Consider the following 56,942-nt stretch of genomic DNA (forward strand, 5'->3'; position numbering starts at 1 on the left):
TCATACGATCCCTGATCGCCTACGACCACTGATCACATCGGAATGACTCGTCTAGGGTCCCGCCCATGACGGACAGCGACATCACCCGGCGGCGCGTGCTCGCCCTGGGGGGCGCCGCGGCGGGAGCCGTTCTGGGACTCGGCGTCGGCTCCTGCTCCTTCCCGGGCCGCGGCACCCACGGACCGGACGCCGGCGAGGCCCCGGACGCGGCCCGCGGCGCCGAGCTGTGCGTGCTCAACCCGAGCGTCTCGGAGGGGCCGTACTACCTGGAAGGCGCGCTTTTCCGCAAAGACATCACCGAGGGCAAGAGGGGGGTGCCGCTCACGGTGCGTCTGACCGTGCGCGACCAGCCCCACGCCTGTGCCCTTCTCGCGGACGCGGCCGTCGAGATCTGGCACTGCGACGCCTGGGGGTACTACTCCGGCTACACCTCCCTGCCCCCCGGGGGCAAGGCGCCCTTTGCGGACAGCGACACCGGCGGCGCCGACCCCCGCACCTTTCTGCGCGGCTACCAGACGACCGGCGCCGACGGCGTCGCCGAGTTCACGACGGTCTTCCCCGGCTGGCACGGCTCCCACGCCCCAGGCATCCACGTGAAGGTGCGCACCGGCGGCGGCAGGAGCGGCCGCACCTACGAGGGCGGCCGGCTCAACTGGACCGGCCGGCTCTACGTCGCCGACCGGTACGCCGACGCCGTGTACGCGACCGACCCGTACACCGGGCACACCGGGAAGCGCACCCTTCTCGCCGAGGACGGGGAGTACCACGGGGGCGGCGCGCGGGACGGGCTCATGGACGTCACCGGCGATATCGCCCGAGGGCTCGTCGCCACGCTGACGGTCGGGATCGACCCGACCCGGGAGAGCATCGGGGCGGGCACCGGAACGGGCGGCGAGGCCCCGCCGCCGCCGTCCGGCGCGGCGCCGTCGAAGAGGCTGCCCGAGTCGCCGTCGCCGGGCCCTCCGCCCGGCGCCACGACGCCGTACGCACAGCCGCCGGACAGCGCGGCGAGCGCCTCGCGGACCGCCGTCCCGTAGGCCCCCGGCGGAGGGAGGAACCCGCGCCCGTGCTCACGGCCGCCGTTTCCGCCCGGGCGCCGTCTCCTGCCCGACGCGCTCCAGCCGCACCGCGCACACCTTGAACTCAGGCATGCGGGAGGTGGGATCGAGGGCCGGGTTGGTGACGGTGTTGGCGCGGCCCTCACCCGGCCAGTGGAACGGCATGAAGACGGTGTCCGGCCGGATGCCGCGGCTGATCCGCGCGGGCGCGACGGCCCGGCCGCGCCGCGACACCACGGCGACCGCGTCCCCGTCCGCGGCGCCGAGCCGCTCGGCCAGCCGCGGGTGCATCTCGACGTACGGCCCCGGAGCGGCGGCGTTGAGCTCCTCGACCCGGCGCGTCTGGGCACCGGACTGGTACTGGGCGACGACCCGCCCGGTGGTCAGCAGCACCGGGTACGCGTCGTCGGGCTCCTCGGCGGCGTTCCGGTACGACACGGCGGCGAACCGCGCCCGCCCGTCCTCGGTGGCGAACCTGTCCAGGAAGAGGCGAGGGGTCCCCGGATGGACCGGCCGGGCGGCGGGCGGTCTGGCGGCGGTCTGTCCGGCGTCGCCCGACGGGTCGTCGGGCAAGAGGCCGAAGGCCACGCCTTCGCCGTCGGGGACCGCGGTGCCCACGGGCATGTCGGCAGCGGTGCCGCCTGCGGGCGCGGACCCGCCCGACACCCCGTCCCGGGCCCCGTCCGCCACGGTCCCGTCCCCGTCCCCGTGCAGCGGTTCGCGGTGCGCGGGCCAGGAGGGGGCTGTGGCGTCGCCGTCCGCCGCCTCCGGGCACGGCCAGAACACCCCGTTCTCCTCCGCCAGCCGCCGGTAGGTGATGCCCGAGTAGTCCGCCGGGCCCCCGGCGCTGGCGCGGCGGAGCTCGTCGAAGACCTCTCCCGGGTCCGTGGGGAAACCCTTCTCCACGCCCAGGCGCGCGGCCAGTCCGTGCAGGACCTCCAGGTCGCCGCGGACTCCTGGCGGAGGGGTGATCGCCCGGCGGCGCAGCAGGACCCGGCCCTCCAGGCTGGTCGTCGTGCCGGTCTCCTCCGCCCACTGCGTGACCGGAAGGACGACGTCGGCCAGCGCCGCCGTCTCGGAGAGGACCACGTCGCACACCGCCAGGAAGTCCAGCGCGCGCAGCCGCTGCTCGACATGGGCGGCGCGCGGGGCCGACACCACCGGGTTCGAGCCCATCAGCAGCAGCGAGCGGATGTCCCCGCCCAGCGCGTCGAGGAGTTCGTACGCGCTCCTGCCCGGCCCCGGCAGCGTGTCCGGGTCGACCTCCCACACCTGGGCCACGTGCCGCCGTGCCGCGGGGTCGGTCAGCCTGCGGTAGCCGGGCAGCTGGTCGGCCTTCTGGCCGTGCTCGCGGCCGCCCTGTCCGTTGCCCTGGCCGGTGAGGCAGCCGTAGCCGGACAGCGGGCGGCCCGCACGCCCGGTGGCCAGGCACAGGTTGATCCACGCGCCCACCGTGTCCGTGCCCTTGGACTGCTGCTCGGGCCCGCGGGCGGTCAGCACCATCGCGGTCTCCGGCTCGCAGAACAGCCGTACCGTCTCCCGCAGTTGCGGAACGGACACCCCTGTGATCCGCTCCACGTACTCGGGCCAGTACGCCATTGCCGCCGCGCGTGCCTCCTCCCAGCCGCTGGTGCGCTCCCGGATGTACGTCTCGTCGGCGCGTCCCTCGGCGACCACCAGGTGTAGCAGGCCGAGCGCCAGCGCCAGGTCCGTGCCCGGCCGGGGCGCCAGATGCAGATCCGCCTGCTCGGCGGTCCGGGTGCGGCGCGGGTCCACGACGATCAGCGTGCCGCCGTTCTCCCTGAGTTCCGTCAGGTACCGCAGCGCCGGCGGCATCGTCTCGGCGAGGTTGGAGCCGACGAGGATCACGCACCCGGTGCGCGGAACGTCCTCCAGCGGGAACGGCAGCCCCCGGTCGAGCCCGAACGCCTTCACCCCGGCGGCGGCCGCGGACGACATGCAGAACCGCCCGTTGTAGTCGATCTGCGAGGTGCCCAGGACCACGCGGGCGAACTTCCCCAGCGCGTACGCCTTCTCGTTGGTGAGGCCGCCCCCGCCGAACACCCCCACGGCGTCGGGACCGTACCCGGCGCGCGTGCGGGAGAGCCCCTCGGCGACGCGGTCCAGGGCCTCGTCCCAGCCCGCCGGCCTGAGCACGCCGTCCGAGCGCACCAACGGCGAGGTCAGCCGCACCCGTGACGACAGCAGCTCCGGCGCTGTGCGGCCCTTGCCGCACAGCGCCCCCCGGTTGACCGGGAAGTCCGCGCGTTCGGTCACCTCGACGCCCCCCTCCGGCGAGGGCGACAGGTTCATCCCGCACTGCAGGGCGCAGTACGGGCAGTGGGCGGGCGTCGAGGCGGTCTTCATGCAGATCAGCGTGATTCGTCCGTGTTACGTGCCGTGACCGGTCCCTGTTACACGGCCGGGACGGTGACCTCCCCGCCGGCCGGCGGCCACCGTGAGGCCGCCGGGTGCCCGTCTACTGCCGGTTCAGCGAGCGTGTGATACCCGCCGCGATCGTCGTTGCCAGCACCCAGCCGGTGGCGATCAGCAGATACGACAGCCACTGGTACCAGCCGCGTGGCGCGAACGCCCCCTCCTGGCCGAAGTCGATGATCGGCAGCAGCAGGTCGAGCGTGTAGAAGGGCGGGTTGAAGTCGGGCGCCTCGCCGGGCTTGAGCGCCGGAGGATGGTGCAGGGTGAAGGCGAGGGTGCCGGTGCACAGCAGCGCCAGCAGCCAACCGGCGGCCCGCATCGGGCGGAAGCCGTAGCCGACCGCCGCGTCCTGCACATGGCCCCACAGCCGGGCGTACCACGGCAGGGTGCGGCGGTGCCGGCGCAGCTTGGCCAGCTGGACGGTGCGCGCCGCCGCGTCGTCGCCCGCGGTGCGGTAGGCCGCGGCCAACTGCTCGTAGGCGTACGGCAGGTAGCCCTCCGTCTCCCGCTCCAGCAGCGGCAGCCGCTGCTCGGCGGGCAGATGCGGGGTCAGGGCGCGGTAGCCGAGCCCGTCGAGGCTGACGCGCTCGGGCCACACCTCGGGCGGCACGTGCAGCAGGTCCATCTGGGCGCGGCGCATGTTGACGACGCCCTCGACGGGCGCGGCGTCGCGCAGCCACAGCTCGCCGATGACGCAGCTGCTGACACGCAGGGCCTGGCCGCCCGGGTTGGACAGACGGGCGTGGGCGAACTCGAGCTGGCGGGGAACGCGGGCGCCGCTGAGGTTGACCCGGCCATGCGCGCGCAACCGCATGGCGTGCAGGTCGGTGCCCACCACCAGGGTCTCGGCGTGCAGGGCGGTGGCGCCGTGGGCGTACAGCTCCGCGTCGTTCAGGTTGACCTGCCCGCCGACCGTGGCCCCGTTCATCAGGACCTTGCCGTGGGCGACGAGCCCGGCGGCCCACACGTCGGTGGCCACCTCCGCGTGGTTGAGCTTGAGAACGGGCTCCCCGGTGGTCCCGCCGGGAACGCCGAGCCGCGCTCCGTCGGCGAAGAACGCGCCGGAGATCTTCGCGCCCTGAAGCCCCACCGAACCGGCGACACGGCAACCGACGATCCCTATGGAACCTTCGGTGCGCAGCGCCCCCGCCATCAGCCCGGGCAGCACCGAGCCGTTGAGGACCAGGGTGCGGACCTGCGCCCCGTACAGTTCCGGTGCCTGCTCGAAGTGGCAGGACCGCAGCCGGACGGGATGCGCGACCGTCCCGTACCTGAGGTCCAGCTGTCCCGTGATGCGGGCCCCGGTCACCTTCAGCCCGGCGATCCGCCCCTCCCGCACCGGCCCGTCCAGCAGCAGGGTCCGCAGCACCTCGGCGCGCACGGTCCGCTCGGGGCCCCAGGCGGCGCCCGCCGACGGGTCGTCGTCGGCGCCGTCGAGGAAGTCGACGCCCTCGCCGAGCGGGAACGCCGCCAGGACGCGTCGCTCGGCGGGCGTCGGATCCGTGATCTCCACCCTCAGCCCCGCGCCGCCGCGAGCGCCTTCGTGACGCCCTGCTCCTTCGGACCGAGGAAGGTCGGGTCCGGGTGGAACAGGGCGTCCAGGGCCGCCTTGCCCGCGGCGAACACCTCCCGGGTGCCGCCGTAGTACCAGGTGACGTCGTGCTTGTCGTCGACCCCCACACCGTACGAGGTCACGCCCGCGGCCTGGCACAGGGCGACCGCGCGGCGGATGTGGAAGCCCTGGCTGATCAGGACGGCCCGGTCCACGCCGAAGATCTTCTTCGCGCGGACGCAGGAGTCCCAGGTGTCGAAGCCCGCGTAGTCGCTCACGATCCGTCCGTCCGGCACGCCGTGCCTCCTCAGGTAGGCGCGCATCGCGTCCGGCTCGTCGTAGTCCCTGCGGCTGTTGTCGCCGGTGACCAGGACGACCTCGATGCGGCCCGCCCGGTACAGCCGTGCCGCCGCGTCCAGCCGGTGGGCGAGGTACGGCGAGGGCTCGCCGTCCCACAGGCCGGCGCCGAAGACCACGGCGACCTGCGTGCGCGGCACGTCCGCCGTCGTGCGCAGCCGGTCGCCGGTGGTCAGGAACAACCACGTGGCCGGCAGCAGCGCCAGCACGCACAGCAGCATCAGCCCCTGCACGGCCCTGCGCCGCCCGGCACGCGTGCGCGGCAGTCTCGGTCGGCGGATCCTCAGGCGCGGCAGGCCCATCGGGACACGCCCTCCCAGGTCGGTGGCTTCGGTGGCCGCGGCGGTGGTGCCGCCGGTGTCGTCAGGGGGGACGCAGCGGGCGGTGATCCGGTTCGCACGGAAGCGGCGGGCGCGCGAAACGGCCCCCGCGCCCCCCTCACACCTCCCGCCACCTCCCCGTGAAACCCCGGAAAACACACGTCACGGCCGCGCAACGGCCCGGCAATCTCGCGCCGTCAGGATCGGTCCATGACGGCGTCGAACCCTCCTCGCGACGAGTCCCACCCCGGCCCCGGCCGCCAGTACCCCGGCGGCGCCCACCTCGACACTACGGCGCAACTCATGAACCGGATCACCAGCCAGCTCGGCAGGCAGCTCAGCCTCGTCTCCCGCAACGGCGCCCGGCGCCCGGCCCCGCCCGCACTGGTCCTCGTCGCCCACGGCAGCCGCGACCCGCGCGCCCTGGCCACCGTGCACGCCCTCATGGAACGCGTCCGTGACCTGCGCCCGCACCTGCCCCTGCACCTCGGCCACATCGAGCTGAACGATCCCCTGCTGCCCGGCACCCTGGCGTCCCTGGGCGAGGACCGCGCCGTCCTCGTGCCGCTGCTCCTCGGCCGCGGCCACCACGTCAAGCGCGACATCCCCGAAGCCGCGGCGGCGGCGCGGGCGGACACGATCGTGGCCGCCCCGCTCGGCCCGCACCCGCTGCTCGTGGAGACCCTGCACGACCGCCTCGTCGAGGCCGGCTGGCGGATCCGGCCGGGCGACGTCCGGCACCGCGCCGACGCGGTCGTGCTCGCCGCGGCCGGCTCCCGCGACCCCGACTCCGCCCTCGACACCCGCCGCACCGCCCGGCTGCTGGCCGAACGCCTCGGCGTCCCCGTCCTCCCCGCCTACGCCTCCGCCGCCGCGCCCACAGTGGCGGACGCGGTGCGCGCGCTCACCGCCCGCGGCCGCCACCGGGTCGCCCTCGCGTCGTACTTCACCGCACCCGGCCGTTTCGCCGCCGAGTGCACGGCGGCCGCCCCCTGGATCGCCGCGGCCCCGCTCGGTGCTCATCCGGCCGTGGCCCGCCTCGTGCTGCAGCGCTACGACCAGGCCGTGACGGCCGGGGAGCCGGTCGCCGAGCGGGCCCTCGCCTCGGCCTGAGCGGGCGGCGGCACGGCGCGAAACGGACCGCCCGGAAGCGGACGCCGACGTCCCGAATGTCATCCGCTGCGTTTACTGTCGGGTCATGGAAGGGACCGCACCACAGGCACACGAGGCCCCCGCGCGGTGCGAAAGCGGCGTGGCGGGCCCCTCGGCGTACGACGCGTCGGACGTCGAGCGCTGGGCGCTCGAACCCGACAAACGTCCGGGCCGCACCGCCTTCCAGCGCGACCGGGCGCGGGTGCTGCACTCGGCCGCCCTGCGCCGTCTGGCGGGCAAGACCCAGGTCGTCACCCCCGGCGCCCTCCCCGGAGTTCCCGGCTCCGCTCGAACTCGGGGGACCCCCGTCGAGGCATGGGACGCCAGCCCCCGCACCCGGCTCACGCACTCCCTGGAGTGTGCCCAGGTCGGCCGTGAACTGGGCGCCGCGCTCGGCTGCGACCCCGACCTCGTCGAGGCCGCGTGCCTCTCCCACGACCTCGGCCACCCGCCCTTCGGGCACAACGGCGAGCAGGCGCTGAACGAGTTCGCGCGGGACTGCGGCGGCTTCGAGGGCAACGCCCAGTCGCTGCGCCTGCTCACCCGTATCGAACCCAAGCGTTTCGTCCGGTCCGGGCGGACGGGCGAACCCGTCAGCGTGGGTCTGAACCTGACGCGCGCCGTCCTCGACGCCGCCACCAAGTACCCCTGGCCGCGCGGTGCCCACCCCACCGACCCCGCGTCCCCGAAATTCGGGGTCTACGAGGACGACCGCCCCGTCTTCGACTGGGTCCGCAAGGGCGCCCCCGGCCACCGCACCTGCTTCGAGGCCCAGGTCATGGACTGGTCCGACGACGTGGCGTACTCGGTGCACGACGTGGAGGACGGCCTGCACGCCGGCCACATCGACCCCGGCCGACTGCGTGTCGAGTCCGAACGCCGGGAGGTCTTCGCCGTCGCCGTCGGGCGGTACGTCCCCGCGGACACCGACCCCGACGAACTCGCCGAGGCCCTCGACCGGCTCCTCGGCCACGAGTGGTGGCCGCACGGGTACGACGGCTCGGCCGTCGCCCAGGCCCGGCTGAAGGACGCCACCAGCCAGCTCATCGGCCGCTTCTGCCTGGCCGCGGAGGGCGCCACCCGGGCGGCGTACGGCAGCGGGCGGCTGACCCGGTACGCCGCCGAACTCGTCGTACCGAGAAGCACCCGCATGGAGTGCGCGGTCCTCAAAGCGGTCGCCGACCGGTATGTGATGCAGCGCGCCGAGCAGGAGCGCCTCCGCGCCGACCAGCGTGTCGTCGTGGCCGAGCTGGCCGACGCCCTCACCGCCCGCGCGCCCGACGGGCTCGATCCCCAGTTCCGGGCACTGTTCGAGCAGGCGGCCGACGACCGCGCCCGCAAGCGCGTCCTCGTCGACCAGATCGCCTCGCTCACGGACGCCTCGGCGCGCTCCCTGCACGCACGGCTGACGGGAGCCGGATGACCCCGAGGTGAACCGGACATGACCCGGCGTGGCCTGATCGGGCCACTCCCCCTTCCCGCACCACGTTCCGTGCGGGACGCTCGCATGTGGCGACATCCTTACGAGGAGGCATCAAGTGGTCGACGCGGATCAGACATTCGTCATCGTCGGGGGAGGGCTCGCCGGTGCGAAAGCGGCCGAGACGCTCCGAGCGGAAGGCTTCACCGGGCGGGTGATACTGATCTGCGACGAACGGGACCACCCCTACGAGCGACCTCCCCTCTCCAAGGGCTATCTGCTCGGCAAGGAGGAGCGCGACAGCGTCTTCGTCCACGAGCCTGCCTGGTACGCGCGAAACGACATCGAGCTGCACCTCGGCCAGACCGTCGACGCCGTCGACCGGGAGACGAAGACGGTCCGTCTCGGGGACGACGGCACACTCGTCCACTACGACAAGCTGCTCCTCGCCACCGGCGCCGAGCCGCGCCGCCTCGACATCCCGGGCACCGACCTCGCCGGCGTCCACCATCTGCGCCGCCTCGCCCACGCCGAGCGCCTCAAGGGCGTCCTCACCACGCTGGGCCGGGACAACGGCCACCTCGTGATCGCCGGGGCCGGCTGGATCGGCCTCGAGGTCGCGGCGGCGGCCCGCGAGTACGGCGCGGAGGTCACCGTCGTCGAGCCCGAGCCCACCCCGCTGCACGACGTCCTCGGCCCCGAGCTGGGCAACCTCTTCGCCGAGCTGCACCGCGAGCACGGCGTCCGCTTCCGCTTCGGCGTCCGGCTCTCCGAGATCGTCGGCCAGGACGGCATGGTGCTGGCCGCCCGCACCGACGACGGCGAGGAGCACCCCGCGCACGATGTGCTCGCCGCGATCGGCGCGGCCCCGCGCACCGGGCTCGCCGAGGCGGCGGGCCTGGAGATCGCCGACCGCGCGCAGGGCGGGGGCGTCGTGGTCGACGAGCGGTTGCGCACCTCCGACCCCGACATCTACGCGGCCGGAGACATCGCCTCTTTCCACCACCCCCTCTTCGGCACCCGGCTGCGTGTGGAGCACTGGGCGAACGCCCTCAACGGCGGCCCGGCGGCGGCCCGCGCGATGCTCGGCCGCGAGGTGACGTTCGACCGGGTGCCGTACTTCTTCTCCGACCAGTACGACGTGGGGATGGAGTACTCGGGGTGGGCGCCGCCTGGGTCGTACGACGAGGTGGTGGTCCGGGGCGACGTCGGCAAGCGGCACTTCATCGCGTTCTGGATGAAGGAGCGCAGGGTGCTGGCCGGGATGAACGTGAACGTGTGGGACGTCACGGAACGGATCCAGTCGTTGATCCGGGCGAGGGCGGAGGTGGATCCGGAGGCGCTGGCGGACCCCGGCGTGCCCCTGGAGGACCTGTCCGCCTAGGCGCGGGCGCGGCCGCACGGCGCCACGGCCCCCGCGCCCCTTCGGGCGCGGGGGTGTCGGTGCGCCACCGTAGAATTCACGCGTGGCAGGACGGATCAACGACGAGGACGTGAAGGCGGTACGGGACGCGGTCCCGATCGACTCCGTCGTGTCCGAGTACCTCCAGCTGCGCAACGCGGGCGGCGGCAATCTGAAGGGCCTGTGCCCCTTCCACGACGAGAAGTCCCCGTCCTTCCAGGTCAGCCCGGCCAAGGGCCTGTTCCACTGCTTCGGCTGCCAGGAGGGCGGCGACACCATCACCTTCGTGATGAAGGTCGACCACCTCTCCTTCTCGGAGGCGGTCGAGCGCCTCGCCGCCCGCGCCGGCATCACGCTGCGCTACGAGGAGGGCGGGTACAACCCCACCCACCAGCGGGGCGAGCGCATCCGCCTGGTGGAGGCCCACACACTCGCCGCGCAGTGGTACGCGGAGCAGCTCGGCACCAGCCCCGAGGCGGGCACGGGACGGACGTTCCTGGCCGAGCGAGGCTTCGACCAGGCCGCCGCGCTCCACTTCGGCGTCGGCTACAGCCCCCAGGGCTGGGACCACCTCACCCGTTACCTCCGCGGCAGGGGCTTCTCCGACAAGGAGCTGCTGTTGTCCGGCCTGTCCCAGGAGGGCCGCCGCGGGCCCATCGACCGTTTCCGGGGCCGGCTGATGTGGCCGATCCGCGACATCGGGGGCGACGTCGTCGGCTTCGGCGCGCGCAAGCTGTACGAGGCGGACACCGGCCCCAAGTACCTGAACACCCCCGACACCGCGATCTACCGGAAGTCGCAGGTCCTGTACGGCATCGACCTGGCGAAGAAGGAGATCGCCAAGACGAGCCGCGCCGTGGTGGTCGAGGGCTACACCGACGTCATGGCCTGCCACCTCGCGGGGGTCACCACCGCCATCGCGACCTGCGGCACGGCCTTCGGCGGCGAGCACATCAAGATCCTGCGGCGGCTGCTGATGGACAACGGCTCGGCGCGGGTGATCTTCACCTTCGACGGGGACGCGGCCGGCCAGAAGGCGGCCCTGCGCGCCTTCGAGGACGACCAGAAGTTCGCGGCCGAGACGTACATCGCGATCGCGCCGGACGGTATGGACCCCTGCGAGCTGCGGCTGGCCAAGGGCGACGAGGCGGTCGCCGACCTGGTCGAACCCCGCACGCCCCTCTTCGAGTTCGCGCTGCGCCAGATAGTCGGCCGCTACGACCTGGAGACCCCGGCGGGCCGCGCCGCCGCGCTGGACGAGGCGGCCCCGGTCGTCGCCCGCATCAAGAACAGCGGCGCCCAGCACGAGGTCGCGGTCCAGCTGGCGGGCATGCTCGGCATCCTCGACACACAGTTCGTGGTCAAACGGGTGGCGCAGCTGGCCCGTTGGGCCCGCGACCGCGGCGGCAGGGGCCCGGCGCCGGCCGGGCAGCGCCCCCCGCAGCCGTATCCGGCGGCCGCCCGCCCGGCTGTCTCCGGCCCGGCGCTCAACCTGCGCAACCCGGTCTATGCGACCGAGCGGGAGCTGCTCAAACTGGCCCTTCAGCGGCCGGAGTTGGTCACCCCGGCGTTCGACGCGTACGGGGTCGACGAGTTCACCGCGGCGCCGTACGCCGCGGTCCGTCAGGCGATCATGGACGCGGGCGGCGTGGAGTACGGCGCCCAGGACCCGCAGGAGTACCTGATCCGGGTCCGCGAGACGGCCCCCGACGACACGGTCCGCGCCATGGTCACGGAGCTGGCGGTCGAGGCGATCTTGCTCCGCAAGGAGGCGGACGAGACCTACGCGGGCGCCCAGTTGGTCACGGTCCGCCGCCGCGCGGTGGAACGCCGCGTCCGCGACATCCAGAGCACCCTGACCCGCCTGGGCTCCCACGCGGACCCGACCCACGTCTCCGCCGTGCAGAACGAACTGTGGGTGCTGCAGCAGTACGACCAGGCGTTGCGGGAACGAGGGGCAGCGGCGCTGTGAGAGCCGCCGCTCGATCGGCTACGCCTCCGGGGGCGCTTCGGGCGGCCTGATCCGGAAGTGGTCCGTGATCGCCTGGAGCTGCTTCGTCATCGCCACCTGGCCGGAGACCAGGGCACCGAGCAGCTTGCCGTGCTCGGCCAGGGTCTTGCCGCGCTCCAGTCGTGTGTCCCGCAGCGCCCGGATCACCTGCATGCCGACGCGCCGCCGTACCTGCAATGCGGCCACATCGCGATCGGAGCCCACGGCCGGGTTCTGCGTGTGGTGTGCTGCGCTTCGCGTCGGCTCACCTGAGCCTCAGCGCCTCGATGCGCCGCCGCAGCTCCTCGTTCTCGCTCATGTTCCCCATCTTGGTCTTTTCCGATCGGTCCTTCCTCGTGTTCCCGGTGGCCGGTCCGATGGTCGAACGAGCTGAGTAACCGCCCGGTCACGGACCGGACCCAAAAAGTGGCCGCACGCCCCTCGTGGCGGCGATGTGTCGTACCCCACACTGGGGTGCGGTGCCTGAGTCCTCGGAGCGCGGCCGGACCGCCGACGGCGGGTCCGACACCCCCGCGGTTCCGCTCAACGACTACGGGATGGCCGGCGGGCGGACCGCCGGCGCCATCCCCGACGTACCGCTGCCGCATGCCTCAGCAGCGACACTCCTGGAGGTCGCCCCCGTGCAGACCCAGACCCTCACCGAGACCGAGACCGAGACCGCGAGCGGCGAGCCCGATACGGAGCCCGGCGTCCTGACGGCGATGCCACCGCAGGGCCGGCTCGCGCACCACCCGGAGGCCGGCGCGGAACCGCAGGGCGCCGCCGAACCGGTCGAGCCGCCGGCCGGCGAGATGGAGACCGTCGAGGCCGGCGAGGCGCCCGAGCCCGTCGAACCGCTGCGCGCCCGCATCGACACCGGCGGTCCCTCCTCGGACCTGTTCCGCCAGTACCTGCGCGAGATAGGCCGCATCCCCCTGCTGACGGCCGCCGAGGAGGTCGAACTCGCCCGCCGCGTCGAGGCCGGCCTGTTCGCGGAGGAGAAGCTCGGCAACACCCCCGATCTGGACACCGAGCTCGCGCTCGACCTCGACCGGCTGGTGGTCATGGGCCGGATGGCCAAACGGCGGCTGATCGAGGCGAACCTGCGTCTCGTCGTCTCCGTCGCCAAGCGCTACGTCGGCCGCGGCCTGACCATGCTCGATCTCGTCCAGGAGGGAAACCTGGGCCTGATCAGGGCCGTCGAGAAGTTCGACTACGCGCGCGGCTACAAGTTCTCGACGTACGCGACCTGGTGGATCCGCCAGGCCATGTCCCGTGCCCTGGCCGACCAGGCCCGCACCATCCGCGTCCCGGTCCATGTCGTCGAGCTCATCAACCGCGTCGTCCGCGTCCAGCGCCGCATGCTGCAGGAACGCGGCTGTGAACCGACGCCGGAAGAGGTCGCCGCCTACCTGGACCTGTCCAGCGAGCGGGTCAGCGAGGTGCTGAGGCTGGCCCAGGAGCCCGTCTCGCTGCACGCGCCCGTCGGCGAGGAGGAGGACGTGGCCCTCGGCGACCTCATCGAGGACGGCGACGCCACGAGCCCCGTCGAGTCCGCCGCCTTCCTGCTGCTCAAGGAGCATCTGGAGGCGGTCCTGTCCACCCTCGGGGAACGGGAGAGGAAGGTCGTACAGCTGCGCTACGGCCTGGTCGACGGCCGTCCCCGCACCCTGGAGGAGATAGGCCGCATCTTCGGCGTGACCCGCGAACGGATCCGGCAGATCGAGTCGAAGACCCTGAACAAGCTGAGGGACCACGCGTTCGCCGACCAGCTCAGGGGATACCTCGACTGACAGGGGGCCGCCCACCGCCCGCGGGAGCGGCCCCCACCGGATCAGTCGACCTCGGCCACGGCCTGCGCGAACTGCGCCTTGTAGAGCCGGGCGTACGCCCCGTCGGCCACCAGCAGTTCCGTGTGCGCGCCCTGTTCGACGATGGCGCCGTCCTCCATCACCAGGATCGTGTCCGCGTCCCGGATCGTCGACAGCCGGTGGGCGATGACGAACGACGTCCGCCCGTGCGCGAGCTTGGCCATCGCCTTCTGGATCAGCACCTCGGTACGGGTGTCGACCGAACTCGTCGCCTCGTCAAGCACCAGGATCACCGGGTCGGACAGGAACGCCCGGGCGATCGTGATGAGCTGCTTCTCACCCGCGCTCACCCCGGTGCCCTCGTCGTCGATCACGGTGTCGTAGCCGTCCGGCAGCGTACGGATGAACCGGTCCGCGTGTGCCGCGCGCGCGGCCTCCTCGATCTCCCCGCGCGAGACCTGTCGCGCGGCCCCGTACGCGATGTTCTCCGCGATCGTGCCCCCGAACAGCCAGGTGTCCTGGAGCACCATCCCTATCGCGGCCCGCAGCTCGTTGCGGGACATCTTCGCGATGTCGACCCCGTCGAGCGTGATCCGCCCGCCGGTGACCTCGTAGAACCGCATCAGCAGGTTCACGAGCGTGGTCTTGCCCGCTCCCGTCGGGCCGACGATCGCGACCGTGTGGCCCGGCTCCACCTTCAGCGACAGGTTCTCGATGAGCGGCTTGTCCGGGTCGTAGCGGAACGACACGTTCTCCAGCGCGACCCGGCCGCGCAGTTCGTCCGGCCGCAGCCCCGGCTCGGGGTCCGCCTCCTGCTCCTCCGCGTCGATCAGGTCGAAGACGCGCTCCGCCGAGGCGACGGCCGACTGCACCAGGTTGGCCATCGACGCGACCTGCGTCAGCGGCATCGAGAACTGGCGCGAGTACTGGATGAACGCCTGCACGTCACCGATGGACAGCGTGCCGGACGCCACCCGCAGACCGCCGACGACCGCGACGAGCACATAGTTCAGGTTCGACACGAACATCATCAGCGGCTGCATGACCCCGCTGTTGAACTGCGCCCGGAACCCGGCCTCGTACAGCGCCTCGTTCTGCTCGGCGAACTGCTTCGCGGACTCCCCCTGCCGCCCGAACACCTTCACCAGCGTGTGCCCGGTGTACATCTCCTCGATGTGCGCGTTGAGCTTGCCGGTGGTGCGCCACTGCTGCACGAACTGCGGCTGCGAGCGCTTGCCGACACGGGTCGCCACGACGAAGGACAGCGGCACGGTCACCAGCGCGACCAGCGCCAGCAGCCACGACACCCAGAACATCATGGCCAGCACGCCCACGATCGTCAGCAGCGAGTTGATGAGCTGGCCCATCGACTGCTGCAGCGTCTGGCCGATGTTGTCGATGTCGTTGGTCGCGCGGCTGAGCACCTCGCCGCGCTGCCGCTTGTCGAAGTACGACAGCGGGAGCCGCGACAGCTTGGCCTGCACGTCCTCCCGCATGCGGTAGACGGTCTTGTTGATGGCCCGGTTGGACAGCCGGGTGGCCACCGCCATCAGCAGGCCCGCCACCAGGAACGTGGCCAGCGCGAACAGCAGGACGTTGCCGACGGCACCGAAGTCGATGCCCTTGCCCGGGGTGAAGTCCGTACCGGAGAGCATGTCGGCGACGCCCCCCTCGCCACGCTCGCGCATGGACTGAAGGACCTGCTCCTTGCTCACCCCCGACGGCATCCGGCGGCCGACGATCCCGGCGAAGACCAGGTCGGTCGCCCTGCCGAGGATCTTGGGCCCGGCCACGGACAGGCCGACGCTCAGCACACCGCAGGCCAGCATCCCCGTCATGGTGGCGCGTTCGGGCCTGAACTGCGCCAGGAGCCGTTTCCCGGACCCCTTGAAGTCCATCGACCGCTGGTCGGGGCCGCCGCCGGCCATCATGCGTCCCATGGGCCCGGCCATCAGGCAGCCTCCGCTTCCGTGAGCTGGGAGAGGACGATCTCCCGGTAGGTCTCGTTGTCCGCCATGAGGTCGCGGTGGCGCCCGGTGCCGACGACACGGCCCTCGTCCAGGACCACGATCCGGTCGGCGTCCCGGATGGTCGCCACGCGCTGCGCGACGATCACCACGGTCGCCTCGGCGGTCTCCCGCGCGAGCGCCGCGCGCAGCGCCGCGTCCGTGGCGTAGTCGAGCGCGGAGAACGAGTCGTCGAAGAGGTAGATCTCCGGGCGCTGCACCAGCGTGCGCGCGATGGCGAGCCGCTGTCGCTGGCCGCCGGAGACATTGGTGCCGCCCTGGGCGATGGGGGAGTGGAGCCCGTTCTCCAGCGCCTCGACGAACTCCCTGGCCTGCGCCACCTCCAGCGCGTGCCACAGCTCCTCGTCCGTGGCGTCCGGATTGCCGTAGCGCAGGTTGGTGGCGACCGTGCCCGCGAACAGGTACGGCTTCTGCGGGACCAGCCCGACCGTCCTCGCCAGCAGCTTCGGCTCGATCTCGTGGACGGGCACGCCGTCCACGAGCACCTCGCCCTCCGTGACGTCGAAGAGGCGCGGGATCAGCCCGAGCAGGGTCGACTTGCCGCTGCCGGTGGACCCGATGACGGCCGTGGTCTCGCCCGGCCGCGCCACCAGGTCGATGGCCTTGAGCACCGGCTCCTCGGCACCCGGGTAGCGGAACCCGGCACCCCGGACCTCCAGGTGGCCGTGGCGCCGCAGTTCGACGACGGGCGCGGTGGGCGGCACGACGCTCGACTCGGTGTCGAGCACCTCCTGGATGCGCTCGGCGCACACCTCCGCGCGCGGCACCATCATGAACATGAAGGTGGCCATCATCACGGACATCACGATCTGCATGAGGTACGCGAGGAACGCGGTCAGGTCGCCGATCTGCATGCCGCCGCTGTCGATGCGGTGCGCGCCGAACCAGACCACGGCGATCGACGACAGGTTCACCACGGTCATCACCAGGGGGAACATCAGCGCCAGGGTGCGGCCGGTGTCGAGGGACACCTCCGTCAGCTCGGTGTTCGCGTCCCGGAACCGGCCCTTCTCGTAGTCGTCCCGCACGAAGGCGCGGATGACACGGTTGCCGGAGATCTGCTCGCGCAGCACCCGGTTGACCGTGTCGAGCCGGACCTGCATGCTGCGGAACAGCGGGCGCAGCCGGCGCACGATCAGCGTCACGCTGACGCCGAGCACGGGCACGACGGCGACCAGGACGCCGGACAGCGGCACGTCCAGGCCGAGCGCCATGACGATGCCGCCCACGCACATGATCGGCGCCGACACCATCAGGGTGAACGCCATCAGGGTGAGCATCTGGATCTGCTGCACGTCGTTCGTGGTGCGGGTGATCAGCGACGGCGCCCCGAAGTGACCCATCTCACGCGAGGAGAAGGACTGCACCCGGTCGAAGACCGCCGCCCGCAGGTCGCGGCCGACGGCCGAGGCCGTACGGGCGCCGAAGTAGACGGCGCCCATGTTGCACACGACCTGGCCCAGCGAGACCCCGATCATGAGGCCGCCGAAGGTCAGGATGTAGCCCGTGTCCCCCTTCACGACACCGTTGTCGATGATGTGCGCGTTCAGGGTGGGCAGATAGAGCGTGGCGCAGGTCTGCAGGAACTGCAGCAGCACCAGCAGCGCGACGGGTTTCGTGTACGGGCCCAGATGGGCCCTCAGAAGTCGTATGAGCACGCGGGATCTCTCGGAGTCGTCGACGGCAGGGCGGTCGGTGGTGCACCAGCCCCTATCGTCGGACACTCCACCCGCGTTACCTCAAGTGATTAAGCCGTTGACGGACCAACTGCCGACGCGGATTCAGCCTCGCGACGTAGGCCCACCCGGACGGCGGACACCGGGGCGCCCCAGGGGGTGTTTCGAAGGTCCTGTGCGGTGCCTGCGGTGTCCGGTGCGTGCTCTCGGCGTGCCGGACGAAAGCCCTCGTACTGGACGTACTTGGGGTTTCGGCCGGTGCGGCGAGTGGGGGTGCCCCCTGCTCGAAGAGCTTGGGGGAGCGTGCCGGGCGCCGTGGGTGCTGTGCGGGACTTTCGAAACCCCCTAGGACCTGAACGCCGCCGGATGCGTCTGCTCGCGCACCGACACGTACTGCTGGCGCACGGCCTGGCCCACCGCCAGCTCCTCTCCCGGCTCCAGGACCTGCGCGGCCGCGCCCTGCCAGGTGGGAGGGGTGCGCGGGTCGAGGGTGCCCCGGGAGACCCCGAGCGACCAGGCCGCCTGCCGGGCCGCGCCGATCGCCGCGTAGTCGCCGGGCTGCGGGACCATCACCTGCGCGCCGAACAGCGCGGGCGCCGCCGACTGCACGGCCGGCAGCTCCGCGGCGGCGCCGAGCAGGAAGATCCGCCGTACCTCGACCCCGCGTCCGCGCAGCACGTCCAGGGCGTCCGCGAGCCCGCACAACATGCCCTCGAACGCCGCCCGCGCCAGGTGCTCGGGCTTCATCGACTCGCGCCGCAGACCGGCCAGGGTGCCCGCGGTGTGCGGCAGGTTCGGGGTCCGCTCGCCCTCCAGGTACGGCAGCATGACGAGCCCGTGCGAGCCGGGCGTCGACTTCATCGCGAGATCGGAGAGGGACTCCAGGTCGGGCACGCCGAGCAGCTCGGCGGCGCCGCGCAGGGTGCGCACCGCGTTGAGGGTCGTCACCACCGGCAGGTGCAGCCCCGTCGCGTCCGCGAGCGAGGTGATCATTCCGGTGGAGTCGACGAGCGCCTCGGGGTGCACGGCCATCACGGACCCGGAGGCCCCGAGGGAGACGACCGCGTCGCCCAGTCCGATACCCAGGCCCAGGGCGGCGGCCATGGTCTCGCCGGTGCCCGCGGAGATCAGCAGCCCCTCCGGCGTCGTGCCCGCCGCCTCGGACGGGCCCAGCACCTCGGGCACCACGACCTGGTGCCCCAGCGCCAGCTCGACGAGGTCCCCGCGGTACATGCCGGCCGCCGCCGACCAGTACCCGGTCGCCGAGGCGCCGCCGCGATCGGTGGTGCGTCGCACGGGACGCCCGAGCAGCTGCCACACGATCCAGTCGTGGGCCTGCATGAGCGCGGCGGTGCGCAGCGCGCTGTCGGGCTCGGCCCTGGCGAGCCAGCGCAGCTTGGTCACGGGCAGCGCGGCCTGCGGTACGCAGCCGACGGCCTCGGCCCACGCCTGCCGGCCGCCGAACGCGTCGATGAGGTCGGCCGCCGCGACCTGCGCCCGCTTGTCGCCGCCCACCAGCGCGGGCCGCACGGTGGCGCCCTGGGTGTCGAGCGGGATCAGCGCGTTCTGCTGCGCGGAGACCCCGATGGCCTGCACGCCCTCCAGGAGACCGCCGCCGGCCGCCTCCCCCAGGGACAGCAGCCATGCCTGCGGATCGACGTCGCAGGGGCGGCCGCCCCCCTCGGGGCCCTCCACCGGATGGGGTGCATACCCCTGCCTGAGCACGGCCCCCGTGTCCGTGTCACAGACGACGATACGAGTGAAATCGGGCGAACTGTCCAACCCGGCGACTATCCCCATGGCGGAATTCTGCCGTACGGAGGGCGGTGGCCGTGCCGCCGCGGGTGGGCCACCGGGGCGGGGTCAGGTGTTGCTGGTGCCCCAGTCGTCCTCGCCGCTGCCGTTCGTGTTCCGCTCCCGCAGCGAGCGCACACGGACGGCGACCGAGTCGGGCATGCGGTCGCCGACCTTGGTGCTCACCGCGTGGAAGGCCCTGCCCGCGTACTCGCGTCCCTGCTGGGCGGCCGACTCGGCGGTGTTGCGCACCGCGGGGTTCTCGGCGATCTGGCGGGCCGACTTCTTCATCTGCTCATACCGCTCGCGTCCGGCCCGTGTGCCCAGCACATAGCCCAGAAGCAGCCCGGCGACGAACGTGAGCCGATAGCGCATGGCGGCCACCCTTCCCTTGCGTCTGCATCGTCCCTTGCGTGGGCGTCGGTCGCGGGGCGAACCGATTGGCGGAGCACCCCCCTGCTTGCGCTAATGTATGTGTCGCAGCGAGCGCGCGCCCCCTGGCGGATGCCCGGGTAGGTACGTTCGATGCAACGAGGCGTTCCTCCGTAGCTCAATTGGCAGAGCAGCCGGCTGTTAACCGGCAGGTTACTGGTTCGAGTCCAGTCGGGGGAGCTCGGTCCTCCGTAGCTCAATTGGCAGAGCAGCCGGCTGTTAACCGGCAGGTTACTGGTTCGAGTCCAGTCGGGGGAGCACGCTGAAGAGGACCCCACCGGGGTCCTTTTTCATGTCCGCAGGAACCGCCCGCGCCCAGGATGAAGTCCTCAAGGTCGCGCGAAGCCGACCACGCGAAGCAGGAGATCGTATGAGCGGCTATGCTGCGGCAGACGGCGCGTACAAATGTGCGCGACGCGCCGTAACGGGGCGGTAGCTCAGCCGGTTAGAGCAGCGGACTCATAATCCGTCGGCCGTGGGTTCGAGTCCCACCCGCCCCACTGTGCAGGTCTGTGAGCTGCGGAGACGTCTCATCGGGGGCGCGGATTCAGGGCTTTGGGGCAACGGGCCGAATCCGCCGCTCGTGGCGGGGGGACGCCGAAGCCGGGACGCTGATGGGACGCAGGCGGTCGGAAGTGGCTGCCTGGGAACCGGAGTGCGGAACCGCGCGCCGCCGTTCCTCCGGCGTTGCTGCGCAGGACGTTCCCCGCCGATGCCCCCAACGCCGCCACGACGGACGTCGCCGCTGCCGGCCCTTTCACCTTCCGCGGCGGCGGTCCGGAACCGGTGGCTGTGGCGGGACCACACCGTCGGCCGGCAGGAGCCGTCTTCGTGCATGCGGCCGCGTGGGTTCTATTGCCGTTCTATTGCCTGAGGTCGATCATGCGGACGGCTTGTCCCGTCGTGCGGGCGATGGTCTCGAAGTCGTGGTCGCAGTGGAGCAGCGTGAGTCCCGCCTCCTCGGCGGCGGCCGCCACGAGGAGGTCTACGGGTCCCGCGCTGCGGTGCTCACCCTTGGCAGTCAGCTGTTCCTGGACGACGCGGGAACGGCGGTAGACGCCGTCCGGCATCGGACACCAGACGTAGTGGGCGTCGAGCGACGCCTTCACACGCCTGCGGTCTGCGGCCGAACGGGCCGAGTACAGGACCTCGAGTTCGGTGATGTCGCAGATCGCGACGAGTCCGGCGCCGATCCTGTCATCCCAGTCGGCCGTGTTCTGGCGGAGCAGGACGCGGGCGAGGGCGGAGGTGTCGATGAGGTAGTCGGCGACGGTCATTCATCCACTCCGGAGTCGCGGACGTCGTCAGCGGCGCTCATGGGCCGGTACCTGCTCTTGTTCAGGAGGAGGTCCATGTCCAGCGCGCCGTCGGCAGCCAGGGCGCGGGCTTCGTCGAGCGCGCGCAGACGCCGGTAGCGGGCCGTGACCTCTCGCAGAGCCGTGTTGATGGTGTCGCGCTTGGTGGTGGTGCCGAGTTCCTTGGCCGCTTCTTCCAGCGCCTCGTCGTCGAGATCGATGACCGTCCGACTCATGGTGCCCTCCACTTTCCCGCCGACCTGTGTATATCAAGGTACTGGATCGTTTATACATCGGCCAGGTCCGAGCAGCGGGGCCCCTCGTTCCCGCCCATGCGGTGAGGGCCGAGCGGATACTCGGGAGGGGGCGGCTCACTGGCTCAGTTCGATGACGCGCCTGCGGGGGTAGCCCGCCGTGCTTCGCACCGAGCTTCGACGGGCTGCTCTCGTCCCCGCTTCGGTCTGGCTGTGGGCGCGGATCAGGTGGCCGGGCGCAGAGGATGAGCGGTCGCGCCGCACCCCCGTTCCGGTGAGGCTTGGCCGCGCGCAGGTCGCGGAGCATGACCGCGAAGTTCGGGGAGTCCGGGAAGGGCTGACGGTTCCCGATCTTCCGGTATCCCCACGTCTCGTAGAGCGCCTGCACCTTGGGGTGTTCGGCGGAGACCGCACCTGAGTCCCGGGCCTTTCGGCTGTGCCCGGCGAGTGCTCAGTACGGAGCCAGCCATGTCGTAGGTCCCCAGCACGGCCACGCGCAGTTCCAGGTCTCCTTGCCGGTACAGGCAGGAGGACAGGTCGGCGGTCCACGAACCCTCGGGCAGGAACGCGGCCAGGGCGTCGAGTTGGGCCGCGCCCCAGGCGGCATGCCGTTCGGCCCCCAGGAGGAACGCATCGCTGAATTCGCTCACCACGCCCAGACCCCAGGACGCCGCTGTCACCACACGTCGAGCGGGGTCGCCACGCCCTGGCGGGGCGCGGGAGGCTCAGCCGGACTCCCCGGGGCGTGTCCCTCGCCGATATCGCTGACCCGGCGCACCCACCGGTGCCGCTCCCGGTGCGGCCGCCGGCGGGTGCGCCAGCAGCACGATCCGGAGCAACGAGCCGCGCGGCCGGTCGGGTACCACGGTGAGGGCTCCGCCGTGACCCTCGACGACGGCGCGCACGATCGCCAGGCCGAGCCCGGTGCCGGGGCGCCCCGACGAGGGCGGTGGGCCGCTGCCGTCGTCGGCCCGTGACCGGGTGAAGCCGATGCCCGTGTCCTCCACCTCGACCACGGCGCCACCGCGGGTCGTCCTTGCTCTCCGGGGTCGGCAGCTCGCCGCGGACCATCTCCGCGTAGCAGCGGGCCACCGTGATCGGGGTACGCATCTCGTGCGAGCAGTTGCGGACGAACAACTCCTTGACCTCCTGCGCGCGGCGTTCGCGCTCGACGAGGCTCTGCGTCTCCGCGAGGGCGGCGGCCCGTCGGCGTGCGTGCCAGGCCATGGCGAGGAACACCAGAGCAATCAGCGGCACCTCGGCGAGCTCGTCCCAGTCGGCGTGGCCCCGCGCCACGAAGCCGCCCAGCACCGTGCCCGTGACCAGGATGACCACGGTCAGCACGACGGCCATACGGCGCACCGACCAGCCCTGGAACCCGTAGACGACGGACAAGCTGATCCACACCAGGTGGAACGCCACGGTCTTCAGGTCGGGTACGACGAACAGCAGCAGCTGGCTGCACACGGCGAACAGCACCCAGCCGGCGAAGACGAGACGGGGGCGCTCAGCCGGCACTGAACGCGTACCCGACATTGCGCACCGTCTCGATGACCGGCCGGGGGACCTTGCCGCGGATCCGGCGGACCGTCGCGCCGACCACGTTGCTCCCCGGACCGTCGGCGTAACCCCAGACGCTCGCGAGGAGTTCACGCCTGCTGCACACCTCCCCGGCCCGCCGCATGAGATGGCCGAGCAGCATGAACTCGCGGTGCGACAGGGGCACGTCCTTGCCGCCCATGCTGAGCGCCTGCCGTTCGAGGTCGAGGGTGGCCTCCCCGACGCGCAGCCATCGCTGGGAGACGCCGGTGGCGGGAGTACGGAGCCGGGTGCGCACGCGTTCCACCAGCTCCGCGGTCGCGAAGGGCTTGCCGAGGAAGTCGACGGCCCCGATCCGCAGGCAGCGGACCCGGGTCGCGACGTCGACCACGGCGGACAGGACGAGCACGCGCTGGTCGGGCCGCCGGTCGAAGGCGCGCCGCATCACCTCGAAGCCGTCGAACCCGGGCAGCATGAGGTCGAGCACGACGAGGTCGAACTCGCCGTCGCGCAGGTGGTGTACGGCGTCGGGGCCGGACCCCGTGCCGTCGACGACGTGACCGTCCGCCTCAAGAGTGCGTGTGAGGTAGGCGCGCAGCCATGCCTCGTCCTCGACGACCAGCAACCGGGCCATGATGGCTACCGGCCCTCCCCCCGCCGCACATGTGGCAGCGCTCCCTGGGCTGTCATCTGCGGCTGTCCCCGGATCTGTTATAGGTGTCGCTCCGGTGTTCGGCAGGCGGTCTTCCGAATGTGGCGGGATCGGCCTGGTCGGGCGCCCGTTCCAGGAGAGCGGGATGACAGTGCGTGATCGGTAATTCACGTAGTGCGGCGATCCGGTCTGTGCGGTGACGTCCCGTTCGGCCCGCCCCGCCATGACAGATGGATGAGAGTCGCGTCATCTTCGCCCGAGGTCCCGGCTGCCGGCCGCAGGGTTGTCGCGCGCCCCCCACAGGTCGTGCCACCGGCCGGTGGCAGGAGCCTGCGTCTTCGTTCTCCCCGCCCCGGTGGGCCAGGGGCCGGACCCGGGCGCGCAGGCCGCGGCAGGTCAGCAAGGGGAGGGGGAAGGCGTGTTCACCGAGCAGGTGAGAAGACGGTTCCGGAAGCGGATACGGCGCACCGTCGCGTTGATCGGCTCCGGGGCGGTGCTGGCGGGGCTGGCGGTCGTCACGGGTCTGCCGCCCGCGCCGGTCCGGCAGGCGCAGGCGGCCGCCGCCGACGGGCCGAGCGGCCCGACGGACGAGACGAAGGTCCCGCACTACTTCGGCCCGTGGCCGAACTGGGCCAACAGCCCGCTGACGCTGTCGAAGGCCCGGGTGACCATCAAGTCCACCGCGATGCGGGTGGGGAACCCGTCGGCCGACCGGGCGTTCGCGACCGATTACGCGACGCCGCCGGGCGAACTCGGACCGGTGCTCGTCATCGTGTCCGGCTCTCCGCTTCCCGACGGCACCCTCAAGAGCTTCCAGACCTGGAACCAGGCCACGCCGGGCGGGAGTCCCTCGGCATCCGAGGGCGGCCTCTTCCACGCCTACGTCCTCAGGCCGGCGGGCGCGGCGGACACGTACGCCGTGGTGTCCGACAGCGGGCTGCAGACGGTGCCCGCGCCGGCCGCCGCGGCCGGAGAGGTCACGACGTACGACGTCCCCGACGTCGCCGTGCGGGCCGGGGACGTCATCGGCTTCTACGGTGAGGGCGTCCCGGTCGACACGGGTGTCGCCTCCCGCACCGACACCTTCGTGTACCCGGCCGGCGTCGACAGTTCCACCACGCCGCAGACCACCGTGCCTCCGAAGGAGGGCGGCACGGTGGCGGTGGGTTCGGCGGACTACCCGCGCTACCCGGTCCAGGACCGGCAGTACTCCTTCGGGGCGCAGGTGGTCCCGGACGGGACCGGCGCCGAGGCGACGGCCACGGTGGACCCGCAGACCGGCGGCATCGCCTCCATCGACGTGACCGCCCCGGGGCACGGCTATGTCGCGGGCGCGACGTCGGTCACCGTCGACGGCGGCACCACGGCGGCGACCGCGGAGGCCACCGTCAAGGCGACGGGGGCCGTGGTCGGCCTCACGGTCGGTGCGGGCGGCAGCGGTTACGGCGGCTTCGCGGTCGGCATCACCGGGGGCGGCGGCAGCGGTGCCACCGCCACGGCCTCCGGCGGGTGGACGCCGTGACGATCGCGGACGGGGGGTCCGGCTACACCATGCCCACGGTGGACTTCGACCGTCCCGACGACCCGAACGGCACCGTGGCCAAGGGACATGTCGAGCCGGCCGACCTCGCGGCCGACGGCAGCGTCACCAAGGTGACCGTCGACGATCCCGGCAGCGGCTACAGCGGCGCCCCCGGCGTCGCGATCCACAACGGGACCCTGGCCGACCCGATCCCCGGTGCCACGGAGGCGAAGGTCTCCAGCAGCCTGAGACTCGTGGGCCTCACGGTGGACACGATCGGCTCCGGCTACACCGGAAGGCCCGACGTCGCCATCACCGACCCGACGGGAAAGGGCGGCACCGGGGCGGCGGCGAAGGCCGTGACGGACACCGGCGCGATCAGCGCGGTCAAGGTCACCGCCCCGGGAGCCGGCTATCTCTCGGCCGGGACCGGAGGGCGGGCCGTGGGCCCGCCCTCCGGCGCGTGTCCGGCGAGGACGCGCACCGCGGCACCGGCGGCCGGTCGTGACGGGGACCTGCGGCAGTACGCCCACGGGAATCTCGTCCCGGGCGGTCGTCACCCGGCGGCCCACCTGGTGGTGGTTTCGGCGGTTGATTCGGTGGCTGAGGCCTGGTGGTCGTTTTCGGCGGTTGATTCGGTGGCTCAGGCCCGGTGGTCGTCTCCGGTGGTCGTCTCCGGCGGGCGTCACCCGGCGGGCGTCGCCTCGCCGACGGCGGAGCGCGTGCGCAGGCCGCGGGCGACGACCGGCGGCATCGCCGTGCCCAGCGCGGCGAACGCCACGGCCAGGGCCACCCAGCCGAGCGCCCCGTGGCCGAGCACCAGCCAGATGAAGACCGCGGGGGCGATCATCTTGCCGATGTCGGCGCCCATCGCGTGCGTGGCCTGGTACTGGCCCTGGGCGTGGTCCGGGGCCAGGTCGAAGGCGATGCCCCAACTGCCAGCCGCCTGCCGTACCTCGCCGAGGGCGTGGGCGACGGCGCCCACCGCGAGCAGCAGACAGGCAGGCACCAGTGCCGCCTTGTCGCTCAGTGCGAACACCAGACAGGCGGCCGCGACACAGCCCGCGCCCTGGAGGCTGGCCCGCGCGGCGGACGTCGGGTCGTCCACGCCCCGGGCGGCCCGGGTCTGGACGGCCACCACCAGGATCGTGTTGAGCAGCAGGATGGCCGCGCTCATCCAGCGAGGCGCCCCCGTGTGGCGCAGCACCCACAGGGGCAGCACCACGTCGAGCAGCACGGTGTGCGTGGTCAGCAGCCCGTCCAGGGCGGCGAAGGTGAGGAACGGCACGTCGCGCAGCACCGCGAGCGCGGGGCCCGCCGAGGCCGGGACCGGCGGGACGGACGGTTCCTTCACCGTGAGCAGGCCGGTGATCAGGAAGGTGACGGCGATGAAACCCACCGCCGCCTGGTACGCCTCGCGGGAGCCCAGGGCCAGGACGAGACCGGCGAGGCACGCCCCGACCGAGACGCTCGCGTTGGAGGCCGCGCGAATCTGAGCGAGCACGGTCACCCGGTTCGCGGAGGGAACGAGCCCCGCGATCATGGCTTTGCGCGCGCTGCGGCCCGACCGGTAGGCGATGCCCTGGGCGGAGACGACGACCAGGTACGGCCAGAAGTGGGTGACGAACAGCAGAGCGCACGTCAGCACGGTCAGCACCAGGAACGACCATATCTGCACGGTGCGCGGGCCGGCCCGGTCGGCCAGATGGCCCAGCGGGATGCTGCACAGCAGGACGATCGCGGCGGCGACGCTCACGCTGAGTCCGAGCTGACCCGACGTCAGGTGCAGCACGGTCACCGCGTAGATCGCGCTGAGTGCCATCCACAGTCCCTGGCCCAGCGTCATCACCATGGTGATGACCGTGAGGAGCCGCGCGGGTCCGGGCGGAGGCAGGAGGGATCTCATTCCGGTGGCACTCCTCGCTCGTTTCTCTCCCGCTCTTCTCCTGGTGAGGCTAGGCCACCCCCCGGCCACCGGGTCCTTGGGCCCACAAAGGGAGTTGAGCGCGAAAATCCCGTTCTGCTCGTTGAGTTCGATGCCCTGCGGGACACACGGTACGAGCCCAATGGGCAGAACGGGATTTACTCGTTAAAGAAGCAGTGCGCTCGCAACGGCACAACGCGTACGGGGCACCGCTAGCGTCGGTCCGGCTTCCCGTCACCGGAGTTCGGACCGACATGACCACAGCACTCGACCGGCGTCTGGGCGCCGGTCTGCTCCACCACGCCAGCGTCCGTCCCGACCACGTCGCCCTGACCGTCGGGCGCCGTGACTACACCTACGAGGAGACCGCGGCCACCGCGCGGCGCTGGGCGGCCGCCCTCGTCGAGACGGTGGCGGGCCCGCCCCGCAGGGTCGGGGTGTTCGCCCACCGCAGCGAGGTCGGCTATCTGGGCGTGGCCGCCGCGCTGTTCGCCGGCGCCGCCTTCGTACCGCTGAACCGGAAGTTCCCGGTGGGGCGCACGCTCACCATGCTGGAGCGCGCCGACGTCGACGCCGTCCTCGCGGACGCCGCGTCGGCCGCCCAGCTCCCCGAACTGCTGCGGCAACTGCCTTACCGCCCGGTCGTCCTGCTGCCCGACGCCAGGCGGTCCGAGGTGCCGGGCCTCGACGGGCACCGGGTGCTGGACGCCACCGACCTCGCGGGGTTCACGGCGCCGGCGACACTGCCCGAGCCCGCCGCCGACGACCCTGCGTACCTGCTGTTCACCTCGGGCAGCACGGGCGTGCCCAAGGGGGTGCCCGTCACCCACGCCAATGTGCGCGCGTTCCTCGACACCAACCAGGACCGCTACCGGCTGACCCCCGACGACCGGCTCACCCAGACCTTCGACCAGACCTTCGACCTGTCGGTGTTCGACCTGTTCATGGCCTGGGAGAACGGCGCCCGCGTCTGCTCCATGGACCCCATCGAACTGCTCGCGCCCTTCACGTACCTGGAGCGCAACGGCATCACCGTCTGGTTCTCGGTGCCCTCGGTCGCCGCCGTGCTGCGCCGGCGCGGGGTGCTGCGGCCGGGCTCGATGCCGACGCTGCGCTGGAGCCTGTTCTGCGGGGAGGCGCTGCCCAGGGCCACCGCCGAGGAGTGGCAGGCGGCGGCGCCGTACTCCACCGTGGAGAACCTGTACGGGCCGACCGAACTCACCATCGCCTGCACCGCCTACCGCTGGGACCCGGCGACCAGTCCGGCCGAGTGCGTCCACGACAACGTGCCCATCGGACGGCCCTATCCGGGCCTCGACGCCCTGGTCGTCGACGAGCGACTGGCCGACGTCCCCGAGGGCGAACCGGGCGAGCTGTGCCTGGCCGGGCCGCAGACCACGCCCGGCTACTGGCGGGCGCCGGAGCTGACCGCGCAGCGGTACTTCGAGCGCGCCGGGCGGACGTACTACCGCACCGGCGACCTGGTGCGCCGCCTGAACGGGCAGTACGTCTGCCTCGGCCGCAACGACCAGCAGGTCAAGATCGGCGGTCACCGCGTCGAACTGGGCGAGATCGAGGCCGTGCTGCGCCGCGCCGGGGCCCTGGAGGCGGTGGCCCTGCAGTGGCCGGACGCCGGAACGATCACCGCCGTGGTGTCCGGTGCCGGCGACCCCGCGGCCCTGTCCGACGCCTGCGCGGCCGGTCTGCCCGCCTACATGGTGCCGAGGTCCGTACAGGTCGTCGGGGAGATGCCGGTCAACGCCAACGGCAAGGTGGACCGCCCGGCGCTGTGCCGGTGGCTGGAGCAGCGGACGCCCGGCCCCGGCTGATCCCGCCGGACGTCCTACGGCATCCGCACACGACCGACCGCAGAAGGGGAACCATGAGCAGTGTCGACGCCCTCGTCGCCCGCACCCTGGGCATCGCCGAGGACCGGGTCACCGACACCCTGGAATACCAGTCGATCCGGCAGTGGGACTCGCTCGGCCACATCTCGCTGATGGTGGCGCTCGAAGAGGCGTACGGCGTGCCGGTCGACGACGAACTCACCCTCGCCCTGCGCTCGGTGACGGCGATCCGGGAGTTCGTTGAGGGACGCGTCCCGGGCCGGGAGCCCTCCCCCGCGCCGGGCTCCGCCCCCGCGGGGCAACCCCCCGCCGGGCAGCGGCACATCGTGCACCGCGGCCTGGACGGCGTCAGCTTCGACCGGACCACCATCACCCGCATCGACGGCGCCGAGGGGATCCTGGAGTACCGCGGCTACAGCATCCACGACCTGGCCGAGCACGCCTCCTTCGAGGAGGTGGCTTACCTCCTCGTGCACGGCGAACTCCCCGACGCCGCGGCCCTGCCGGCCTTCGAGAAGGAGCTGCGGGCTGCCCGCGAGCTGCCCGCCCCGGTGCTCGACCTGGCCCGCTCGCTGGCCCACGCCCACCCCATGGACGCACTGCGCACCTGCGTCTCCGCGCTCGAAGCGTTCGGGCCCCGGCGCGACGCGGGCACGGACGAGACGTACGAGCAGGCCCGCGAGACGGGCATCGCGCTGATCGCCCGGATCCCCATGCTGGTGGCCGCCCACCACGCCTTCCGCAGCGGCCGCGAGCCGTCCACCCCGGCCGAGGAGACCTCCTGCGCGGACGCCTTCCTCACCGCCCTGCTCGGCGAGCGGCCCACACCGGCCGCGGTGCGGTTCCTGAACAAGGGACTGATCGTGCACGCCGACCACAGCTCCAACGCGTCGGCGTTCGCCGCCCGTGTCGCCATCGGCTCCCGGGCCGGGATGACGGCCGCGGTCACCGCCGCCGTCGCCACCTTCGCGGGCTCCGTGCACGGCGGCGCCGCCGAGCGCGTCATGCGGCTCGTCGACGAGGTCGGCGCGCCCGAGCGGGCCGCGGAGTACGTGGCACGGCTGCGCGGACGGGGCGAGCCGGTGATGGGCTTCGGCCACCGGGTCTACCGCACCGAGGACCCGCGGGTACGCCATCTGCGGTCCACCGTCGTCGAGTTGAGCCGGGAGCGGGGCGACAGCCGCGGCCTGGAGATCCTGGACGCCGTCGCCGAGGCCATGCGGCCCTACGGCCGGCACGGCCTCGCCCCCAACGTGGACCTCTACGCCGGTCTCGCCTACCGGCTGCTCGGCCTGCCCGACGACCTCGCGGTCCCGCTGTTCGTCGTCGGCCGTACCGCCGGCTGGGTGGCGCAGGCGCTGGAGCAGCAGTCGAACAACGTCCTGATCCGGCCGCTCCTCGACTATGTCGGGCCGCGCGGACGCCGCCTCCCGGCGGCGCGGGAGGCGGACGCCCGATGACCGCGCCGATCAGGACACGCCTCGCCGGGCAGGCGGTCGGGCTGTACGGCCTGCCGGAGTTCGCCGAGGCGAGCGGCTTCGACCTCGGGGCCGTCCCCTACACCGGCCGGGTGCTGCTGGAGTCCCTGCTGCGGGCGGGCGACGACGCGGCGGCCGCCGGGCTCGGCAAGCGACTGGCGGCGGGGGAGGAACCAGGCCTGGAGATGCCGCTGCGGCCGGCCCGCATCCTCGTCCAGGACTACACCGGCATCCCCCTGCTGGTGGACCTGGCCGCCCTGCGCGACCGGGTGGCCGAGCCGGGGCGGGTGAACCCCGCGCTGCCCGTGGACGTGGTCGTCGACCACTCCGTGCAGGCCGACGTCGCCGGACGGCCCGACGCCCTCGCCCGCAACGAGGCCCTGGAGCTGGAGCGCAACCGGGAGCGGTACGCGTTCCTGAAGTGGGCCGAGGGCGCCTTCGACGGGCTGCGGGTCATCCCGCCGGGCAGCGGCATCGTCCACCAGGTCAACCTGGAGCGACTGGCGACCGTCGTCGCGCGCGCAGAGGGCGACGTGCTCCACCCGGACACCGTGATCGGCACCGACAGCCACACGACCATGGTCAACGGTCTCGGTGTACTCGGCTGGGGCGTCGGAGGCCTGGAGGCGGAGGCCCTCATGCTGGGGCTCGCCCAGCCGATCCGCGTCCCGCCCCTGGCCGGCGTGCGCCTGACCGGCGCCGTGCGCCCGGGCACCTCGCCCACCGACGTGGTCCTCGCGCTCACCGAGCGGCTGCGCCGGGAGAACGTGCGCGGACTGATGCTGGAGTTCACCGGCCCCGCGGTCGCCGCACTGTCGGCCCCCGACCGCTGCACCATCGCCAACATGGCGCCCGAGTACGGTGCCATGTCCGCCTTCTTCCCGGTGGACGACGAGACCCTGGACTACCTGCGGCGTACCGGGCGCACGGAGCGGGACGTCGCCCTGGTGGCGGAGTACTGCCGGCGCCAGCGCCTGCTGCGCGAGGGCGACGCGCCCCGCTTCGGGCGGGTGATCGAGTTCGACCTCGGGGAGGTCGGGCCGAACCTGGCCGGGCCCAGCCGCCCCGACCAGCGGATCCCGCTCGCCGGCCTGCCCGGCTCCTTCGCCGCGCTCCACCCCGCCGAGCCCCGGACCGAGGGCGGTGTCACCGACGGCGACCTCGTCATCGCGTCCATCACCTCCTGCACCAGCACCTCCAACCCGAAGGCGATGCTGGCGGCCGGACTGCTCGCGCGCCGGGCCGTGCAGCGGGGCCTGACCGTGCCCGGGCACGTCAAGACCAGCCTGTCGCCCGGCTCCCGGGCCGTGACCCGCTACCTGCGGGACGCGGGCCTCCTCGACGACCTGGAGAAGCTCGGCTTCCACGTCGCCGGGTACGGCTGCATGACCTGCAACGGCGGCAGCGGCCCGCTGAGCGACGGGGTCGGCGACGCCGTCGACCGCGCCGGTCTCACCGTCGCCGCCGTGCTCAGCGGCAACCGCAACTTCGAGGCCCGTGTGCACGCCCAGGTCCGGGCCGGATACCTGGCCTCGCCCGCCCTCGTCGTCGCCCTCGCCCTCGTCGGCCACGTCCGCGTCGACCTGGACCGCGAACCCCTGGGCAGCGACGCCGACGGCGAACCCGTCTTCCTGCGCGACCTGTGGCCGCAGGACGTGGAACTACGGGCCCTGGAAGCCGAGTTCGTCACCCCGGAGGTCTTCGCCGACGACCCGGCCACGCAGGCGGGCTGGGCGGCCGTCACCGCACCGGACTCCGCGGTCTTCGCCTGGGACGAGGACTCCACCTACATCCGGCCCCCGGCCTACGCCGACGCCCGCCCCCGCTCCGGTCCGCTCAACGGCGCCCGCGCGCTGCTGGCGCTCGGCGACGACGTCAGCACCGACCACATCTCACCGGTCGGCGCCATCCCGGCCGACTCGCCGGCCGGCCGCCACCTGCGCGAACGCGGGGTGCGCGACTTCAACTCCTACGGCTCGCGGCGCGGCAACCACGAGGTCATGGCCCGCGGCACCTTCAGCAATCCGCGCCTGCGCAACCGTCTGGCCGGCGACGGCGACAGCGGCGGCAGGACGCTGCACCTGCCGAGCGGCGAGCGGCTGCCGGTGTACGAGGCCGCGTGCCGGTACGCCGCCGAGGGCACCCCGCTGATCGTGCTGGCCGGCCGCTCCTACGGCATGGGCTCCTCCCGGGACTGGGCGGCCAAGGGCCCCTGGCTGCTGGGTGTGCGGGCGGTCCTCGCCGAGAGTTTCGAGCGCATCCACCGCGCCAACCTGTGCGCCATGGGCATCCTGCCGCTGCTGCTGCCGGCGAGCTGGCCGGAGCTGGGACTGAGCGGCCGGGAGGAGTTCCACCTGGCGCTCGACGCGGTGCGGGAGACCGGCGAGGCGCGGGTCACCGCCGACGGGACCTCGTTCACCGTACGCGCCGACGTGCAGTCCGCGGGGGAGTGGGACGTGCTGCTGGCCGGCGGCACGCTGCCGTACCTGCTGGGGCGGCTGCGGGAAGGGGAGGGACGATGAGCGGGCACCTCCTGGACGAGCTGGGCCTGCGCTCCGCCGCGTCGGCCGACGCCCTCGCCACCGGGGCCAAGACCTTCGCCCCGGTGCACGTCGGCACCCACGACATCCCCATCGGGGGCCTGCTCGACCTGCTCCACCGGCACGAGGACCTGCTGCCGCCGCGCACCGGGCACCTCGGCAACTGGGAGGACATCGCGCTCGGCCGGTCCGGACCGATGGACTTCAACACCGCGATCTGCGGTGGCGGCCACGGCTATCCGCTGATCTACGGCTTCACCCGCACCGAGGCCGACACGGCGGGCGGCGACGAGGCGTACCAGCCCGGCTCGCTGATCGGGCAGGGCAAGCGGGACACCCTGGCGCTGTACACCTGGGACGGGCGGGCCATGGTCCGGCGGGACCGCAGCCGTCCGCTGTTCTGCCCGCTGACCCAGGCGGAGGTGGACGGTGCGCTCGTTCCGCTCGTCGACCTGCACTGGCGGCGGATGCGGGAGATCCCCGGCTTCCGCTTCACCCAGTGGGCGGCCGTCCTCGTCGACCGCGGCCCGCTGGTCACCGACATGCTGACGCTGCTGATCGAACAGGCCGACGCCACCGCGAAGCAGGGCACCCGCCTGTCGGAGCTGATCAGCCACGCGGCATGGCTGGACGGCGCGGTGGACCGCTGCGACCCGCAGCGGGACGGCGCGGGGTACGTCCTCGAAGGGCACCGCTATCCCTCGGCCCGCGCGCTCGCCGAGGCGGCCATGGTGCTGGTGCGCGCCCTGGTCGAACCCGCCGCCTTCTTCGAGCGGCTGCCGACGCTGCCGCCGGTGCTCCCGGTGATGTCGCTGCAGCTGACGAACGTGCTGTTCGCGCTGCTCGACACCCACCACCCGGGCCGCCCGCCCGGCGTCCCTCAGAGCCCCTTCGTCACCCATGTGCACTGGGGGGCCCGCGCCATGGCGGGCTGCCCGCCCCGCCGCGGCGGCTATCTGGCGCGCCGGTCCACCGTCCGCTCCCTGCGGGCGATCACCACCCCCCTGGTGCGCCACTTCGACGCGGCCCGCCCGGTGGCCTTCGTGCTGCTGCCGGCCCAGGTCTTCATGCTCTGCCCGCCCAGCACCGAACCCGCCGACGCCGGACTGCTGGCGGACCTCTTCAGGCACCTGCGGGCCGCCCGCCCCGACGACTCCTACGACACCGCGCTCTCCTGGCTCGCGGAGCACGGCGGGCGGCTGTCGCCCTATCTGCGCGGCCGCTTCCGGGACGGCAGCGGCGTGCCCGCGGGCGGCGAGACGCGAGAGGCGGCGGTGCCCGTGGAACCGGAGGGCTTCCGGGAGCTGACGTTCCGGCAGGCGTGCGCCGCCGTCGCCGCGTGCGAGGAGGCACTGGGATGAAGTTCGTCCACCGCACCGTCTCCATCGCCCTCAAGGAGCCGTTCGTCAGCAACACGGGCGTCACCACCGAGGTGCGACAGAGCGTCGTCGAGCTGACCTGGGAGGGCCTGACGGGCTACGGCACCGCGCGGGACGCCGACCCCGCGGACGTCGACGCCTGCGCGCCCGTACTGGCGGAGGCCGCCACGCCGTACGAACTGCGGGCCGTCCTCGCCCGGCTGGCCGGAGCGGGCATCGGACCCGCCGCCCGCTGCGCCGTCGACATGGCGCTGCACGACCTGCTCGGCAAGGCGTGCGGGCAGCCGCTGCACCGGCTGCTGGGCCTGGACGGACTGCCCGTCGGGCCGACCGCCCTGTCCATCGGCGCCTGCCCGGACGGCGAACTCCTCGACAGGGGCCGTGCGCTGGCCGGCTGGCCGGTGCTGAAGCTGAAGTTCACCCCGGACGACGACGGCAGCCGCGCCGGGCTGCTGCGCTCGGTGTACGGCGGGCGGATCAGGGTCGACGGCAACGGCTCCTGGAGCCCCGACCGGGCCCTGCGCGTCGCCCGCACCCTGCACCGGCACGGCGTCGAACTCCTCGAACAGCCCGTTCCGCCGGGCGACCCGGACGCGCTGCGGTACGTCCACGAGAACGCGCCGCTGCCCGTCTACGCCGATGAGGACTGCGCCGGCCCCGACGACGTGCTGCGGCTGACCGGCCGGGCCGGCGGCGTCAACGTGAAGCTGGTCAAGTGCGGCGGGCTCCTCGCGGCCCGCGAGACCATCGCGCTCGCCCGGCGCGCCGGACTGCGGGTCATGCTCGGCTGCAAGCTGGAGAGCGCCCTCGGGGTGACGGCCATGACCCAACTGGCCCCGCTCGCCGACGAACTGGACCTCGACGGCCATCTCGGCCTGGTCGGGGACCCGTTCACCGGAGCGACCGTCGACCGTGGTGTGATCGGGATGCCGACGGCCCCCGGCCTCGGCGCCACCCAGACCGGCACGACCTACGGAGACAACTGACATGCGACTGCGCTGTGCCGTGCTCGACGACTTCCAGGACGCCGCGCTGCGATCCGCCGACTGGACCCCGGTCAAGGACCGGGTCGAGGTCGTGGTCCTGCGCGAGCACATCGTCGACGAGGACGAACTCGCCGCCCGCCTCGCCGACTTCGACATCGTCGTCACCCTGCGTGAGCGGGTGCGCTTCCCGGCCTCGCTGCTGGACCGCCTGCCCCGGCTGAAACTGCTCGTCGCCTCCGGGATGCGCAACTCCGTCATCGACTTCGCCGCCGCCCAGCGGTGCGGGGTGACGGTCTGCGGCACCGCCAGCTCCTCCACCCCGCCGGTGGAGCTGACCTGGGCGCTGCTCCTCGGCCTCGCCCGCTCCCTCGTGACCGAGAACAACACGCTGCGCGAGGGCGGCCCCTGGCAGTCCACCGTCGGCGCCGACCTGCACGGCCGCCGACTGGGCCTGCTCGGCCTGGGCAAGGTCGGCGGCCGGGTCGCGCAGGTGGGCCTGGCCTTCGGGATGCAGGTCGCCGCCTGGAGCCAGAACCTCACCAGGGAACGCGCCGACGAGGTGGGTGTCGAACTCGCCGCCTCCAAGGAGGAGCTGCTGGGGAGCAGCGACTTCGTCTCCGTCCACCTCGCACTGAGCGACCGCACCCGCGGCCTGCTCGGCGCGCGCGAACTCGCCCTGCTCAAGCCCACCGCCTACCTGGTCAACACCTCGCGGGCGGCCATCGTCGACCAGGACGCGCTGCTGGCCGCCCTGCGCGAGGGCCGCATCGCCGGCGCCGGAGTGGACGTCTTCGACACCGAGCCGCTCCCCGCCGGCCACCCGATGCGCACCGCCCCCCGTCTGCTCGCCACCCCGCACCTCGGATACGTCTCGCAGGCCAACTACGCGACGTACTACGGCCACGCCGTGCAGGACATCCAGGCGTTCCTGGAGGGCGAGCCGGTACGCCGCCTCGGCTGACCGGCCGCCGGCCGGCCGCCCGGCGGCCGGCCACGGCAGCCCCTGCCCAAGTCCGCATCTGCCCCTTGGAGATCCACGTGAGCGCGCAACGCCGCATGATGAAGCTCGGCGCCTTCCTGCCCGCACCGGGCCACCACGTCGCCGCCTGGCGCCACCCCAACGCCCGTCCCGACGGCGGACTCGACTTCGGCTACTACCGCTCGCTCGTGCAGACCGCCGAGCGGGGCCGGTTCGACATGGTCTTCCTCTCCGACGGGGCCGGGGTGCGCACCAAGTACCGGGACGCCGACGAGCTGAGCCGGCAGGGCCGCATGGTGCACTTCGAGCCGCTGACGCTGCTGTCGGCGCTCGCCGTGCACACCACACACATCGGCCTGACGGCCACCATGTCGACGACGTACAACGAACCCTTCAACGTGGCCCGCCAGTTCGCCTCCCTGGACCACCTCAGCGCCGGCCGTTCCGGCTGGAACGTGGTCACCTCGGCGACCGACGCCGAGGCCCGCAACTTCAACCTGGACCGGCAGCCGGAGCACGCGGCGCGGTACCACCGGGCACGGGAGTTCATGGAGGTGGTCACCGGGCTGTGGGACAGCTGGGAGGACGACGCGTTCCTGTACGACAAGGAGGGCGGGCGTTTCTTCGACCCGGAGAAGCTGCACATCCTGGGGCACGAGGGGGAGCACTTCCGGGTGCGGGGGCCGCTGAACGTGGCGCGGCCGCCGCAGGGGTACCCGGTCATCGTGCAGGCCGGCTCCTCGCCGGACGGGCAGGACTTCGCCGCCCGCTGGGCCGAGGTCGTCTTCACCGTGCAGCAGACCCTGGACGGGGCACAGGCCTACTACCGCGGGCTGAAGAAGCAGGTCGCCGACTACGGCCGCGACCCGGACCAGACGAAGATCCTGCCCGGCGCGTTCATCGTCGTCGGCCGCACCAAGGCGGAGGCCGAGGACAAGTACGCCACCCTGCAGGACCTGGTCGACCCGGTCGTCGGTCTCGGCATGCTGTCGTACCAGCTCGGCATGGTCGACATCTCCGGCTTCCCGCTGGACGGCCCGCTGCCCGAACTGCCGCCCACCGAGGGCTCCACCAGCAAGCAGCAGCTGATCTACGAGAAGGCGCGCAGGGAGGGCCTGACCATACGCGAGCTGTATCTGTCCGTGGCGGCCGGGCGCGGCCACCGCTTCCTGCTCGGCACCCCCGAGACCATCGCCGACGAGCTGGAGGAGTGGTTCGTCGGAGAGGCCTGCGACGGCTACAACATCATGCCCGACTACCTGCCCGACGGCCTCGACGCGATCGTCGAGCTGCTGGTGCCCGAACTGCAGCGGCGCGGACTGGTGCGCACCGAGTACGAGGGCACCACCCTGCGGGAGAACCTCGGGCTGCACCGGCCGGCGTTCGGCGCCGCGGGGACCAGATGACCGTCGAGGCAACGGCCCTGCGCGCGGTGCTGCGCCCGCACGCCTCGGGTGTCGCGGTGCTCACCGCCCAGGGCGAGGACGGACCGGCCGGCGTGACCATCACGTCGTTCACCTCGCTCAGTGCCCGCCCCGCCCTCGTCTCGTTCGCGCTGGCCGACACCTCCGGCACCTGGGCCCTGGTCCGGGACGCGGAATGGTTCGGCATCCAGCTGCTGGGCGCCCACCAGACGGAGCTGGCCGAGCGGTTCGCGACCCGGGGCGCCGACCGGTTCGCCCCGCCGACCGGCTGGCACTCCGGCCCGCACGGCGTGCCGCTGCTCGACGGCTGCCTGGGCTGGCTGGTGTGCGCACGGCAGCAGCGGAGCAGGGTCGGCGACCACCACCTGGTGGTGGCGTCCGTCGAGCATGTGCGTGAGGGGGCGCCGGGAGAGAGTCTGGTGCACCTCCACGGCCGGCTGCGGCCCGTCACCTCCACCACCGCGTCAAGGATCTGAGAGCCATGCCGAAAGTCCTGCTGTTCTCCCGCCAGCCGCTCACCGGACGCCCGCTGCAGCAGTGGCTGGACGACACCGCCGACAGCGTCGTCCTGATCACCACGCCCAAGGCCGTCCAGGGCGCCGAGGACGTCCTCGCCGAGCACTTCCCGATGCACCGCCTGGTGCCCGACTACCACTCCTGGGCCACCGAGGAGATCGCGGAGGAGGCGGCGCGCGCCCATGGCGCCGACCTGGTCGCCAGCACCAGTGAGAGCGACGTGCTGCGGGCCGCCCGGCTGCGCGCCCGGCTCGGCCTGCCCGGCCAGGACACCGCCTCCGCGACCGCCTACCGCGACAAGGTCGTCATGAAGCGGATCGCCCGCGAGGCGGGGATACGGGTGCCGGCCTTCACCCCGGTCGACAGCCCGGCGGACCTGCTCGACCTCCTCGACGCCCAGGGCTTCCCGGCCGTGGTCAAGCCCCGCTTCGGCGCAGGCTCGGAGGGGGTCGCCGTGCTGCGCGGCCCGGCGGACGTCACCGCCTTCCTGGCCCGGCAGCGCGCGTCCGACGTGCCCTACCTGCCCGGGCAGTGGATGGCGGAGAGCTTCGTCGTGGGGGACTTCTTCCATGTGGACGGCATCATGCGGGACGGGAGCGTGGTGCACGCCTGGCCGTCCCAGTACAACCTGGGCGGGATCGCCCAGCGCCTGCAGGACCACACGGACGTGAGCAGCGCCATGCTCGGCCCGGACGACCCGCGGTTCGGCCCGCTGACGCGGATGACGCGCGACGTGATCGCCGCGCTGCCGGGTTCCCCGGTCCCGCTCGCCTTCCACCTGGAGGCGTGGATCGGCGCCGACGGCGAGCCGGTGTTGTGCGAGATCGCCAGCCGGGCCGGGGGCGCGCTGATCGCCGAGGCGTACGAGCGGATCTTCGGTGTGCACCTCGCCAGGGAGGGGCTGAGGACGCAGTGCGGCAGCGCCCTCACCCTGACCGAGCAGCCGCCGGACCCCGCCGAACTCGCCGGCTGGACACTCTTCCCGCCGGGCCACGGCGTCTTCGTCCCGCCCTCGGGGCCCTGCCCCGTGCCGGCGGCCGACCTGACCGTGCGGCTGGCGCCGGGCGCGGTGGGGCACGGTGTGGAGCACCTCACGCAGTCGGCCGCCGACGCGCTGGTGACGGCGGGGACCGCGGCGCAGGTGCGCAAGTACCAGGAGGAACTGGCGCACTGGTGGTACGCCGCCACCGACTGGGTCCGGACCGCGTCGGAGACGTCCTGACGCCCTAGCGAAATGAGCTGTGATGCCTGAGCACGTACTCGTCGTCGGGACGGGCCGCGACTTCCCGGCCCGGCTGCGCGCCGCCCGGCCCGGCACCGAGACCTCGGTGATCGTGCAGCTGGACTACATCGGCAAGGTCCGCGAACCGGGCGGCAACGCCCGGGTGATCGGGGTGCGCGGTGACGCCCCCGACGAGGAGTGGATCGCGCTGGCCGCCGCCGCGCACGCCCGGCACCCCTTCACCCGGATCGCCACCTTCGGCGAACGGGACCAGGACCGCTACGCGGCGATCGGCCAGGCCCTCGGCCTGGCCTGCCACAGCGTCAGGACGGTCTCCCTGGCCCATGACAAGGAGGCCATGCGGGCCCGGCTGGCCGAGACCGGCGTCGACACCACCGCCTACGCCCGGGTCGCCGACGTGGACGCCCTGCGGGCCTTCGTACGGGCGCACGGGACCTGTGTGGTCAAGCCGGTCTCGGGCGCGGGCAGCGCCGGAGTCGCCCGGGTGACCGCGGGCAGCGACCTGGCCGGTGCCTTCGAGCGGGCCGGCGGCAGCTACCTGGGCCTGGCCAACCCGGGCGTGCTGGTGGAGGAGTTCATCGAGGGCACCCAGTTCAGCGTCGAGGCGGTCTCCGAGCGGGGCGAGCACGAGGTGGTCGCGATCACCCGCAAGTACTCCGACCCGGCGACGTTCGTCGAACTCGGCCATGTCTCGCCCGCCGAACTGCCCGAGGAGCGGCGCAAGGAGATCCACGCCTGCGTCGGGAGCGTCCTGGACGCGCTGGGCGTGACCTTCGGCGTCACCCACACCGAGGTGGTGCTGGCCTCGGCGGGCCCCCGGGTGATCGAGACGCATGTGCGGATGGGCGGTGACGAGATACCGGCGCTGACCCGGGACGCGACCGGGGTGGACCTCGACGAGTGCGCGCTGCGGCAGACGCTGGGGGAGCGGGTGCTGCCCGGCGTCCGGGCCGCCCTGGCCGAGCGCCGCGCGCCGCGCAGCTCGGCGATCTGGTTCGCGGTGCTCGGCGCCCGCGGTGTGCTGGGCGAGGTCGCCGGGCTCGACGAGGCCCGCGCCGTGCCCGGTGTGACCGGGGTCGAGGTGACCGCCCGGCCGGGCAAGGAGGCCGGCGGTCTGACCTCCTCCGACTCACGGGTGGCCTACGCCCGCGCCCTCGGCGCCAGTGCCGGGGAGGCGGTCGACGCGGCCCGCAGGGCCGTCTCCCGCCTGGAGTTCCAGCTCCGGGTGCGTGACGCGGGCGGCCCGGCGGTGTGATCCGCCGGACCGCCCGCACCGGTGCCGCCCGCCAGACCGGAGGGCGGCACCGTCACGCGGTGGAGTAGTGGTGTTCGGGCCGGCCGCTGTCCCCGTACTTCAGGGTGAGGCGCAACCGGCCCTGTTCCTCCAGGTACTTCAGGTACCGCTGGGCGGTGGAGCGGCTCACCCTGGCCTGCGCCGACACCTCGTGCGCGGACACCGGTCCGCCGGCCCGGCAGACGATCTGCCGGATCAGCTCGGCCGTCCGCTCCGTGTACCCCTTGGGCATGTGGCCGACGGCGGCCGCGGCGCGCAGGGTGCCCAGGACCCGGTCGATCTTGTCCTGGTCCAGCGCGGTGTCGCCGAGGGCGGCGCGCAGTTGCGCGTAGCCCTCCAGCTTGCCGCGCAGCGCCTCGAACGTGAACGGTTTGACGATGTACTGCAGGACGCCGGCCCGCAGGGCCTCCTGGACGGAGGCGGGCCGGTTGTCCGCGGTCACCATGATGACGTCTACGTCCGGGCCCTCCCGGCGCAGCCGCCGGGTGAGGCACAGCCCGCTCTCGTCCGGCAGGTAGTGGTCGAGCAGCACCAGGTCGATGCCCCCGCGCTGCACGGCCGCGAACGCCGAGGCGGCGTCGTGGGCCCGCCCCACCACCCGGAAGCCGGGCACCCGGGAGACATAGCGCTCGTTGATCCCGGCGACGTGGAAGTCGTCGTCCACCACGAGAACGTCGATCACGGCGCCTCCCCTTCGCCGGCGGGCCCCGTCGTGGGCAGCAGGACGGTGAACACCGCGCCGCCGCCCTCCCGTTCGCCCACGGTCACGGTGCCGCCCCGCTCCCGCAGGAGGCCGGCGACGAGGGCCAGGCCCAGGCCCCGGCGGCCGTCGTCCGCGTGCCGCTTGGTGGAGGCACCGTCGACGAAGATCCACTGCCGTTTCTCCGGTGGCACCCCGGGCCCGTTGTCGCTCACGCGCAGTTCGGTGACGGACCCCCGCTCGCGCAGGTCCACCTCGATCCACGGCCCGTCCGGGGCGGGTGGACGGTGGCCGGTGAGCGCGTCGACCGCGTTGTCGATCAGGTTGCCCAGAATCGTGACCAGGTCGTCCGGGCGGTCCTGGCGCCGGCGCAGTGAAGAGCTCTCACTGACCGACAGCCGTACCCCCCGCTCCATGGCCATCACCGACTTTCCCACCAGCATGGCCCCTACGAGCGGTTCACCCACCCGGTCGGTGATGGTCGCCCAGTCCTGCCCGGCCAGTTCCAGCAGGCCGAGGAGTGTGTGCAGCGCGTTGCGTCGTTCGTGTGTGCGTACCTCCTCCTGTCTTCGTACCGGCGTGGAGAGCACAGGCGTGCTTTCGGACACGAAACCCCCGTTCCCGTCACTCTGATGCGTCGTCACCGGTCGGTGCGACCGGTGCGCGCACGGCTCACCAGGCGGGCGTGGAGCGGTCGTTGGCGGTACCACGCCCGGGGCGCGGTTTTCGGCCGTCACCCGGGAGTCATTGATTCGGATGGGCGGCGACGGCAGCAAGTATTCTTTTGGTAAAGAGATTCATTGACGGAGTCTTTACCTGAAGGGGATTTCGGGAGCAACTGGGACACAGATCCCGGTCGCCGCCGGTCGCTCGGCGCAATGGGCACAAAGAGATTTTCGAGAGGAAACCTCGTTGTGCCCACAACCGTGGCCGCCCCCGTGCCCTTGCTACCGTCCCTTCTCCGGGTCGCGCCTGCAAAGGGGCCGTCCGCACGTCGCACAGGCCATCGACCGGGCGCGCGCAGGTCCACCGGAGCGTCCAGGAGCGGGCCGTCGGGCACGGTCGCGGCCCCCTCGACCCGGTCGCCGGCCTCGGGCCGCCCAGGCGCTCCTTCCCGACACCCCCACCACAGCCGACCAGGAGCCACCCACCATGCCCTCCTTCGGTACGCCGACCGACCTTTCCCCCTCGCCGCTGGCCGCGGTCGAGCGACTGCTGCGGGCCCGCGGGCACCGGACGCCGATCGGACTGCACCAGGAGAAGACCGCCTTCCCGCCGTGCGCCGAGCCCCGGGTCTGGGAGCGCGCCGAGTTCGGGATCGCGCCGCACGAACCTGCGCCGCCCGCAGGCGTCCCCGCCCTGCGCGAGCGCCTCGCCGCGGTGGCGGGGGCACGGCGCGGCACCGCGGTCGACCCGGACCGGATCCTGCTGACCGCCGGGGCCACCCACGCCGTCGCCGTCGTGCTGCACGCGATCCTGCGGCCGGGCGACGACGTGCTGATCCTCTCGCCGCAGTGGCTGTCCGCCACCGGCCTGGTCCACGCGGCGGGTGGCGTGCCCCGTGAGGTCCCCGTGTTCCTGGAGCTGTCGGATCCGGCCACGGCTCCCGGCTTCGGCCTGGTGCCCGCCGTCGAGGCCGCCGTGGGCCCCCGCACCCGCGCGATCTACCTCAACAACCCCAACAACCCGACAGGTCACCGTCTCGACGCGGCCCAACTGGCCGCTCTCGTCGATCTCGCCGAACGGCACGACCTGTGGCTGATCGCCGACAACGCCTACGAGAACTACGACTTCTCGGCCGACGGTTTCCGCGACACGGCCACCGTCGACGGGGCCGACGCGCGCACCTTCGCGGTGCACTCGTGCAGCAAGACGTACGTGATTCCGGGCGCACGCGTCGGCTACCTCATCTCCCCGCCCGGCTGCGCCGAGACCCTGGTCAAGCGGTCGCCGCACACCCTGCGCTCGGTGTCCACCGTGGCCCAGTTCGCCGCGTTCGAGGCACTGTCCACCTCGCCGGGGGAGCTCGCCGCCCGCCGCCGGCTCGCCGCCGACGCGTACCGGCTCGCCGCCGAGGCGCTGGAGATCCCGCACACCGCGGTCGCCGGTGGCCTCTCCACCTTTCTGGACCTGCGCGCCTACGGCGACGGCGAGGAGTTCGTGCGCCGCTGCGCCGAGCAGGGCGTCGGACTCGTACCCGGCAGGGCTTTCGGCGAGCACTGCGCCGCCTGGGCGCGTCTGTGCTTCACCGCCGCGCCCCCGCAGACCGTGCTCGAAGCCGTCCACCGCATCAACAAGGTCTACGGAAAGGGCGCCTCATGAGCGCCGCCGCGACGCGGCTTCCTGCCGGTGCCCTTCCCGGCGCCGCTCACCAGGCGGGCTGCGGGGCCCGTCCCGCCTGCCAGGTGAGCCAGCCGCCGTCGAGATTGCGCACGTTGCGCCCGTGCTGGGTCAGGATGCGGGCGGCCGTGTGGCCCCGCAGCCCGGCATGGCAGTAGACGACCGTGGGGCGGTCGAGGGGGATCTCGTCGAGACGGTCGCGCAGTTCGTCGACGGGGACGTGCAGGGAGCCGGGAATGCCGCCCGCTTCGTGTTCGGCGCGGGTGCGGACGTCGACGAGCACGGACCCGTCGTGCACCGCCTGGTCGAGTTCGTGCCACTGGACGGTGGCGGTCGTTCCGCCGGCCAGGTTGTCGGTGACGTATCCGAGCATGTTGACGGGGTCCTTGGCCGAACCGAAGGGCGGGGCGTAGGCGAGCTGGAGGTCGGCCAGGTCCGGCGCGGTCAGACCGCAGGTGATGGCGGTGGCCAGGACGTCGATGCGCTTGTCGACGCCCTCGCCGCCGACGACCTGCGCGCCGAGGATGCGCTCGTCGGCCGGGTCGGTGAGCAGCTTGAGGGCCAGCGGCCGGGCGCCCGGGTAGTAGCCGGCGTGGGACGCCGGGTGGATGTGCACGACGCGGTGGGGACGGCCGGCGGCGCGCAGGCGTTTCTCGTTCCAGCCGGTCGCGGCCGCCGTGAGGCCGAAGACCTTGACGATCACGGTGCCCACCACCGGCCGGCTGCGCACGGGGCGCCCGGCGATGGCGTCGGCGACGAGGCGGCCGTGCCGGTTGGCCAGGTTGGCCAGCGGGACGAGAGTGCCGTCGCCGGTGAGGCGGTCGCGTTTCTCCGCCGCGTCGCCCACCGCGAACACCCGCGGGTCGCTGGTGCGTTGCTGGTCGTCCACCGCGATACCGCCGCAGGGGCCGATCTCCAGGCAGGCCGCGCGGGCCAGCGCGGTGTCGGGGCGCACCCCGATGGCGAAGACGACGATGTCGGCGGGGACCACGGTGCCGTCGGCGAGTTCCACCGTGTCGGGCAGCACCTTGTGCAGCTGTGCGGACAGGCGCAGTTCGACACCGCCTCGGGCGAGTTCGTCGGCAAGGGGGCGGGCCATCTCCGGGTCGAGGGGTGACAGCACATGGTCGGCCAGTTCCACCAGGGTGACGGCGAGACCCCGACGGCGGAGGTTCTCCGCGAGTTCGACGCCTATGAAGCCGCCGCCGACGACGACGGCACTGCGGGCACCCGCGCGCACCGCGTCCAGGATGCGGTCGGTGTCGGTGACGTCCCGCAGCGTCAGGCCGCGCTCCGCCCCGGGCAGCGGCGGAACGGCGGGTTCGGCGCCGGGGCTGAGCACGAGATGGTCGTAGTCCTCGGTGTACGTGCGCCCGGTGTCGAGGTCGCGGATCCGGACCGTGCGCGCCCCGCGGTCGATGCCGAGCACCTCGTGGCGGACGCGGACGTCGAGACGGAAGCGGGCGCGCAGCGATTCGGGTGTCTGCAGCAGCAGATCGGCGCGTTCGGGAATGACCCCGCCGACGTGGTACGGCAGGCCGCAGTTGGCGTACGACACATGCGGTCCGCGCTCGAGGACGACGATCTCGGCGTGCTCCTCCATGCGGCGCAGCCGGGTGGCGGCCGACATGCCACCCGCGACCCCACCGACGACGATGACCTTCACCATGCTCTCCGTTCTTGCTCCCGGTTCCTGCGGTCCGTGGGACCCGCAGCGCTCGGATACCCCTCACCGTATGTGGGGGGTGGGTTGCGACCGGGGGCGAGACGTCCCTCTGCCGAGGGACCAATGGCCCTGATCCGCGGGGCGGGACGGACCACCGCGCACGGGACGGCACCGACCGGGGCCACCGGGGCAGCGGGTGACGTCAGGCGGTCTCGGCAGGTCCCTGGCCGGGGCCGTCGCGGCGGGTCCCGGCCCTGGTGGTCCTGGGCAGGCGGACGGTCATCCGGGTCCCGCCGCCGGGGGAGGGCTCCGCGGTGACCGAGCCGCCGTGCGCGGTGACCAGTTCCTTCACGACGGCCAGGCCGATGCCGCTGCCGCCGGTGGCACGGGCGCGGGTGCCGCGCCAGAGGCGGTCGAAGACGTACGGCAGTTCGTCGGCGGGGATGCCGGGACCGGTGTCGGCCACCTCGATGCGTGCCTCCGCGGGCGTGGCCGAGACGGTGACGGTGACGCTGTCACCGGGGCGGCAGTGGCGGGCGGCGTTGCTGAGGAGGTTGCCGAGAGCCTGGTGCAGCCGGTCCGCGTCGGCGGGCACGGGCACGGGAGCCGTGCCCAGGCGGCTGTGCACGGTCAGCCCGGCGGTACGCAGTTCGGCCTCGCGCCCGGCGAGCGCCGAGCGGACCAGGGCGACCAGATCCACCTCGGCCGGATGGAGCGACAGCCGGGCCGACTCCGCGTCCGCCAGTTCACCGAGATCGCCGACGATGCGGCCCAGACGCAGGGCCTGGTCGTGGAGGGCGGCCAGCCGCTCCGGCGACGCCTGCGCGTAGCCGTCGCGCAGTTCCTCCAGCCCAGCCTGCAATGCGGCCAGCGGGGTGCGCAGTTCGTGCGCCACGTCGGCGGCGAGCCGATGGCGGGCCCGTTCGGCGGAGGTCACGTCGTCGGCCATGGCATCGAAGGCGCGGGCGAGGTAGCCCAGTTCACCCGGCGCGTCGACCCGGGCACGGGCGGCGCGGTCCCCGGAGGCGAGCGCGCGGGCGGTGTCCGCGACGCGCACGACGGGGGCCGTCAGACGCCGGGTGACGAACCAGCTCGCGGCCAGCGCCAGAGCGAGGGCGCCGACAGCCGCGGCGCCCACCCATCCCCAGGCGACGGACCGCCCCGCCGTTCCCGTCCCGGACGCGAAGCGCAGCCGTACGGAGCCGACCGCGGCGCCGTCCACCGAGACCTCCGCGGTCGCCACGGGACCCGGGGCGCCGCCTTGCCCGCCGTGCGCCCGGCCGGGGCCGGGCGTGCCGAGAACGAGCCCCCCGTCCGCGTCCCACACGGTGAGGTCCGCCCCGGCACCGGCGGCGAGGGAGCGGGCCCTGGAGAGGTCGGCCCCCGGCCAGCCGCCCGCGGTCCGGTAGGCGTCCGCGGCCACCGCGGCCACGCGGTCCGCGGTCCGCTGCCGTTCCGCTTGGTGGGCGCTGCTGACACCGCGGTCGGCGCCGACGAGCGCGGCGGCGGTCAGCAGGGCCACGGACACCAGCGCGACCAGGGCGAACGCGGCGAACAGCCGCCGCCCCAGCGGGCCGAGGCCATGACCGTGCAGACCGGTCCGGGGGCGTGGAACCGGCGCCGGTCCGCCGGCCTGGGGGCGCGGATCAGAGGTCACGGGTCCACCCCAGCCGGTAGCCCACGCCCAGCACGGTCTCCACGACGGCCGGGCCGGCCCCGCCGAGCTTGTGGCGGAGGTTCTTCACATGCGAGTCGACGGTCCGCTCGTAACCGGCGAACTCGTAGCCGCGCACCCGGTTGACCAGCTCGTAGCGCGAGTACACCCTGCCCGGGACCGACGCCAGGGTGGTGAGCAGACCCCATTCGGTGGGCGTCAGCTCCACCGGGGCCCCGTCCAGCACGACCTGGTGGCGGGCCTCGTCGATGCGCAGCCGTCCCCCGCCGTACGAGACGGGCGTGACCGCGTCCGCCCCCGCACCCCGCGCGCGGTTCAGGACCGCTCCCACCCGCAGCACCACCTCGGTCGGGCTGAACGGCTTGGTCACATAGTCGTCGGCGCCCAGCCGCAGGCCGTGGATGCGGTCCTCGACGGTGCTGCGCGCGGTGAGCACCACCACCGGGACCCCGCCCCGGTCACGGGCCTCGCGCAGCACCTCGTCACCGCCGACGTCCGGCAGCCCGAGATCGAGGAGCGCCAGGTCGACCGCCTGCTCGCCGAGCAGCCGTACGGCCTCCGCGCCCGAGGAGGTCGTCACCACCCCGTATCCCGCGCGCTCGAGGTAGCGGCGTAGCAGTTCGCGGATTTCCTTGTCGTCCTCGACGACGAGCACGGTGGCACCCATGCCCCACACCTACGCGCCCGGGGCGCCCCCGCGCGAGGGCCGAACGGTCCACCTCGCCCGCCTGCGCGGTCTCCATCCCGTCTCCACACCGGTGGCACACCGACTGCAGGGCCGGACGCGACGGTGATGGTGCGGGGAGCGGCTAAGGCCCCGGACCGACGGCTTGAGGAGAACACCATGAAACGCAACGTCAAGGTCGCCACGGCGCTCACCGCCGGCGTCCTCGTCCTCGGCGGCGTGCTGGCGGTGGGTCCGGTGACCGCGGCCACCGGCGGCGCCCCGGCGCCCGACCGGACAGCCGCGCAGGGCCTCATGGCGGGAGGTGGCCAGCAGCACGCCCACCGGCAGGGCGCGGGTATGCCGGACGCTCGCGGAGACGGGGTCTGCAACATCTCCGTCCCCGCCAGCCAGGGCACTCTGACCGACGTCCAGAAGACCGCGCTCGCGAGCATGGCCGAGGACGAGAAGCTGGCGCACGATCTGTACACGGCATTCGCGGACCGGTACGACGAAGCGGTCTTCGAGCGGATCGCGACAGCCGAGACACAGCACCTGAGCGCGGTCCGCGATCTGCTGGACCGCTACGACATCACGGATCCGACCGCGGGAAGGCCGGCCGGTGACTTCGCCGATCCGGCCGTCCAGGCCACCTACGACCGGCTCCTGAAGCAGGGCGAAGGCAGCCTCGACGGGGCGCTGAAGGCGGGCCGTACGGTCGAGACGGAGGACATCGCCGCACTGGACAAGGCGCTGTCGGGCCTCACCGCCTCCGATGTGCGGCAGCTCTACGGCAACCTGCGTGCCGCGTCCGAGAAGCACCTGGCCGCCTTCGACCGCTGGATCGCCTCGGCGTAACGGGGTGAACGGGCGGCGGGGGTGAGGCCCTCGGCGAGGCCGAACGGCTCGGCCGCACGGGCGACGGTCTGCTCGCCCCGCTCGGCCGAGCGTCCGCCTCGCATCCGGCGGCGCCGCGTCGCCGCAGGCCCGTGTCCGCCGCCGGCGCCCCGTGCGGGGCGCCGGCCCGGCACGTGGGGGCGGGGGTCAGGCGGCCAGCGGGTCCAGCGTCAGCGGCTGGATCCTCCCCTCCAGCATGGCGCCCAGGCCCTGCACGGCGCAGATGTCGGGCCGCTCGGCGATGTGCACCGGCATACCGGTCGCCTGCCGCAGCATCTGGTCGAGGCCCGGCAGCAGCGCGCTGCCGCCGACCATCATGATCCCGCGGTCGGCGAGGTCGGCCACCAGGTCGGGCGGGCAGTCCCGCAGCACCTTGCCGATGCCGTCGAGGACAGCGGTCAGCGGGGTCTGGATGGCGTTGCGCACGGCGGCCGTGTCGACCTTCACGGACCGCGCGAGCCCGGTGGCCACGTCCCGGCCCTGGATCTCGGTGGAGGCGGGCCCGTGCGGGGTGAGGCCGTTGCCGGAGAGGGCGAGCTGCAGGGGCCGTACCGACTGGCTCGGCAGCATCAGCGCGTGCTCGTGCCGCAGGTGCTGCACGATCGCGTGGTCGACGGCCTCCCCGCCCACCGGGATCCGCTCGGCGGTCACGATGTTGCCCAGTGACAGCACGGCGATCTGGGTGGCGGCGGCCCCGCACACCATGATCATGGACGCTTCGGGCTGCTCGACCGGCAGCCCGCACCCCACGGCGGCGGCGACCAGGGTGTCGACCAGCTCGACCCTGCGCGCCCCCAGCCCGACGAGGGTCTCGATGGCCGCGCGCTGGGCGAGCGGATCCGCGTCGTGCGGGGTGCAGGCGGCGGCCCGCAGCCGGGGCTTGCGGCGCAGCGAGCGGCGGAGCTTCTCGCCGAGCAGATGGCGCAGCATGCGCTGGGCCATCTCGATGTCGACGACGGTGCCGCCGGAGACCGGCCGTGCGACCCGGATGTACGCGGGCGTGCGCCCGGTCATCTTCTCCGCGAACTCGCCGACCGCGATCAGCGCGCCGGTCCGGGTGTTCACGGCGGCGACGCTGGGCTGGTCCACCACCAGCCCGGACCCCTTGACGTACACACGGGTCCTGGCCGCCCCCAGGTCCACGGCGACGTGGCAGCGGCGCAGCTGGTCCAGGCAGACGGTCATGGCGGTACCTCCCGAGAAAGACCGCGGGCGGCCGCCGGGCGGCGGGCCTCTTCTTCTGCATCGTCCGCCGCGGCGGGCCCCGGCGCCCTTCGGAATGGGCCGGGCGGGGTGCGTCCGGCCGGGTGGTCCCGGGCGCGTCGCACCCCGGAAGCTTGTGCCGCGCCCGTGCCGCGTGCCGCGTGCCGCGTGCCGCGTGCCGTGTTCCGTGCCGCGCCCGTGTTCCGCTCCGCGTCCCGTCCCGCGGCCTGTGCCGAATCCCGCGTGCCGCGTTCCGTGCCGCGTGCCGCGTGCCGTGTTCCGTGCCGCGCCCGTGTTCCGTGCCGCGCCCGTGTTCCGCTCCGCGTCCCGTCCCGCGGCCTGTGCCGAATCCCGCGTGCCGCGTGCCGCGTGCCGCGTGTCGCGTGTCGCGTTCCGTGCCGCGTGTCCGCGGCGCGCGCCATGTCTGCCTGCGCGCGCCCCGGTGAGCGGCCGCCGGGGCGGACGGTCGGCCGGGAGATCACCCGGGCGGTGGCGGAGCGGCGGCGCCGCCTCCGGTGATCCCCCGGACGACCCCCAGGGCCACCAGGTCCTGGGGGCGCACGCGGAGGTGGTCCGCCGTCGCCCGCACCTGGTCGGCCGGGCGCTTGAGGATCGCGGCGGCCGACTCCGGCGCGATGACGGAGAAGTAGCTGTCCGGCGTGGCCCAGGTGTTGCCGGGCGCCGCCAGGGCCAGGGCCCCGCCGGAACCGCCCTCGCCGATCACCAGGGTGGTCAGCGGCGTACGGGCGGTGGCGACCGCGCCGAACAGGTCCGCGATCGCCGCGCCCACACCCTGCCGCTCGGCCTCCGCGTCGTTGGCGGCGCCCGGTGTGTCCACCAGCGTCAGGACGGGGACGGACAGGGAGTCCGCCAGGCGGATCAGCCGGGCGGCCGTGCGGTACCCGGCGGGCCGGGTCGGGGTGCCGTCCTGGGCCGCGTACGCGATCGTCCGCCCGGCGTGGGTGCCGAAGCCGCACAGCATGCCCCCGCCCCGGCCACCGCAGCGGTCGCCGCCGATCTCCGTCCGGCGCGTGAAGTAGGCGTCCAGGTAGGCCCGCGCGCGGGGGCGCCCCGGGTCGCGGGCGCGCCGGACGGCGTCCCAGCCGGTTGCGGGAAGGTCCGCCGCCGCAGTCGCCGTGCCGGGCACGGGCGCCGGCTCGGTGGACGGCGCCGCCAGCAGCGCCAGCCACCGGCCCACCGTCTCCCGCAGGTCCCGCGGCCGCACGATCGCGTCGACGGTGCCGGCCGCCAGCTGCGCCTGAGCCGTGTAGGCCGCCGGGTCCGCGTCCGGCGGGCGCACCCGGGAGCCCGCGAACGCGACCTGCGCGTCCGGCAGCGCCAGCACCACGTCGGCGCCCGCGCCCAGCGTGGCCCAGCCGCCGCCGGTCGTTGGGTCGCGCGCCACCGCGAGCTGCGGCAGTCCGGCCGCGCGGGTGAGCGCCGACTGCCGCGCCATCCGCTGGAGCTGGGTCAGCGCGAGCATGCCCTCCTGCATCCGGCTGCCGCCCGTCGCGATCAGCGAGACGACCGGCAGCCGGTGCGCACGGGCGCAGGTGTGCGCCGCCTCCAGCCGGTCGCCGGTGTGCTCGCCGAGCGAACCGCCGAGATAGCCGAACTCGAACGCGATCAGCACGGACGGAACGCCGCCCACGGTCGCGCGGCCGCAGACCACCGACTCCTCCTCGCCGGTGCGGGCGGCGGCGAGGGCCCGCGCGTCGTCGTACCCCGCCCACTCCAGCGGGCCGTCGGGCCCGTACGCACCCTCCGTGCCCCCGGGGCGGGGGAGTTCGGCGAAGTCGGGGGTGAGCAGGGCGATGAACTGCCGTGCGGTCAGGCGCTCAGGCATCGCCCAGGGCCCGCTTCATGATCTTCCCCATGTCGTTGCGGGGCAGGGCCGCGAGGTGGCGCACCACGCGCGGGCGCTTGTGCGGGGCGAGCCGGTGCGCCACATGGCCGGCCAGTTCGTCGGCGCCGGGCGGTGCCGCGGGGTCCGCCGGCACGATCCAGGCGACGATCCGCTCGCCCAGATCGCCGTCGGGCTCCCCGGTGACGGCGGCCTCCCGCACCCCCGGGTGTTCCAGCAGGGCGTTCTCGATCTCGCCCGCCCCGATCTTGTACCCGCCGCTCTTGATGAGGTCGGTGGCCTTGCGGCCGACGATGCGCACATACCCGTCGGCCTCGCGCACCGCCATGTCCCCGGTGCGGAACCAGCCGTCGTCGGTGAACGCGGCGGCCGTGGCGTCGGGCCGGTTGAGGTACCCGGTGAACAGGTTCGGGCCGCGGACCTGGATCTCGCCGACCGTCTCCCCGTCCCACGCGCCGATCGGCGAGCCGTCCTCCTCGACGAGCCGCAGCTCGACACCGGGCAGCGGCACGCCGACCGTGCCCGGGCGTGCCTCCCCGTCCGCGCGCACGCTCGTGTTCATCAGCGTCTCGGTCATCCCGTACCGCTCGATGACCCGGCGGCCGGTCGCGGCGGCGATCCGCTCGTGGTCGTGCACCGGCAGCGCCGCCGACCCCGACACCAGCAGCCTGGCCCCGGCCAGCGCCTCGGCCAGCCCCGGGTCGCCGGGCAGGGCCTCCGCGATGCGGTGGTACATCGTGGGCACGCCGAACAGCATGGTCGCGCCGTCGCCCAGCTCGCGCGCCACCCCGTCCGTGCCGAAGCGGCCGAGGTGGCGCACCGATCCGCCGCGGCGCAGCGGGCCGAGGACGCCGAGGACCAGCCCGTGCACATGGAACAGCGGCAGCCCGTGCACGAGCACGTCGTCGGCGGTCCAGAGCCAGGCGTCCGCGAGCGCGTCGAGCGTGGCGGCCAGGGCGCGGCGGGGGATGACGGCGCCCTTGGGCGGCCCGGTGGTCCCGGAGGTGTAGACGACGAGGGCGGGGTCCTCGTCGGCGGCCTCGGCCGGTGTGAACGCCGCCACGCCGCCGGTGCCGCCCGTGCTGCCCCTGCTGCCCGTGCCGCCCGTGCCGCCCATGCCGTCCATGCCGTCCATGTCGACGTCGACGCGCTCCAGTTCCCGTACCGGGGAGGGGAGCCCGTCGGCCGGGGCGGCCAGCACCAGTGACGGGGCGCTGTCGGAGAGGATGTGCCCCAGCTCTCCTTCCCCGGACTTCGGATTGAGCGGGACGACGGTGACACCGGCGCTCAGCGCGGCCACCACGCCGACGGCGGTCTCCAGGGAGGGTGTGGCCCACAGGGCGACCCTCCCCGCGCCGCCGATCCGCCCGGCGAGCGCAGCGGCCGCCGCGGCCAGCCCGTCGTACGTCAGGGCCCGCTCACCGAACCGCAGGGCCGGGCGCCGCCCGGCCGAGGGGTCGGTCAGGGCCGGAAAGAGGGGGGACACTCGGCACTCCTTGCGACGAGGCGGACGTACGGACTCATGGATCGTTCCTACACCACGGCCGGCGGCACCCGCCTCAGGACCGGTCGGGTCCCGGCGAGGGCCGCTCCGGTGGCCTGCGGGTGCCCACGACGGTGCACCGTCGAAGACCAGCGCCTCGCGGGCGGCCTCCACGGGGTGGTTGTGCACGGGGCGGCCTGCCTTCCTCCGGCCTGTGCCGGGCGACTTCCACCGACATGCCGGATGAAACAGGTGAATGGATCAGATCGGTGGATAACCGGTGACGGCGGTCGTGAGTGCGGTGTGCCCGCCGCCCATGCCGCCCCTTCGGCCGCTCCGCGCAGGGCCGTTGCTAGCCTGCGCGCTGGAATCGTCGTCCGAACAGGAGTGCAGCCGTGGCCCACACCGCCGCCCGCGTGGCGCTCGTCACCTGCCGCCCCGGGCCGGAGATCGCGGTGGACCGCGACCTGCCGTCGCTCCTGGGCGAGTTGAGGGCGGCCGGGGCCGAGGCCGACGTCGTGCACTGGGACGACGCGGACGCCGACTGGGCCGCCTACGACCTGGCCGTGATCCGTTCCACCTGGGACTACAGCTGGCGGGCCGCGGAGTTCACCGCCTGGGCCGAGCGCTGCGGCACGGCCACCCGACTGGCCAATCCGGCGGACGTGGTGCGCTGGAACGCCGACAAGCGCTACCTCGGGGACCTGGCCGCCTCGGGCGTCCCGGTCGTGCCCACGCGGTACATCGCCTCCGGCGACCCCGTCGGCCTGCCCCGCGATCACGAGTACGTCGTCAAGCCCACCTCGGGCGCGGGCGCCCGGTTCGCCGCCCGCTACCTGCCCGGGGAGCACGCCACCGCCGTACGGCAGCTCGCGCGGATGCACGCGGAGGGGTTCACCGCGATGGTGCAGCCCTACGCGAAGGGGATCGACGCCACCGGGGAGCGGGCGCTGCAGTTCTTCGGCGGGCGGTTCCTGCACGCAAGCCGGAAGGGGGCGGTCCTCGCGCCCGGCACGCCGTACGACGAGCGCAAGGTGGCCCACCCGCGTCTGGAGCCGTGGACCCCGGCCCCGGACGAACTCGCCGTCGCCGAGCGCGCCCTGGCCGCCGTGCCAGGCGTGCCGGAACTGCTCTACGCCCGCGTGGACCTCGTGGACGACGCCGACGGGCGTCCGTGCGTGATGGAACTGGAGCTCATCGAGCCGAACCTGTTCCTCACCCTGCACCCGGCGTCGGTGCAGACGGTCGCGGCCGCGATCCTCATGGCCGCCCGCTGACCGCCACCCGCTGCAGCAGCCCCCAGGTGAACTCCGCCGCGCACGCGTGCCGCACGCCCGACGCGTCCGGGGCGGTGAACGCCAGGCCCCACCGGGTGGGCGCCGTGCCCTCCAGGGGGCGGGCCGGGGCGAAGGCGCGGGCGGCCTCGTCGACCGTGCAGGACCACGGGGTCAGGTCCTCGACGGTGGCCGGCGTCCTGGCGGGTGCACCCCGCGCCCGGACCAGCCATTCGTTCCACACCACCCCGTTCGGCGCCACCAGCACCTCGAAGCGCAGGTCGGGCCAGAGCGGGACCGGCCACAGCAGGGCCTCGCAGTCCAGGTCGCCGATCCGGCGGGGCGCCGCCGACTCGGGTTCGCCCAGGACCGAGCGGTAGCGCGACACGGCCGAGCGGGGGCGCGGGGAGTGCAGCATGGCCTGCCAGCGGCGGTTCGCCTCACGCATCCGGGAGACCGGTACGCCCAGCTCACGGCGGGCCTCGTCGACGAGGGCCGGATTGTGGTCCGCCATGCGGCGCAGCAGCACCAGCTGGAAGTCGAGCGGGGTGAAAGGGCCGGTGGGGCGTTTCGCGGACGGCATGCGCTCCATCCTCCCGGACATCGCGCCGACCGCACGCACCGCACGCACCGCACGCACCGCACGCACCGCAGCACCGTACGTACCGCACGCACCGCAGCACCGTACGTACCGCACGCACCGCGCTGACCGCACGCACCGCGGGCATCGCACGACCATTGCCCGGCGCGAGCCACTATGACTAGCCTGTGTTCGCCATGCCGATCGTCAGTTGAAATTTCGAACATACAGAGAAGGGGGCCGGTCGTGGGACGCCTCGTACCTGCCGTGACCCGGGCTCTCGACATCCTGGAGCTCTTCCTCGACGGGGACGGGACGCTCTCCGCCCCCGACATCGTGCGCAAACTGCAGCTGCCGCGCACCACCGTGCACGAACTGGTCACCACGCTCGCCGCACGCTCGTACATCGTCCAGGTGCCGGGGCAGCCGGGACGCTACCGCCTCGGCGTGCGCCCGTACCAGCTCGGCAGCCGCTACGCCGAACAACTGGACCTCGCCGCCGAGGGCCAGCAGGTCGCCCGGTCCGTCGCCGAGACCTGCGACGAGACCGTGCACGTGGCCATCCTGGAGGGCACCGACGTCATCTACATCGCCAAGGTCGACTCCACGCACGCCGTGCGGATGGTGTCGGCCGCCGGCCGCCGGCTGCCCGCCCACTGCACCTCCGTCGGCAAGATGCTCCTCGCGTCCCTGCCCGAGCAGGAACTGGCCGCGCGCATCCCCGACGGCACCGAACTGGCCGCGATGACCCCCAACAGCATCACCGACCCGGCGGCCCTGCGCGAGGCCCTCGCGGGGATCCGCAGCCGCGGCATCGCCGTGGAGAGCCGCGAGTCCAACCCGGACGTCAGCTGCGTCGCCGCCCCCGTGCGCGACCGCACCGGGCAGGTCGTCGCGGCGCTCTCCATCTCCGTACCGATGATCCGCTGGAGCGACGAGCGCCGCGTCGAGCTGGAGCAGCTCGCCGCCAAGGGCGCCGGCGAACTGTCCGAGCGCCTCGGTCACCGGAGCGCGGGATGACGGGGTTCGAGATCGCGGTACGGGAGCACGCCGCCCTCGGCGAGGGCCCGACCTGGGACCCGGACGCCCGGCGGCTGATCTGGATCGACATCCTCGGCTCCCGGGTGCACACCTACGACCCCGCCTCCGGGCGCCGCACCGTCATGGCGACCGAACAGCACGTGGGCGCCGCCAAACCGCGCGCGGGCGGCGGACTGGTCGTCAACCTCCGTGACGGCGTGGGCCTCTACGGCCCCGGTGGCGCCGACTTCCGCTGGCTGCACCGCGAGCCCGTACCCGGCCGTCGCGGCAACGACGCGGCCGTCGCCCCCGACGGCTCGCTGTGGGCCGGAACCATGCGCTACGACGAGGCGCCGGGCGGCGGCACCCTGTCCCGGATCACCGCCGACGGCACGGTCCGCACCGTGCTGGACGACGTCGCCGTCAGCAACGGCACGGGCTGGAGCCCCGACGGACGGCGGATGTACTACGTCGACTCGCCGACCCGGCGGGTGGACGTCTTCGACGTGGGCGACGACGGGCTGCCGGTGGCCCGGCGGCCGCTGGCGCACGTCGAACGCGGCTTCCCGGACGGGCTCACCGTGGACGCCGACGGCTGCGTGTGGGTGGCGCTGTGGGACGGTGGCGCGATCCACCGCTACACCCCCTCCGGCCGCCTCGACCGGGTCCTCGGCCTGCCCGTGCGCCGCCCCACCGCCTGCGCCTTCGGCGGCGCGGGCCTGACCGACCTGTACATCACCACGGCCCGTACGGGCCTGGACGCGCCGCATCCCCTCTCCGGCTCCGTCCTCGTGTTCCCCGACGCCGGAAAGGGCCTGCCGCAGCCGGTGTTCGCCGGCTGACCCCGCCCCGGAACCGAGAGGACCCCATGGCCCGCACCGCACAGCCCGCCCGGTTCACCCTCGACCCCGCCTTCACGGTCGGCACGGTCGACCCGCGGCTCTTCGGCTCCTTCGTCGAGCACCTCGGCCGCTGCGTCTACACCGGGATCTTCGAACCGGGCCACCCTTCGGCCGACGAGACCGGCCTGCGCACCGACGTGCTGGAGCTGATCCGCGAACTCGGTGTCACCGCCGTGCGCTACCCCGGCGGCAACTTCGTCTCCGGCTACAAGTGGGAGGACTCGGTCGGACCGGTCGACCGGCGCCCGCGCCGCCTGGACCTCGCCTGGCACTCCACGGAGACCAACCGCTTCGGGCTCGGCGAGTACATCGCCTTCCTGAGGAAGCTCGGCCCGCACACCGAGCCGATGATGGCGGTCAACCTCGGCACCCGCG

At 73.4% G+C, this 56,942-nt stretch carries 45 protein-coding genes, 3 tRNA genes and 2 pseudogenes (1 of these 50 running past the window's edge); 27 read left to right on the forward strand and 23 right to left on the reverse strand.

All coding sequences use genetic code 11. The features are described 5' to 3' along the window. Positions 1-65 precede the first annotated feature (65 nt). Positions 66-1,037: an intradiol ring-cleavage dioxygenase gene (locus ACFSL4_RS23265; RefSeq protein ID WP_381086199.1), complete on the forward strand. Its 972-nt coding sequence runs from the start codon at positions 66-68 to the stop codon at positions 1,035-1,037. Between the two features lie 33 nt (positions 1,038-1,070). On the opposite strand, the gene ACFSL4_RS23270 is transcribed toward ACFSL4_RS23265, so the two are convergent. The 3 genes from ACFSL4_RS23270 to ACFSL4_RS23280 all read right to left on the reverse strand — a co-directional run bounded on the left by ACFSL4_RS23270 (position 1,071) and on the right by ACFSL4_RS23280 (position 5,705). Then, complete coding sequence (locus ACFSL4_RS23270) at positions 1,071-3,425, reverse strand: molybdopterin oxidoreductase family protein (protein ID WP_381086202.1); 2,355 nt, start codon at positions 3,423-3,425, stop codon at positions 1,071-1,073. Positions 3,426-3,537: 112 nt separating this feature from the next. Beyond that, entirely contained in the window at positions 3,538-5,007 is a 1,470-nt protein-coding gene (locus ACFSL4_RS23275) for a membrane-associated oxidoreductase (RefSeq protein WP_381086205.1), read from the reverse strand. 2 nt (positions 5,008-5,009) lie between these two features. Next, positions 5,010-5,705: a SanA/YdcF family protein gene (locus ACFSL4_RS23280; RefSeq protein WP_381086208.1), complete on the reverse strand. Its 696-nt coding sequence runs from the start codon at positions 5,703-5,705 to the stop codon at positions 5,010-5,012. Between the two features lie 228 nt (positions 5,706-5,933). Here ACFSL4_RS23280 and ACFSL4_RS23285 point away from each other — a divergent pair, with 228 nt between their 5' ends. The 4 genes from ACFSL4_RS23285 (at position 5,934) to dnaG (ending at position 11,669) form a co-directional block, all read left to right on the forward strand. After that, positions 5,934-6,836, forward strand: coding sequence for a sirohydrochlorin chelatase (locus ACFSL4_RS23285; RefSeq protein WP_381086211.1), 903 nt, complete (start codon positions 5,934-5,936; stop codon positions 6,834-6,836). Between the two features lie 85 nt (positions 6,837-6,921). Continuing rightward, complete coding sequence (locus ACFSL4_RS23290; protein WP_381086214.1) at positions 6,922-8,298, forward strand: deoxyguanosinetriphosphate triphosphohydrolase; 1,377 nt, start codon at positions 6,922-6,924, stop codon at positions 8,296-8,298. Between the two features lie 115 nt (positions 8,299-8,413). Beyond that, positions 8,414-9,679: an NAD(P)/FAD-dependent oxidoreductase gene (locus ACFSL4_RS23295; RefSeq protein ID WP_381086217.1), complete on the forward strand. Its 1,266-nt coding sequence runs from the start codon at positions 8,414-8,416 to the stop codon at positions 9,677-9,679. Between the two features lie 82 nt (positions 9,680-9,761). Then, complete coding sequence (dnaG, locus tag ACFSL4_RS23300; protein ID WP_381086219.1) at positions 9,762-11,669, forward strand: DNA primase; 1,908 nt, start codon at positions 9,762-9,764, stop codon at positions 11,667-11,669. Positions 11,670-11,687: 18 nt separating this feature from the next. Here the strand turns inward: dnaG and ACFSL4_RS23305 are convergent, their stop codons facing one another. Further along, positions 11,688-11,894: a hypothetical protein gene (locus ACFSL4_RS23305; RefSeq protein ID WP_381086222.1), complete on the reverse strand. Its 207-nt coding sequence runs from the start codon at positions 11,892-11,894 to the stop codon at positions 11,688-11,690. A gap of 272 nt (positions 11,895-12,166) precedes the next feature. Between ACFSL4_RS23305 and ACFSL4_RS23310 the strand changes: the two genes are divergently transcribed. Then, positions 12,167-13,480 carry an RNA polymerase sigma factor gene (locus ACFSL4_RS23310; RefSeq protein WP_381086225.1) on the forward strand — a complete coding sequence of 438 codons (1,314 nt, stop codon included), beginning with the start codon at positions 12,167-12,169 and terminating at the stop codon, positions 13,478-13,480. 41 nt (positions 13,481-13,521) lie between these two features. On the opposite strand, the gene ACFSL4_RS23315 is transcribed toward ACFSL4_RS23310, so the two are convergent. The 4 genes from ACFSL4_RS23315 to ACFSL4_RS23330 form a co-directional block, all read right to left on the reverse strand. Then, positions 13,522-15,450 (reverse strand): ABC transporter ATP-binding protein, encoded by a 1,929-nt coding sequence (locus tag ACFSL4_RS23315; protein WP_381086228.1) that lies wholly within the window; start codon positions 15,448-15,450, stop codon positions 13,522-13,524. Further along, on the reverse strand, positions 15,450-17,183 hold the full coding sequence (locus ACFSL4_RS23320) for an ABC transporter ATP-binding protein (RefSeq protein ID WP_381086231.1): 1,734 nt from the start codon (positions 17,181-17,183) through the stop codon (positions 15,450-15,452). Before ACFSL4_RS23320 ends, ACFSL4_RS23315 begins: the two co-directional genes overlap by 1 nt. A gap of 363 nt (positions 17,184-17,546) precedes the next feature. Beyond that, positions 17,547-19,001 (reverse strand): FGGY family carbohydrate kinase, encoded by a 1,455-nt coding sequence (locus ACFSL4_RS23325; protein WP_381086234.1) that lies wholly within the window; start codon positions 18,999-19,001, stop codon positions 17,547-17,549. A 63-nt stretch (positions 19,002-19,064) separates the two neighbouring features. Beyond that, positions 19,065-19,370 (reverse strand): YtxH domain-containing protein, encoded by a 306-nt coding sequence (locus ACFSL4_RS23330; RefSeq protein ID WP_381086237.1) that lies wholly within the window; start codon positions 19,368-19,370, stop codon positions 19,065-19,067. A 164-nt stretch (positions 19,371-19,534) separates the two neighbouring features. Between ACFSL4_RS23330 and ACFSL4_RS23335 the strand changes: the two genes are divergently transcribed. The 3 genes from ACFSL4_RS23335 to ACFSL4_RS23345 all read left to right on the forward strand — a co-directional run bounded on the left by ACFSL4_RS23335 (position 19,535) and on the right by ACFSL4_RS23345 (position 19,927). Then, positions 19,535-19,607 (forward strand) — tRNA-Asn (locus ACFSL4_RS23335). A gap of 5 nt (positions 19,608-19,612) precedes the next feature. Further along, a tRNA-Asn gene (locus ACFSL4_RS23340) sits at positions 19,613-19,685 on the forward strand. A gap of 168 nt (positions 19,686-19,853) precedes the next feature. Further along, a tRNA-Ile gene (locus ACFSL4_RS23345) sits at positions 19,854-19,927 on the forward strand. A 363-nt stretch (positions 19,928-20,290) separates the two neighbouring features. On the opposite strand, the gene ACFSL4_RS23350 is transcribed toward ACFSL4_RS23345, so the two are convergent. From ACFSL4_RS23350 to ACFSL4_RS23365, 4 genes and pseudogenes are all read right to left on the reverse strand, one after another. Then, positions 20,291-20,704, reverse strand: coding sequence for a PIN domain nuclease (locus ACFSL4_RS23350; protein ID WP_381086240.1), 414 nt, complete (start codon positions 20,702-20,704; stop codon positions 20,291-20,293). Continuing rightward, positions 20,701-20,958, reverse strand: coding sequence for a type II toxin-antitoxin system VapB family antitoxin (locus tag ACFSL4_RS23355; protein WP_381086243.1), 258 nt, complete (start codon positions 20,956-20,958; stop codon positions 20,701-20,703). Before ACFSL4_RS23355 ends, ACFSL4_RS23350 begins: the two co-directional genes overlap by 4 nt. A gap of 307 nt (positions 20,959-21,265) precedes the next feature. Further along, positions 21,266-21,385, reverse strand: a pseudogene (locus ACFSL4_RS23360) (GNAT family N-acetyltransferase); the annotation flags it as partial. 316 nt (positions 21,386-21,701) lie between these two features. After that, positions 21,702-21,995, reverse strand: a pseudogene (locus tag ACFSL4_RS23365) (ATP-binding protein); the annotation flags it as partial. Positions 21,996-22,089: 94 nt separating this feature from the next. Between ACFSL4_RS23365 and ACFSL4_RS23370 the strand changes: the two are divergent. Further along, the gene (locus ACFSL4_RS23370; protein ID WP_381086248.1) at positions 22,090-22,497 is read left to right on the forward strand and encodes a hypothetical protein; all 408 of its coding nucleotides are present in this window, start codon (positions 22,090-22,092) and stop codon (positions 22,495-22,497) included. Here ACFSL4_RS23370 and ACFSL4_RS23375 read toward each other — a convergent pair. After that, the gene (locus ACFSL4_RS23375; protein WP_381086251.1) at positions 22,484-23,149 is read right to left on the reverse strand and encodes a response regulator transcription factor; all 666 of its coding nucleotides are present in this window, start codon (positions 23,147-23,149) and stop codon (positions 22,484-22,486) included. The two genes, ACFSL4_RS23370 and ACFSL4_RS23375, sit on opposite strands and share 14 nt — an antisense overlap. 436 nt (positions 23,150-23,585) lie before the next feature. Here ACFSL4_RS23375 and ACFSL4_RS23380 point away from each other — a divergent pair, with 436 nt between their 5' ends. After that, complete coding sequence (locus ACFSL4_RS23380) at positions 23,586-24,689, forward strand: hypothetical protein (protein ID WP_381086254.1); 1,104 nt, start codon at positions 23,586-23,588, stop codon at positions 24,687-24,689. Between the two features lie 685 nt (positions 24,690-25,374). Here the strand turns inward: ACFSL4_RS23380 and ACFSL4_RS23385 are convergent. Then, positions 25,375-26,595: an MFS transporter gene (locus ACFSL4_RS23385; protein ID WP_381086256.1), complete on the reverse strand. Its 1,221-nt coding sequence runs from the start codon at positions 26,593-26,595 to the stop codon at positions 25,375-25,377. Positions 26,596-26,867: 272 nt separating this feature from the next. On the opposite strand from ACFSL4_RS23385, the gene ACFSL4_RS23390 reads away from it, so the two are divergent. From ACFSL4_RS23390 to ACFSL4_RS23435, 10 genes are all read left to right on the forward strand, one after another. Continuing rightward, positions 26,868-28,442, forward strand: coding sequence for an amino acid adenylation domain-containing protein (locus ACFSL4_RS23390; RefSeq protein WP_381086259.1), 1,575 nt, complete (start codon positions 26,868-26,870; stop codon positions 28,440-28,442). A gap of 53 nt (positions 28,443-28,495) precedes the next feature. Further along, positions 28,496-29,920 carry a citrate/2-methylcitrate synthase gene (locus tag ACFSL4_RS23395; protein ID WP_381086261.1) on the forward strand — a complete coding sequence of 475 codons (1,425 nt, stop codon included), beginning with the start codon at positions 28,496-28,498 and terminating at the stop codon, positions 29,918-29,920. Further along, positions 29,917-32,460 (forward strand): aconitate hydratase AcnA, encoded by a 2,544-nt coding sequence (gene acnA, locus ACFSL4_RS23400; protein WP_381086264.1) that lies wholly within the window; start codon positions 29,917-29,919, stop codon positions 32,458-32,460. Before ACFSL4_RS23395 ends, acnA begins: the two co-directional genes overlap by 4 nt. Then, positions 32,457-33,839: a DUF6025 family protein gene (locus tag ACFSL4_RS23405; RefSeq protein ID WP_381086267.1), complete on the forward strand. Its 1,383-nt coding sequence runs from the start codon at positions 32,457-32,459 to the stop codon at positions 33,837-33,839. Before acnA ends, ACFSL4_RS23405 begins: the two co-directional genes overlap by 4 nt. Then, complete coding sequence (locus ACFSL4_RS23410) at positions 33,836-34,843, forward strand: mandelate racemase/muconate lactonizing enzyme family protein (RefSeq protein ID WP_381086270.1); 1,008 nt, start codon at positions 33,836-33,838, stop codon at positions 34,841-34,843. The genes ACFSL4_RS23405 and ACFSL4_RS23410 overlap by 4 nt, the downstream gene beginning before the upstream one ends. A 1-nt stretch (position 34,844) precedes the next feature. Then, the gene (locus ACFSL4_RS23415) at positions 34,845-35,804 is read left to right on the forward strand and encodes a D-2-hydroxyacid dehydrogenase family protein (RefSeq protein WP_381086273.1); all 960 of its coding nucleotides are present in this window, start codon (positions 34,845-34,847) and stop codon (positions 35,802-35,804) included. A gap of 77 nt (positions 35,805-35,881) precedes the next feature. After that, a complete protein-coding gene (locus tag ACFSL4_RS23420) occupies positions 35,882-37,228 on the forward strand; it encodes an LLM class flavin-dependent oxidoreductase (protein ID WP_381086275.1) in 1,347 nt (448 codons plus the stop codon). Beyond that, entirely contained in the window at positions 37,225-37,722 is a 498-nt protein-coding gene (locus ACFSL4_RS23425; protein ID WP_381086278.1) for a flavin reductase family protein, read from the forward strand. The genes ACFSL4_RS23420 and ACFSL4_RS23425 overlap by 4 nt, the downstream gene beginning before the upstream one ends. Positions 37,723-37,727: 5 nt before the next feature. Next, a complete protein-coding gene (locus tag ACFSL4_RS23430) occupies positions 37,728-38,984 on the forward strand; it encodes an ATP-grasp domain-containing protein (protein WP_381086281.1) in 1,257 nt (418 codons plus the stop codon). Between the two features lie 22 nt (positions 38,985-39,006). Beyond that, entirely contained in the window at positions 39,007-40,260 is a 1,254-nt protein-coding gene (locus ACFSL4_RS23435) for an ATP-grasp domain-containing protein (RefSeq protein WP_381086284.1), read from the forward strand. 52 nt (positions 40,261-40,312) lie between these two features. On the opposite strand, the gene ACFSL4_RS23440 is transcribed toward ACFSL4_RS23435, so the two are convergent. After that, positions 40,313-40,981 (reverse strand): response regulator, encoded by a 669-nt coding sequence (locus tag ACFSL4_RS23440; RefSeq protein ID WP_381086287.1) that lies wholly within the window; start codon positions 40,979-40,981, stop codon positions 40,313-40,315. Then, complete coding sequence (locus ACFSL4_RS23445; RefSeq protein ID WP_381086290.1) at positions 40,978-41,607, reverse strand: sensor histidine kinase; 630 nt, start codon at positions 41,605-41,607, stop codon at positions 40,978-40,980. Before ACFSL4_RS23445 ends, ACFSL4_RS23440 begins: the two co-directional genes overlap by 4 nt. Before the next feature lie 544 nt (positions 41,608-42,151). Here ACFSL4_RS23445 and ACFSL4_RS23450 point away from each other — a divergent pair. Then, positions 42,152-43,321 carry a pyridoxal phosphate-dependent aminotransferase gene (locus ACFSL4_RS23450; protein WP_381086292.1) on the forward strand — a complete coding sequence of 390 codons (1,170 nt, stop codon included), beginning with the start codon at positions 42,152-42,154 and terminating at the stop codon, positions 43,319-43,321. A 46-nt stretch (positions 43,322-43,367) separates the two neighbouring features. Here ACFSL4_RS23450 and ACFSL4_RS23455 read toward each other — a convergent pair whose 3' ends face one another. The 3 genes from ACFSL4_RS23455 to ACFSL4_RS23465 form a co-directional block, all read right to left on the reverse strand. Beyond that, on the reverse strand, positions 43,368-45,008 hold the full coding sequence (locus tag ACFSL4_RS23455; RefSeq protein WP_381086295.1) for an FAD-dependent oxidoreductase: 1,641 nt from the start codon (positions 45,006-45,008) through the stop codon (positions 43,368-43,370). Positions 45,009-45,207: 199 nt separating this feature from the next. Then, entirely contained in the window at positions 45,208-46,662 is a 1,455-nt protein-coding gene (locus ACFSL4_RS23460) for a sensor histidine kinase (protein WP_381086298.1), read from the reverse strand. Further along, entirely contained in the window at positions 46,652-47,347 is a 696-nt protein-coding gene (locus tag ACFSL4_RS23465; protein WP_381086300.1) for a response regulator transcription factor, read from the reverse strand. The genes ACFSL4_RS23460 and ACFSL4_RS23465 overlap by 11 nt, the downstream gene beginning before the upstream one ends. Before the next feature lie 177 nt (positions 47,348-47,524). Between ACFSL4_RS23465 and ACFSL4_RS23470 the strand changes: the two genes are divergently transcribed. Continuing rightward, positions 47,525-48,202 (forward strand): DUF2202 domain-containing protein, encoded by a 678-nt coding sequence (locus ACFSL4_RS23470; protein WP_381086302.1) that lies wholly within the window; start codon positions 47,525-47,527, stop codon positions 48,200-48,202. A 186-nt stretch (positions 48,203-48,388) separates the two neighbouring features. On the opposite strand, the gene ACFSL4_RS23475 is transcribed toward ACFSL4_RS23470, so the two are convergent. The 3 genes from ACFSL4_RS23475 to ACFSL4_RS23485 all read right to left on the reverse strand — a co-directional run bounded on the left by ACFSL4_RS23475 (position 48,389) and on the right by ACFSL4_RS23485 (position 52,794). Then, on the reverse strand, positions 48,389-49,426 hold the full coding sequence (locus ACFSL4_RS23475) for a rod shape-determining protein (protein WP_381086305.1): 1,038 nt from the start codon (positions 49,424-49,426) through the stop codon (positions 48,389-48,391). 496 nt (positions 49,427-49,922) lie between these two features. After that, positions 49,923-51,290, reverse strand: coding sequence for a carboxyl transferase domain-containing protein (locus ACFSL4_RS23480; RefSeq protein WP_381086308.1), 1,368 nt, complete (start codon positions 51,288-51,290; stop codon positions 49,923-49,925). Continuing rightward, the gene (locus ACFSL4_RS23485; RefSeq protein WP_381086311.1) at positions 51,283-52,794 is read right to left on the reverse strand and encodes an acyl-CoA synthetase; all 1,512 of its coding nucleotides are present in this window, start codon (positions 52,792-52,794) and stop codon (positions 51,283-51,285) included. The genes ACFSL4_RS23480 and ACFSL4_RS23485 overlap by 8 nt, the downstream gene beginning before the upstream one ends. Before the next feature lie 392 nt (positions 52,795-53,186). Between ACFSL4_RS23485 and ACFSL4_RS23490 the strand changes: the two genes are divergently transcribed. Further along, positions 53,187-54,068 carry an ATP-grasp domain-containing protein gene (locus tag ACFSL4_RS23490; protein ID WP_381086314.1) on the forward strand — a complete coding sequence of 294 codons (882 nt, stop codon included), beginning with the start codon at positions 53,187-53,189 and terminating at the stop codon, positions 54,066-54,068. Here the strand turns inward: ACFSL4_RS23490 and ACFSL4_RS23495 are convergent. Continuing rightward, entirely contained in the window at positions 54,052-54,657 is a 606-nt protein-coding gene (locus tag ACFSL4_RS23495; RefSeq protein WP_381086330.1) for a hypothetical protein, read from the reverse strand. The two genes, ACFSL4_RS23490 and ACFSL4_RS23495, sit on opposite strands and share 17 nt — an antisense overlap. A gap of 234 nt (positions 54,658-54,891) precedes the next feature. On the opposite strand from ACFSL4_RS23495, the gene ACFSL4_RS23500 reads away from it, so the two are divergent. The 3 genes in view from ACFSL4_RS23500 to arfA are tightly spaced (at most 26 nt apart) and all read left to right on the forward strand, a layout consistent with a single transcriptional unit that may run on beyond the window. Beyond that, the gene (locus ACFSL4_RS23500; protein WP_381086317.1) at positions 54,892-55,665 is read left to right on the forward strand and encodes an IclR family transcriptional regulator; all 774 of its coding nucleotides are present in this window, start codon (positions 54,892-54,894) and stop codon (positions 55,663-55,665) included. After that, positions 55,662-56,507: an SMP-30/gluconolactonase/LRE family protein gene (locus tag ACFSL4_RS23505; RefSeq protein WP_381086320.1), complete on the forward strand. Its 846-nt coding sequence runs from the start codon at positions 55,662-55,664 to the stop codon at positions 56,505-56,507. Before ACFSL4_RS23500 ends, ACFSL4_RS23505 begins: the two co-directional genes overlap by 4 nt. A gap of 26 nt (positions 56,508-56,533) precedes the next feature. Further along, a protein-coding gene (arfA, locus tag ACFSL4_RS23510) for an arabinosylfuranosidase ArfA (RefSeq protein WP_381086322.1) crosses the window boundary here: on the forward strand, positions 56,534-56,942 show its 5' portion. 1,118 nt of this gene lie beyond the right edge of the window; only the first 409 of its 1,527 coding nucleotides appear in the window; its start codon is at positions 56,534-56,536; the stop codon falls past the right edge of the window.

Origin of the sequence: Streptomyces caeni (genome assembly GCF_042678285.1) — a bacterium.
Lineage (GTDB): Bacteria > Actinomycetota > Actinomycetes > Streptomycetales > Streptomycetaceae > Streptomyces > Streptomyces caeni.

Bases quoted from the DNA above. Each gene is read 5' to 3' on its own strand.
- ACFSL4_RS23265 (WP_381086199.1), top strand. From the start codon at position 66: ATGACGGACAGCGACATCACCCGGCGGCGCGTGCTCGCCCTGGGGGGC.
- ACFSL4_RS23270 (WP_381086202.1), bottom strand. From the start codon at position 3,425: ATGAAGACCGCCTCGACGCCCGCCCACTGCCCGTACTGCGCCCTGCAG.
- ACFSL4_RS23280 (WP_381086208.1), bottom strand. From the start codon at position 5,705: ATGGGCCTGCCGCGCCTGAGGATCCGCCGACCGAGACTGCCGCGCACG.
- ACFSL4_RS23285 (WP_381086211.1), top strand. From the start codon at position 5,934: ATGACGGCGTCGAACCCTCCTCGCGACGAGTCCCACCCCGGCCCCGGC.
- ACFSL4_RS23290 (WP_381086214.1), top strand. From the start codon at position 6,922: ATGGAAGGGACCGCACCACAGGCACACGAGGCCCCCGCGCGGTGCGAA.
- ACFSL4_RS23315 (WP_381086228.1), bottom strand. From the start codon at position 15,450: ATGGCCGGGCCCATGGGACGCATGATGGCCGGCGGCGGCCCCGACCAG.
- ACFSL4_RS23325 (WP_381086234.1), bottom strand. From the start codon at position 19,001: ATGGGGATAGTCGCCGGGTTGGACAGTTCGCCCGATTTCACTCGTATC.
- ACFSL4_RS23330 (WP_381086237.1), bottom strand. From the start codon at position 19,370: ATGCGCTATCGGCTCACGTTCGTCGCCGGGCTGCTTCTGGGCTATGTG.
- ACFSL4_RS23350 (WP_381086240.1), bottom strand. From the start codon at position 20,704: ATGACCGTCGCCGACTACCTCATCGACACCTCCGCCCTCGCCCGCGTC.
- ACFSL4_RS23355 (WP_381086243.1), bottom strand. From the start codon at position 20,958: ATGAGTCGGACGGTCATCGATCTCGACGACGAGGCGCTGGAAGAAGCG.
- ACFSL4_RS23375 (WP_381086251.1), bottom strand. From the start codon at position 23,149: ATGGCCCGGTTGCTGGTCGTCGAGGACGAGGCATGGCTGCGCGCCTAC.
- ACFSL4_RS23385 (WP_381086256.1), bottom strand. From the start codon at position 26,595: ATGAGATCCCTCCTGCCTCCGCCCGGACCCGCGCGGCTCCTCACGGTC.
- ACFSL4_RS23390 (WP_381086259.1), top strand. From the start codon at position 26,868: ATGACCACAGCACTCGACCGGCGTCTGGGCGCCGGTCTGCTCCACCAC.
- ACFSL4_RS23395 (WP_381086261.1), top strand. From the start codon at position 28,496: ATGAGCAGTGTCGACGCCCTCGTCGCCCGCACCCTGGGCATCGCCGAG.
- acnA (WP_381086264.1), top strand. From the start codon at position 29,917: ATGACCGCGCCGATCAGGACACGCCTCGCCGGGCAGGCGGTCGGGCTG.
- ACFSL4_RS23405 (WP_381086267.1), top strand. From the start codon at position 32,457: ATGAGCGGGCACCTCCTGGACGAGCTGGGCCTGCGCTCCGCCGCGTCG.
- ACFSL4_RS23410 (WP_381086270.1), top strand. From the start codon at position 33,836: ATGAAGTTCGTCCACCGCACCGTCTCCATCGCCCTCAAGGAGCCGTTC.
- ACFSL4_RS23415 (WP_381086273.1), top strand. From the start codon at position 34,845: ATGCGACTGCGCTGTGCCGTGCTCGACGACTTCCAGGACGCCGCGCTG.
- ACFSL4_RS23425 (WP_381086278.1), top strand. From the start codon at position 37,225: ATGACCGTCGAGGCAACGGCCCTGCGCGCGGTGCTGCGCCCGCACGCC.
- ACFSL4_RS23430 (WP_381086281.1), top strand. From the start codon at position 37,728: ATGCCGAAAGTCCTGCTGTTCTCCCGCCAGCCGCTCACCGGACGCCCG.
- ACFSL4_RS23435 (WP_381086284.1), top strand. From the start codon at position 39,007: ATGCCTGAGCACGTACTCGTCGTCGGGACGGGCCGCGACTTCCCGGCC.
- ACFSL4_RS23450 (WP_381086292.1), top strand. From the start codon at position 42,152: ATGCCCTCCTTCGGTACGCCGACCGACCTTTCCCCCTCGCCGCTGGCC.
- ACFSL4_RS23455 (WP_381086295.1), bottom strand. From the start codon at position 45,008: ATGGTGAAGGTCATCGTCGTCGGTGGGGTCGCGGGTGGCATGTCGGCC.
- ACFSL4_RS23465 (WP_381086300.1), bottom strand. From the start codon at position 47,347: ATGGGTGCCACCGTGCTCGTCGTCGAGGACGACAAGGAAATCCGCGAA.
- ACFSL4_RS23470 (WP_381086302.1), top strand. From the start codon at position 47,525: ATGAAACGCAACGTCAAGGTCGCCACGGCGCTCACCGCCGGCGTCCTC.
- ACFSL4_RS23475 (WP_381086305.1), bottom strand. From the start codon at position 49,426: ATGACCGTCTGCCTGGACCAGCTGCGCCGCTGCCACGTCGCCGTGGAC.
- ACFSL4_RS23480 (WP_381086308.1), bottom strand. From the start codon at position 51,290: ATGCCTGAGCGCCTGACCGCACGGCAGTTCATCGCCCTGCTCACCCCC.
- ACFSL4_RS23495 (WP_381086330.1), bottom strand. From the start codon at position 54,657: ATGGAGCGCATGCCGTCCGCGAAACGCCCCACCGGCCCTTTCACCCCG.
- ACFSL4_RS23505 (WP_381086320.1), top strand. From the start codon at position 55,662: ATGACGGGGTTCGAGATCGCGGTACGGGAGCACGCCGCCCTCGGCGAG.